At 61.5% G+C, this 57,169-nt stretch carries 51 protein-coding genes (2 of these 51 only partly in view); 11 read left to right on the forward strand and 40 right to left on the reverse strand.

Features of this window, described 5'->3' with window-relative positions; translation table 11 throughout:
* The 11 genes from C4F17_RS15185 to C4F17_RS15235 all read right to left on the reverse strand — a co-directional run.
* A protein-coding gene (locus tag C4F17_RS15185; protein WP_106937566.1) for an ABC transporter substrate-binding protein crosses the window boundary here: on the reverse strand, nt 1-329 show its 5' end (the start). 778 nt of this gene lie to the left of the window's left edge; the window shows 329 of its 1,107 coding nt (coding positions 1-329); it begins with the start codon at nt 327-329; its stop codon lies off the left edge, out of view.
* Between the two features lie 183 nt (nt 330-512).
* Nucleotides 513-1,277, reverse strand: a complete 765-nt coding sequence (locus tag C4F17_RS15190; RefSeq protein ID WP_081268376.1) for an enoyl-CoA hydratase — start codon at nt 1,275-1,277, stop codon at nt 513-515.
* Nucleotides 1,278-1,311: 34 nt separating this feature from the next.
* On the reverse strand, nt 1,312-1,908 hold the full coding sequence (locus tag C4F17_RS15195; protein WP_106935790.1) for a 2-hydroxychromene-2-carboxylate isomerase: 597 nt from the start codon (nt 1,906-1,908) through the stop codon (nt 1,312-1,314).
* Between the two features lie 26 nt (nt 1,909-1,934).
* Nucleotides 1,935-2,684, reverse strand: a complete 750-nt coding sequence (locus C4F17_RS15200) for an SDR family oxidoreductase (RefSeq protein ID WP_081268374.1) — start codon at nt 2,682-2,684, stop codon at nt 1,935-1,937.
* Nucleotides 2,685-2,690: 6 nt separating this feature from the next.
* Nucleotides 2,691-3,527, reverse strand: a complete 837-nt coding sequence (locus C4F17_RS15205) for an acyl-CoA thioesterase (RefSeq protein ID WP_106935791.1) — start codon at nt 3,525-3,527, stop codon at nt 2,691-2,693.
* Nucleotides 3,528-3,615: 88 nt separating this feature from the next.
* Nucleotides 3,616-4,818, reverse strand: a complete 1,203-nt coding sequence (locus C4F17_RS15210) for an acetyl-CoA C-acyltransferase (protein WP_081268373.1) — start codon at nt 4,816-4,818, stop codon at nt 3,616-3,618.
* Nucleotides 4,815-5,234: an endonuclease domain-containing protein gene (locus C4F17_RS15215; protein WP_106937567.1), complete on the reverse strand. Its 420-nt coding sequence runs from the start codon at nt 5,232-5,234 to the stop codon at nt 4,815-4,817. The genes C4F17_RS15210 and C4F17_RS15215 overlap by 4 nt, the downstream gene beginning before the upstream one ends.
* Nucleotides 5,235-5,297: 63 nt before the next feature.
* Nucleotides 5,298-7,697 (reverse strand): 3-hydroxyacyl-CoA dehydrogenase/enoyl-CoA hydratase family protein, encoded by a 2,400-nt coding sequence (locus C4F17_RS15220; RefSeq protein WP_106935792.1) that lies wholly within the window; start codon nt 7,695-7,697, stop codon nt 5,298-5,300.
* 121 nt (nt 7,698-7,818) lie between these two features.
* Entirely contained in the window at nt 7,819-8,256 is a 438-nt protein-coding gene (locus tag C4F17_RS15225) for a DUF2147 domain-containing protein (protein WP_106935793.1), read from the reverse strand.
* 47 nt (nt 8,257-8,303) lie between these two features.
* Complete coding sequence (locus C4F17_RS15230) at nt 8,304-10,100, reverse strand: acyl-CoA dehydrogenase C-terminal domain-containing protein (protein WP_106935794.1); 1,797 nt, start codon at nt 10,098-10,100, stop codon at nt 8,304-8,306.
* A 75-nt stretch (nt 10,101-10,175) separates the two neighbouring features.
* Nucleotides 10,176-10,865, reverse strand: coding sequence for a TetR/AcrR family transcriptional regulator (locus C4F17_RS15235; protein ID WP_081268369.1), 690 nt, complete (start codon nt 10,863-10,865; stop codon nt 10,176-10,178).
* Nucleotides 10,866-11,205: 340 nt separating this feature from the next.
* Between C4F17_RS15235 and C4F17_RS15240 the strand changes: the two genes are divergently transcribed.
* Genes C4F17_RS15240 through C4F17_RS15250 form a run of 3 tightly spaced genes read left to right on the forward strand, consistent with a single transcriptional unit; the run spans nt 11,206 to nt 15,253 of the window.
* Nucleotides 11,206-11,907 (forward strand): hypothetical protein, encoded by a 702-nt coding sequence (locus C4F17_RS15240; RefSeq protein ID WP_106935795.1) that lies wholly within the window; start codon nt 11,206-11,208, stop codon nt 11,905-11,907.
* Nucleotides 11,904-13,013 carry an AAA family ATPase gene (locus tag C4F17_RS15245; protein ID WP_106935796.1) on the forward strand — a complete coding sequence of 370 codons (1,110 nt, stop codon included), beginning with the start codon at nt 11,904-11,906 and terminating at the stop codon, nt 13,011-13,013. The genes C4F17_RS15240 and C4F17_RS15245 overlap by 4 nt, the downstream gene beginning before the upstream one ends.
* The gene (locus C4F17_RS15250) at nt 13,010-15,253 is read left to right on the forward strand and encodes an alpha-ketoglutarate-dependent dioxygenase AlkB (RefSeq protein ID WP_106935797.1); all 2,244 of its coding nucleotides are present in this window, start codon (nt 13,010-13,012) and stop codon (nt 15,251-15,253) included. Before C4F17_RS15245 ends, C4F17_RS15250 begins: the two co-directional genes overlap by 4 nt.
* A 36-nt stretch (nt 15,254-15,289) precedes the next feature.
* Here C4F17_RS15250 and C4F17_RS15255 read toward each other — a convergent pair whose 3' ends face one another.
* Nucleotides 15,290-16,048 carry an SDR family oxidoreductase gene (locus C4F17_RS15255; RefSeq protein WP_081268368.1) on the reverse strand — a complete coding sequence of 253 codons (759 nt, stop codon included), beginning with the start codon at nt 16,046-16,048 and terminating at the stop codon, nt 15,290-15,292.
* Between the two features lie 118 nt (nt 16,049-16,166).
* On the opposite strand from C4F17_RS15255, the gene C4F17_RS15260 reads away from it, so the two are divergent.
* A complete protein-coding gene (locus C4F17_RS15260) occupies nt 16,167-17,054 on the forward strand; it encodes a LysR family transcriptional regulator (protein ID WP_106935798.1) in 888 nt (295 codons plus the stop codon).
* A 4-nt stretch (nt 17,055-17,058) separates the two neighbouring features.
* Here C4F17_RS15260 and C4F17_RS15265 read toward each other — a convergent pair whose 3' ends face one another.
* Complete coding sequence (locus C4F17_RS15265; RefSeq protein ID WP_081268366.1) at nt 17,059-17,907, reverse strand: fumarylacetoacetate hydrolase family protein; 849 nt, start codon at nt 17,905-17,907, stop codon at nt 17,059-17,061.
* Nucleotides 17,908-17,933: 26 nt separating this feature from the next.
* Nucleotides 17,934-18,689, reverse strand: coding sequence for an SDR family NAD(P)-dependent oxidoreductase (locus C4F17_RS15270; protein WP_106935799.1), 756 nt, complete (start codon nt 18,687-18,689; stop codon nt 17,934-17,936).
* Nucleotides 18,690-18,818: 129 nt separating this feature from the next.
* Between C4F17_RS15270 and C4F17_RS15275 the strand changes: the two genes are divergently transcribed.
* Genes C4F17_RS15275 through C4F17_RS15290 form a run of 4 tightly spaced genes read left to right on the forward strand, consistent with a single transcriptional unit; the run spans nt 18,819 to nt 23,105 of the window.
* Nucleotides 18,819-19,526: a FadR/GntR family transcriptional regulator gene (locus C4F17_RS15275; protein ID WP_081268364.1), complete on the forward strand. Its 708-nt coding sequence runs from the start codon at nt 18,819-18,821 to the stop codon at nt 19,524-19,526.
* A 30-nt stretch (nt 19,527-19,556) separates the two neighbouring features.
* On the forward strand, nt 19,557-21,083 hold the full coding sequence (locus tag C4F17_RS15280; RefSeq protein WP_106935800.1) for a UxaA family hydrolase: 1,527 nt from the start codon (nt 19,557-19,559) through the stop codon (nt 21,081-21,083).
* A gap of 24 nt (nt 21,084-21,107) precedes the next feature.
* On the forward strand, nt 21,108-22,040 hold the full coding sequence (locus C4F17_RS15285) for an SMP-30/gluconolactonase/LRE family protein (protein WP_106935801.1): 933 nt from the start codon (nt 21,108-21,110) through the stop codon (nt 22,038-22,040).
* 3 nt (nt 22,041-22,043) lie between these two features.
* Complete coding sequence (locus C4F17_RS15290) at nt 22,044-23,105, forward strand: malate/lactate/ureidoglycolate dehydrogenase (protein ID WP_106935802.1); 1,062 nt, start codon at nt 22,044-22,046, stop codon at nt 23,103-23,105.
* Between the two features lie 27 nt (nt 23,106-23,132).
* Here the strand turns inward: C4F17_RS15290 and slmA are convergent, their stop codons facing one another.
* From slmA to C4F17_RS15310, 3 genes are all read right to left on the reverse strand, one after another.
* Complete coding sequence (slmA, locus tag C4F17_RS15295; RefSeq protein WP_081268360.1) at nt 23,133-23,783, reverse strand: nucleoid occlusion factor SlmA; 651 nt, start codon at nt 23,781-23,783, stop codon at nt 23,133-23,135.
* 77 nt (nt 23,784-23,860) lie between these two features.
* Complete coding sequence (gene argB / locus C4F17_RS15300; protein WP_081268359.1) at nt 23,861-24,754, reverse strand: acetylglutamate kinase; 894 nt, start codon at nt 24,752-24,754, stop codon at nt 23,861-23,863.
* A 188-nt stretch (nt 24,755-24,942) separates the two neighbouring features.
* Entirely contained in the window at nt 24,943-26,040 is a 1,098-nt protein-coding gene (locus tag C4F17_RS15310; RefSeq protein ID WP_081268358.1) for a glycosyltransferase family 4 protein, read from the reverse strand.
* A gap of 45 nt (nt 26,041-26,085) precedes the next feature.
* Between C4F17_RS15310 and C4F17_RS15315 the strand changes: the two genes are divergently transcribed.
* Nucleotides 26,086-26,859 (forward strand): glycosyltransferase family 2 protein, encoded by a 774-nt coding sequence (locus C4F17_RS15315; protein WP_106935803.1) that lies wholly within the window; start codon nt 26,086-26,088, stop codon nt 26,857-26,859.
* A gap of 8 nt (nt 26,860-26,867) precedes the next feature.
* Here C4F17_RS15315 and C4F17_RS15320 read toward each other — a convergent pair whose 3' ends face one another.
* Together C4F17_RS15320 and C4F17_RS15325 are read right to left on the reverse strand one after the other, a co-directional pair.
* Nucleotides 26,868-27,851, reverse strand: coding sequence for a glycosyltransferase family 2 protein (locus C4F17_RS15320; protein ID WP_106935804.1), 984 nt, complete (start codon nt 27,849-27,851; stop codon nt 26,868-26,870).
* On the reverse strand, nt 27,851-29,719 hold the full coding sequence (locus tag C4F17_RS15325; protein ID WP_234382108.1) for a glycosyltransferase family 2 protein: 1,869 nt from the start codon (nt 29,717-29,719) through the stop codon (nt 27,851-27,853). Before C4F17_RS15325 ends, C4F17_RS15320 begins: the two co-directional genes overlap by 1 nt.
* A gap of 326 nt (nt 29,720-30,045) precedes the next feature.
* On the opposite strand from C4F17_RS15325, the gene C4F17_RS15330 reads away from it, so the two are divergent.
* Both C4F17_RS15330 and C4F17_RS15335 read left to right on the forward strand, forming a co-directional pair.
* Complete coding sequence (locus C4F17_RS15330; RefSeq protein ID WP_106935806.1) at nt 30,046-30,849, forward strand: ABC transporter permease; 804 nt, start codon at nt 30,046-30,048, stop codon at nt 30,847-30,849.
* A 3-nt stretch (nt 30,850-30,852) separates the two neighbouring features.
* A complete protein-coding gene (locus C4F17_RS15335) occupies nt 30,853-31,554 on the forward strand; it encodes an ABC transporter ATP-binding protein (protein WP_106935807.1) in 702 nt (233 codons plus the stop codon).
* Nucleotides 31,555-31,557: 3 nt separating this feature from the next.
* Here C4F17_RS15335 and C4F17_RS15340 read toward each other — a convergent pair whose 3' ends face one another.
* From C4F17_RS15340 to C4F17_RS15440, 21 genes are all read right to left on the reverse strand, one after another.
* Nucleotides 31,558-32,727: a glycosyltransferase family protein gene (locus C4F17_RS15340; RefSeq protein WP_106935808.1), complete on the reverse strand. Its 1,170-nt coding sequence runs from the start codon at nt 32,725-32,727 to the stop codon at nt 31,558-31,560.
* Complete coding sequence (locus C4F17_RS15345) at nt 32,727-34,079, reverse strand: rhamnosyltransferase WsaF family glycosyltransferase (RefSeq protein WP_106935809.1); 1,353 nt, start codon at nt 34,077-34,079, stop codon at nt 32,727-32,729. The genes C4F17_RS15340 and C4F17_RS15345 overlap by 1 nt, the downstream gene beginning before the upstream one ends.
* 593 nt (nt 34,080-34,672) lie before the next feature.
* Nucleotides 34,673-35,743, reverse strand: coding sequence for a glycosyltransferase (locus C4F17_RS15350; RefSeq protein ID WP_106935810.1), 1,071 nt, complete (start codon nt 35,741-35,743; stop codon nt 34,673-34,675).
* The gene (locus C4F17_RS15355) at nt 35,740-36,990 is read right to left on the reverse strand and encodes a glycosyltransferase family 2 protein (RefSeq protein ID WP_106935811.1); all 1,251 of its coding nucleotides are present in this window, start codon (nt 36,988-36,990) and stop codon (nt 35,740-35,742) included. Before C4F17_RS15355 ends, C4F17_RS15350 begins: the two co-directional genes overlap by 4 nt.
* Nucleotides 36,987-38,099: a DegT/DnrJ/EryC1/StrS family aminotransferase gene (locus C4F17_RS15360; protein ID WP_106935812.1), complete on the reverse strand. Its 1,113-nt coding sequence runs from the start codon at nt 38,097-38,099 to the stop codon at nt 36,987-36,989. Before C4F17_RS15360 ends, C4F17_RS15355 begins: the two co-directional genes overlap by 4 nt.
* 20 nt (nt 38,100-38,119) lie before the next feature.
* The gene (locus tag C4F17_RS15365) at nt 38,120-38,767 is read right to left on the reverse strand and encodes a NeuD/PglB/VioB family sugar acetyltransferase (RefSeq protein WP_106935813.1); all 648 of its coding nucleotides are present in this window, start codon (nt 38,765-38,767) and stop codon (nt 38,120-38,122) included.
* Between the two features lie 212 nt (nt 38,768-38,979).
* Entirely contained in the window at nt 38,980-41,265 is a 2,286-nt protein-coding gene (locus C4F17_RS15370; RefSeq protein WP_159053668.1) for a glycosyltransferase family 2 protein, read from the reverse strand.
* 144 nt (nt 41,266-41,409) lie between these two features.
* Nucleotides 41,410-42,408 carry a UDP-glucose 4-epimerase GalE gene (gene galE, locus C4F17_RS15375; RefSeq protein ID WP_106935815.1) on the reverse strand — a complete coding sequence of 333 codons (999 nt, stop codon included), beginning with the start codon at nt 42,406-42,408 and terminating at the stop codon, nt 41,410-41,412.
* Entirely contained in the window at nt 42,405-42,959 is a 555-nt protein-coding gene (gene rfbC / locus C4F17_RS15380; RefSeq protein ID WP_106935816.1) for a dTDP-4-dehydrorhamnose 3,5-epimerase, read from the reverse strand. Before rfbC ends, galE begins: the two co-directional genes overlap by 4 nt.
* A 148-nt stretch (nt 42,960-43,107) precedes the next feature.
* Nucleotides 43,108-44,043, reverse strand: a complete 936-nt coding sequence (locus C4F17_RS15385; protein WP_106935817.1) for a glycosyltransferase family 2 protein — start codon at nt 44,041-44,043, stop codon at nt 43,108-43,110.
* Nucleotides 44,040-44,405 carry a GtrA family protein gene (locus C4F17_RS15390; protein ID WP_234382109.1) on the reverse strand — a complete coding sequence of 122 codons (366 nt, stop codon included), beginning with the start codon at nt 44,403-44,405 and terminating at the stop codon, nt 44,040-44,042. Before C4F17_RS15390 ends, C4F17_RS15385 begins: the two co-directional genes overlap by 4 nt.
* Nucleotides 44,399-45,325 carry a transketolase family protein gene (locus C4F17_RS15395; protein ID WP_106935819.1) on the reverse strand — a complete coding sequence of 309 codons (927 nt, stop codon included), beginning with the start codon at nt 45,323-45,325 and terminating at the stop codon, nt 44,399-44,401. The genes C4F17_RS15390 and C4F17_RS15395 overlap by 7 nt, the downstream gene beginning before the upstream one ends.
* Nucleotides 45,322-46,158 carry a transketolase gene (locus C4F17_RS15400; protein WP_234382111.1) on the reverse strand — a complete coding sequence of 279 codons (837 nt, stop codon included), beginning with the start codon at nt 46,156-46,158 and terminating at the stop codon, nt 45,322-45,324. Before C4F17_RS15400 ends, C4F17_RS15395 begins: the two co-directional genes overlap by 4 nt.
* The gene (locus C4F17_RS15405; protein ID WP_159053669.1) at nt 46,131-47,192 is read right to left on the reverse strand and encodes an NAD-dependent epimerase/dehydratase family protein; all 1,062 of its coding nucleotides are present in this window, start codon (nt 47,190-47,192) and stop codon (nt 46,131-46,133) included. Before C4F17_RS15405 ends, C4F17_RS15400 begins: the two co-directional genes overlap by 28 nt.
* Nucleotides 47,185-48,516, reverse strand: coding sequence for a lipopolysaccharide biosynthesis protein RfbH (gene rfbH, locus C4F17_RS15410; RefSeq protein WP_106935822.1), 1,332 nt, complete (start codon nt 48,514-48,516; stop codon nt 47,185-47,187). The genes C4F17_RS15405 and rfbH overlap by 8 nt, the downstream gene beginning before the upstream one ends.
* On the reverse strand, nt 48,509-49,591 hold the full coding sequence (gene rfbG, locus C4F17_RS15415) for a CDP-glucose 4,6-dehydratase (protein WP_106935823.1): 1,083 nt from the start codon (nt 49,589-49,591) through the stop codon (nt 48,509-48,511). Before rfbG ends, rfbH begins: the two co-directional genes overlap by 8 nt.
* Entirely contained in the window at nt 49,588-50,361 is a 774-nt protein-coding gene (gene rfbF, locus C4F17_RS15420) for a glucose-1-phosphate cytidylyltransferase (RefSeq protein ID WP_106937568.1), read from the reverse strand. Before rfbF ends, rfbG begins: the two co-directional genes overlap by 4 nt.
* A 221-nt stretch (nt 50,362-50,582) precedes the next feature.
* The gene (locus tag C4F17_RS15425) at nt 50,583-52,127 is read right to left on the reverse strand and encodes a glucosyltransferase domain-containing protein (RefSeq protein ID WP_106935824.1); all 1,545 of its coding nucleotides are present in this window, start codon (nt 52,125-52,127) and stop codon (nt 50,583-50,585) included.
* 270 nt (nt 52,128-52,397) lie between these two features.
* Nucleotides 52,398-55,769: a glycosyltransferase gene (locus tag C4F17_RS15430; RefSeq protein ID WP_159053670.1), complete on the reverse strand. Its 3,372-nt coding sequence runs from the start codon at nt 55,767-55,769 to the stop codon at nt 52,398-52,400.
* 132 nt (nt 55,770-55,901) lie between these two features.
* The gene (locus C4F17_RS15435) at nt 55,902-56,825 is read right to left on the reverse strand and encodes an NAD-dependent epimerase/dehydratase family protein (protein ID WP_106935826.1); all 924 of its coding nucleotides are present in this window, start codon (nt 56,823-56,825) and stop codon (nt 55,902-55,904) included.
* A 3-nt stretch (nt 56,826-56,828) separates the two neighbouring features.
* Nucleotides 56,829-57,169, reverse strand: partial view of a sugar phosphate nucleotidyltransferase gene (locus C4F17_RS15440; RefSeq protein WP_106935827.1) — the 3' portion only. It continues 376 nt past the right edge of the window; the window shows 341 of its 717 coding nt (coding positions 377-717); the start codon falls outside the window, past its right edge — the gene reads right to left on this strand; the stop codon is at nt 56,829-56,831.

Consider the following 57,169-nt stretch of genomic DNA (forward strand, 5'->3'; position numbering starts at 1 on the left):
CGCGACGTGATGCCGGAGGACGCGGCATTCATCACGATGAGGGGCATCCTGGCCTGCGTGGCGACGGCGCCCACGGCGTAGGCGTTGGAGCTGAAGTCGAGCCCGCCCAGCAGGTCGACCTGTTCGCTCTCCACGAGGTCCTGCGCATGGCGCCGCGCCTGGTCGGGTGCGCTGCCGGGCACGTCGCGCCGCAGCAGCTCGACCGGCCGGCCCGCGATGTGATGGTTGTGCGCGGCCAGCCAGACCGCCATGCCCGCATCGAACTGGCGCCCGCCGCCCGCATAGGGCCCGGACCACGAGCCGATGACGCCGATGCGCAGCGGACGCACCCGCGCCAGAACCAGCGCGGGCGCAGCCAGTGCGCCCGCAAGCAACCCCAAAGTACGCCGGCGCACCGGCTGGAATGCTACTTTTTCAGTAGCATCACTCGCCCGCTGGCCGGGCGCTGGGAGAGTTCTGACTCCTTGGATTTGCACGCCGGACAGTTTAAGCGCGCAAGTCCGGAAAGCACGTCAGACCTTGGAGAAATCAGGCTTGCGCTTCTCCATGAAGGCACCGAAGGCCTCCCGCGCCGCCGGCTCGCGCAGCATGCGACCGAAGCTCGCGCCCTCTTCGCCCATGCGCTCGAGCACGGCGGGCATCTGGCCCTTCTTCAGCAGGCGCTTGGTCTCGATCAGCGCGCTCAGCGGCTTGGCCGCGAGCTTGCGGGCCTGCATCTGCGCGATGCCGTTGGCTTCGGTCGGCGGCACCACGCGGTTGACCAGGCCCACTTCGAGCGCGGCCTCGGCCATGAAGGGCTCGCCCAGCAGCAGCGCCTCGGCCGCGCGGTGGTAGCCCAGCATCTGCGGCACCAGCAGGCTCGAGGCAGCCTCGGGGCACAGGCCCAGGTTCACGAAGGGCATCGAGAACGCCGCGTTGTCCCCCGCGTAGACCAGGTCGCAGTGGAACAGCATGGTGGTGCCGATGCCCACGGCCGGGCCGCACACCGAGGCGACGATCGGCTTGGGGAAGGTGGCGATGCCGCGCAGGAAGCGGAACACCGGCGACTCCTGCGTCGACGGCGGGCCGTTGAGGAAATCGCCGATGTCGTTGCCCGCGCTGAAGATGGTCGGGTCGCCCTGGATCAGCACGCAGCGCACGGCGGCTTCGCTCTCCGCGGTGGCCAGCGCGTCGGCCAGCTCGGCATACATGCTGCTGGTGATCGAGTTCTTCTTGTCGACGCGGTTGAAGGTGATGGTCATCACGCCGGCTTCGGTGTGGACGAGGATGTCGCTCATAAAAAATCCTTGAATGGAACGGGTGGTGCCGCCCTCAGGCGGCGGCAAGTGCCTCGCGAACGAAATCGAGCCGGTCCTGGCCCCAGAACATTTCGTCGCCGACGAACATGGTGGGTGCGCCGAAGACGCCACGCTCCACCGCTTCCTGCGTGACGGCCTTCAGGCGGTCCTTGGTTTCCTGCGCACCGGCCAGCGCGAGCAGGCCCGCGGCGTCGAAGCCCGCATTTTGCAAGACGGCGCCGACGGTCGCCGGGTCGTTGAGGTTCTTCGGCTCGACCCACATGGCGTGGAAGACCGCATCGACGTAGGCGCCGAAGCGCGCCGGCTCCTTCATCTGGATGCCGGTGGCGCCACGCATCAGCAGCAGCGTGTTGATGGGGAAGTGCGGGTTGTGCGCGAAGGGCACGTGGTAGCGCCTGGCGAAGCGCTTCAGGTCGGTCGTCATGTACGGACCCTTGGGCTTGATCTCGGCCGGCGAATGGTTGCCCGTGGCCTGGAACACGCCGCCGAGCAGCATGGGCTTCCACACCAGTTCGGCACCGGTGTCGGCGCAGATGTGCGGCAGCTGCGTCGCGGCCAGGTAGGCGGCGGGGCTGCCGAAGTCGAAATAGAAGTCGACGGATTTGGTCATTGGCGTTGTCTCCTTCGCGGAATTCTTCAGAACTTCTCGGACCAGGGCCGCAGGTCGAGCTCGTGCGTCCACGCATCGCGCGGCTGCGAATGGAGCATCCAGTAGCTGTCGGCAATGTGGTCGGGGTTCAGGATGCCGTCGCTTTCCTTCAGCGCATAGCGCTCGGGGAAGTTGCTGCGGATGAATTCGGTGTCGATGGCGCCGTCGACCACCACGTGCGCCACGTGAATGCCCTGCGGACCCAGTTCGCGCGCCATCGACTGGGCCAGCGCGCGCAGCGCCATCTTGGCGCCCGAGAACGCGCCGAAGTTCGCCGCGCCGCGCAGCGATGCCGTCGCGCCGGTGAAGATGATCGTGCCGCGGTGCCCACCCTCGGGCATCTCGCGCGCCACCATCCGCTTGGCCACCTCGCGCCCGTTGAGGAAGCCCGAGAAGCAGGCCATCTCCCACACCTTGAAGTACTTGCGCGCGGTCTCGCTGAGGATGCTCTCGGGCACGTTGGCGCCGATGTTGAACACCATCACCTCGATCGGCCCGACGGTCGATTCGATCTGCTCGACGAGCGCGACCACTTCTTCCTCCTTGCGCGCATCGCAGGCAAAGGCATGGGCGCGGCCGCCGTCGGCCTCGATCTGCGCGACCAGCGGCTGCAGCTTGTCGAGGCTGCGCCGGGTGACGCAGGTGGCGAAACCCTCGCGTGCGAAGCGGCGTGCGATGGCACCGCCGGTGGCGTCGCCGGCGCCGACGATGAGCGCGGCTTTCTGCAATGCGGCCATGTTTCTCTATTCCTTGTAGTAGACGATCTGGTTGGAGGTGGCCAGCAGCACGCCCTTCTCGCTCCACAGATGCGCCGTCTGGTCGAAGAAACCGTTGAAGAACTGCTGCCCCGCCGCACGGCCCAGCAGGTAGCCCGTGCCGACCTCTGCCAGTTGCGCCGGGCCGGCGTGGAAGTAGGTGGTGATCGACACCGTGCCCGCCGGCACGTGCCTGGCGCGGCGCAGCCACACGCGCGGATAGAACACGTCGCTCATCGCGGCGAGCGAGGCGAAGTCGAGCGGGCGCGCTTGGGCGTCGCGCAGCCAGATGCGGGTTTCGCTGTGTTGCAGGCTGCCGTCCCACTTCGCGGGAATGCCGCCGCTGAATGGGCGCATCTCGTACTGGTCGATCCACGCCACGCCCGATGGGCCGATGCTCATGCGGTCGACGGTCTCGGGCCGCGGCGCCTCGGGCATCGGCATGTCGCCCTCGCCCCAGGTGTCGCGGCGCGCGGCCGTCACCACGGTGGCGGTGGTCGTCATGTTGGGCGCGCCGCCGGGGCCGGGCTGCGTGACCTGCACGGTCCAGTGCTGTGTCGAGCGGTTGGTGCGCACGGCCGTGGCCTGGATGTCGAAAGCGCCCGCCTCGAGCGCGGCGGCGTAGTTGACGGTGAGCGCGATGGGCGTGCCGAGCACGTCGGGGTGCTGCATCACCGACTGCAGCACCAGCGCCGCCGTGGTGCCGCCGAACGGCCCGACCATGTTCCAGTAGTCGGGGCTGGTGGTGCCGGTGAAGTGCCCCACGCGGATGTCGCTGTGGTGGATCCTCAGGGCTTTGTCGAAGGGGTGCGTGCTCGTCGTCATGATCGGCAGTGTGCCTCCGGTGGGTGCGCTCGCGCAGTCGTGTGCGGGACGCCCCTGGCTGCGGCGCGGCACAGCCAGGGGGTCATGCTCAGACCCGCTCGAAGATCCCGGCGGCGCCCTGCCCCATGCCCACGCACATCGTGACCATGCCGTATTTCAGGTTCTCGCGGCGCAGCGCGTGCACGACTGTGGCCGAGCGGATGGCGCCCGTTGCACCCAGCGGATGGCCCAGCGCGATGGCGCCGCCCATCGGGTTGACCTTCGACGGATCGAGCCCCAGCGTGTTGATGACGGCCAGCGACTGCGCGGCGAAGGCTTCGTTCAGCTCGAACCAGTCGATGTCCTCGTGCTTCAGGCCCGCATAGCGCAGCGCGGCGGGAATCGCTTCGATGGGGCCGATGCCCATGATGTGCGGCGGCACGCCCTTGCTGGCAAAGCTCACGAAGCGTGCGAGCGGCGTCAGGCCGTACTGCTTCACGGCCTTTTCGCTGGCCAGGATCAGCGCGCCGGCGCCGTCCGAGGTCTGCGAGCTGTTGCCGGCCGTGACGGTGCCGCGCGCGGCGAACACGGTGCGCAGCCTGGCCAGGCCTTCGATGCTGGTGTCGGGGCGCGCGCCTTCGTCGAGGCTGACGGTGCGCGTCTTCGCGATCGACTCGCCGGTCTCCAGGTCGGGCGTGCGGTCGGTCACTTCGATGGGCGTGATCTCGTCGGCGAACTTGCCGGCCTTCTGCGCGGCCAGTGCCTTCTGGTGCGAGGCGAGCGCGAACTCGTCCTGCGCCTCGCGGCTCACCTTCCACTGCTGCGCGACCTTCTCGGCGGTGAGGCCCATGCCGTAGGCGATGCCCACGTCGCCTTCGCGTTCGAAGATGGAAGGCGACAGCGAGGGCGAGTTGCCCATCATCGGCACCATGCTCATGCTCTCGACGCCGGCGGCGATCATCACGTCGGCCTCGCCCACGCGGATGCGGTCGGCCGCCATCTGCACGGCCGACAGGCCCGATGCGCAGAAGCGGTTGACGGTGATACCGCCGACGCTGGTCGGCAGCCCGGCGAGCACCGCGCCGATGCGCGCGACGTTCAGGCCCTGCTGCGATTCGGGAATCGCGCAGCCGCAGATGATGTCTTCGATGGCCTTGGGGTCGAGGCTGGGCACGGCGGCCAACGCGGCACGCAGCGTGGTGGCCAGCAGGTCGTCGGGGCGGTAGTTGCGGAAGTAGCCGCGGTGCGACTTGCCGATGGGGGTGCGGGTGGCGGAGACGATGTAGGCGTCTTGGACTTGTTTGCTGCTCATGAGGAAGCTCCTGAATTTTCTTGCTCCTTCCCCCTCCGGGGGAAGGCTGGGATGGGGGCCGGCGGCGTCAACTCGACAAGTCGGTTGGCGATGGCCTGGCGCACCCCATCGAAATTGATGAACGGTTCATTCGATGCGAAGCGCAATACATCGAAGCCTTGTTCGCGAAAAAAGGCGTCGCGTCTCGCGTCATAGACCTGCTGGGCCTGATGTTGGGAGCCGTCGAGTTCGACGATCAACTTCGGGGCCAGACAAGCAAAGTCCGCGATGTAGTTGCCCAGCGGATGCTGGCGCCGGAACTTCACGCCCAGTTGCTCCGAGCGCAATCCACCCCAGAGCTTGCGCTCGGAATCCGTCATCTCGCGGCGAAGCACTTGCGCGTTCGCTCGGGCATTGGGAGTGGACTGGTTTCGCATCGTGCTTGGTTGGAGAGCCCCCATCCCGGCCTTCCCCCGGAAGGGGAAGGAGGAATGCGGAAATCAGTTGCGCACCGGCTTGCCCGTGCTCAGCATCCCCATGATCCGCTCCTGCGTCTTCGGATGCACGATCAGCGAGCAGAACGCCTTGCGTTCCAGCGCCATCAGGTATTCCTCGGTCACGAGCGAGCCCGCGTCCACGTCGCCGCCGGTGACCACGTTGGCGATCAGGCTGGCGATGTGGAAGTCGTGCGCGCTGATGAAGCCGCCGTCGCGCATGTTCACGAGCTGCCCCTTGATGGTCGCGGCGCCGCTGCGGCCCGCCACGCGGAAGCTGCGGCGCAGCGGCGGGCGGTAGCCGGCGTCGGCCATGGCCTTGGCCTGCTGCAGCGCCACGTACAGCAGCTCGTCCTTGTTCGGCACGATCACGTCGCTGTCGAGCAGGTAGCCCAGCTTCTTCGAATCGAGCGCACCGGTGCCGACCTTTGCCATCGCGGCGGCGGTGAAGCCTTCGGTCAGGAACGGCAGCAGGTCGGTGCCCGTGGAAGCCGCGGCGTTCTCGGCCGCGCGGCGAGCGATGTAGGTCAGGCCGCCGGCGCCGGGAATCAGGCCCACGCCCACTTCGACCAGGCCGATGTAGCTTTCCATCGCGGCCACGCGCTTGGCCGAATGCACGGCCAGCTCGCAGCCGCCGCCCAGCGCCATGCCGCGCACGGCGGAGATCACCGGCACGTTGGCATAGCGGATCTTGAGCATCACGTTCTGCAGCTCTTCCTCGGCGCCCTCCACCGCGCCGATGCCGGCGACCACGAAGGCCGGCAGCATCGCCTGCAGGTCGGCGCCGACCGAGAACACCTCGTCGGGTGACCAGATCACCAGGCCCTTGTATTCGGCCTCGGCCAGCTCGACCGCGGCGCCCAGCGCCTCGGCCACGTCGGGGCTGATGGCGTGCATCTTCGAATGGATGCTGGCGATGAGCACTTCGCCGTCCAGCGTCCACACGCGCACGTCGCCTTCGTCGCTGATCGTGGTGCCGGCCGTGTTGGCATCGGCGGCGTTCGCGCCGAGCACGCTCTCGGGGAACAGCTGGCGGTCATGCACCGGCAGCCTGCGCTGCGGCACGAACCTGTTCTGCGATGCGCTCCACGAGCCCTCGGGCGTGTGCACGCCGCCCGCCTCGGCCACCGGGCCTTCGAACACCCACTTGGGCAGCGGTGCGCTGCTCAGCGCCTTGCCGGCGTCGATGTCTTCCTGCACCCACTTGGCGACCTGCGCCCAGCCGGCTTCCTGCCAGAGTTCGAACGGGCCCTGCTTCATGCCGAAGCCCCAGCGCATGGCGAAGTCGATGTCGCGCGCGCTCTCGGCGATGTCGGCCAGGTGCACGGCGGCGTAGTGGAAGCCGTCGCGCAGGATGGCCCACAGAAACTGCCCCTGCGGTCCTTCGCTCTCGCGCAGCAGCTTCAGGCGCTCGCCCGCGGGCTTCTTCAGCATGCGGCCGTACACCTCGTCGGCCTTGGCGCCGGCGGGCAAGTATTCGCCGCTCTTCAGGTCGAAGCGCAGGATGTCGCGGCCCACCTTCTTGAAGAAGCCGGCCTTGGTCTTCTGGCCCAGGTTGCCCAGCTCCAGCAGCTTGGCGAGCACCGGCGGCGTCGCGAAGTTGGCGTAGAACGGGTCGGTCTCGGCGTTCAGGTTGTCCTGCAGCGTCTTCACGACATGGGCCATCGTGTCGAGGCCCACCACGTCGGCGGTGCGGAAGGTGCCGGAGCTGGCACGGCCCAGCTTCTTGCCGGTGAGGTCGTCCACCACGTCGGGCGTCAGGCCGAACTTCTCGACCTCCTTCAGCGTGGCCAGCATGCCCGCGATGCCGACGCGGTTGGCGATGAAGTTGGGCGTGTCGTGCGCGCGCACCACGCCCTTGCCCAGCGTGCTGGTGACGAAGGCTTCGAGGTCGTCGAGCACCTGCGGCTGCGTGGTGGGCGTGTTGATCAGCTCCACCAGGAACATGTAGCGCGGCGGGTTGAAGAAGTGGATGCCGCAGAAGCGCGGCTTCAGCGCTTCGGGCAGCGCCTCGCTGAGCTTGGTGATCGACAGGCCCGAGGTGTTCGAGGCCAGGATCGAATGCTTGGCGACGTGCGGCGCGATCTTCTTGTAGAGGTCGAGCTTCCAGTCCATGCGCTCTGCAATGGCCTCGATGACGAGGTCGCACTCGCCGAGCTTGGCCAGGTCGTCTTCGTAGTTGGCCTGCTCGATCAGCACGGCGTCGGCCACGTCGCCGAGCGGCGCGGGCTTGAGCTTCTTGAGGTTGTCGATGGCGCGCGTGACGATGCCGTTCTTCGGGCCTTCTTTTGCGGCCAGATCGAACAGGACAACAGGCACGCGTACGTTGACGAGGTGGGCCGCAATCTGCGCGCCCATCACGCCGGCGCCGAGCACGGCGACCTTCTTCACTTGAAATCGGGACATAACTGGGCTTCGAAGTTTTGATTCGGTTCGGGGAACACCGCGGAACCGGCTTTGCCGGGCCGCTGGTGTTGCCCCCTTGAGGGGGAGGCTGCTACACGAAGTGAGCAGCTACGGGGGTGGGTCAAGGAACACGGTTCCAGGTTTGGGTGCGCCAGAAGGGGCCCAGGTAGCCGCGCACTTCGAGCTTCTTGCCGCCCTCGATGGGCGTGAAGCTCGCGCGGTATTCCTTGCCGTTCTCGGGGTCGAGGATCTTTCCGCCTTCCCAGACGTCCTTGCCCTCGGCCTTCTTGCCGCCGCGGATGATGTCGAGGCCGACCATGGGCTTGTCCTTGCGGTCGTCGCTGCATTCGCTGCAGACCGCGCCGGGCTTGGCGTCCTTGCCCAGCGCTTTCTCGATGCGCCCTGACAGGCCGCCGCCGGTCTCGGCGATGCTGATCTCGGCCTTGACCTCGCCCGTCTTGTCGTCCACGTTGCGCCACAGCCCCACCGGCGTGCTCTGGGCCATGGCCGAAGAAGCGGCGGTGGCGGCGAACAGGAGGGCTGCGAGTGTTGTCTTCATGATCGGCGAGTCCTGGAAGTTGAGGAAAGACGAGACGGTACTACCGCTCAGGCCAGTGCCGCGTCGGTGTCCATCAGCACCTTGCTGCCGGCACGCGCGGTGCGCATCAGCGTCGCGGTCTCGGGGAACAGCTTGGCGAAGTAGAAGCGCGCGGTCTGCAGCTTGGCGACGTAGAACGGGTCGGTGTTGCCGGCCGCGATCTCGCGCAGCGCGACCTGCGCCATGCGTGCGAACAGGTAGCCGAACACGAAGTGGCCGGCCACGCGCAGGTAGTCCACCGCGGCGGCGCCCACTTCGTCGGGGTTCTGGAAGCCCTTGAAGCCGATCTCGGTGGTGAACTTGGTGAGCTGGTCGCCCAGGCCCGCGATCGGGTTGATGAACTCGGCCATCCTCTCGTTCACGCCTTCTTCTTCCACCAGCCTGGCCACGAGCTTGCCGAACTTCTTGAGCGAAGCGCCGTTGTTGCCCAGCACCTTGCGGCCCAGCAGGTCCAGCGCCTGGATGGTGTTGGTGCCTTCGTAGATCATGTTGATGCGGTTGTCCCGCACGAACTGCTCCATGCCCCATTCCTTGATGAAGCCGTGGCCGCCGAACACCTGCATGCAGGCGTTGGTCGAGATGTGGCCGTTGTCGGTGATGAAGGCCTTGACGATGGGCGTGAGCAGCGCGACCAGCTCGCCAGAGTCCTTGCGCACCTTCTCGTCGGGATGGTTGTGTTCCTTGTCGAGCAGCAGCGTGCAGAAGATCTGCAGCGCACGGCCGCCTTCGGCGTAAGCCTTGGCCGTGAGCAGCATCTTGCGCACGTCGGGGTGCACGATGATGGGGTCGGCTTCCTTGTCCTTGGCCTTCACGCCGGAGAGCGAGCGCATCTGGACGCGGTCCTTGGCGTAGGCCAGTGCGTTCTGGTAGGCCACTTCGGTCAGGCCGAGCGACTGGTTGCCCACGCCCAGGCGGGCGGCGTTCATCATCACGAACATCGCGGCCAGGCCCTTGTTGGGCTCGCCCACCAGCGTGCCGGTGGCGCCTTCGATCACGATCTGCGCGGTGGCGTTGCCGTGGATGCCCATCTTGTGCTCGAGGCCGGCGCAGAAGATCGGGTTGCGCTCGCCGAGCGAGCCGTCGGCCTTGACCTTGAACTTCGGAACCACGAACAGGCTGATGCCCTTGCTGCCCTTTGGCGCGTCGGGCAGGCGGGCCAGCACCAGGTGGATGATGTTGTCCGTCATGTCGTGCTCGCCGGCCGAGATGAAGATCTTGCTGCCGGTGATGCGGTAGGTGCCGTCGGCCTGCGGTTCGGCCTTGGTGCGCAGCAGGCCGAGGTCGGTGCCGCAATGGGGTTCGGTCAGGCACATGGTGCCGGTCCACTCGCCGCTCGTGAGCTTGGGCAGGTAGGTCTTCTTCTGCTCTTCGGTGCCGTGCGCGACCAGCGCCTCGTACGCGCCGTGCGAAAGGCCGGGGTACATGGTCCAGGCCTGGTTGGCGCTGTTGAGCATCTCGAACAGGCACTGGTTCACCACGAACGGCAGGCCCTGGCCGCCGAACGCCGGGTCGCACGACAGCGCGGGCCAGCCGCCTTCGACGTACTTGGCGTAGGCGTCCTTGAAGCCCTTGGGCGTCTTGACTTCGTGCGTGGCCTTGTCGAGCGTGCAGCCCTCTTCGTCGCCGCTGATGTTGAGCGGGAAGGTCACTTCGGCGGCGAACTTGCCGGCCTCTTCGATCACCGCGTTGATGGTGTCGGCATCGGTCTCGGCGTGGGCCGGAAGCGCCTTGAGCTCCTCGGCGACGTTGAGCACTTCGTGCAGCACGAACTGCATGTCACGCACGGGCGGGTTGTAGGTAGGCATCCGGGACTCTCCTGGTCGAAGCTAGATAGAAAAAAGAATAGGGAAAACGAAAAGGGAACGAGCCGCGCGCCCGGGTCAGCGCACGGTCTTGAGGCGGCGGCCCGCCGGCGCGGCGGCCGCATCGGGCTTGGGCGCGTCGGGCGTGGCGGCGCGCGCGAGGATGTTGTCGAAGCCGACATTGGCGCGGCCGATGGAGCCGGGCACCTGCAGGAAGCGGGCTTCGTAGTGCAGCGCGAGGATCAGGCCGTGGATCTCGAACGCCAGCTGGCGCTCATCGGCGTCGGCGCGCAGATGGCCTTCGCTCTGCGACTGCACGATGGCGCGCAGCACGGCCGCCTGCCAGATGCTGACCGACTCGACCAGCGCGTCGCGCACCGGGCCCGGGCGGTCGTCGAATTCGGAAGCGCCGCTGATGTAGATGCAGCCCGAGTCGATCTCGGTCGAGGTGCGCTTCATCCAGTTGGCGAACATGGCGCGCAGGCGGGGCAGGCCGCGCGGCGCCTGCAGCGCGGGGAAGAACACTTCCTGCTCGAAGCGCGCGTGGTATTCGCGCACCACCGAGATCTGCAGTTCCTCGCGCGAGCCGAAGTGGGCGAAGACGCCCGACTTGCTCATCTTGGTGATTTCAGCCACCGCGCCGATCGACAGGCCCTCCAGGCCGATCTGCGCGGCCAGCGCCAGCGCTGCGTCGACGATGACGGCCTTGGTCTGCTGGCCCTTCTGGGCAGCACGGGCGGGCTTGGCGGGGGCGGCTGAAGCGGACATCGTGGAATTCCCGAATAAAACGAACGGTCGTTCTATTTTGCAGGGACTTCGCACTTTGGTCCGCCAATGTCCTACTTTTCTGGAGGGCTACTTTTGCTCACGAACCCTGTTTGTTCATTCGGACCAGCTCCATTCGGTCGCTTGTACCGATTCACTTTCTCTCAATCGCGCATATAAATAGTTACAACAAAAGGGAGGAATGATGGAAAGAAGCTCTTGGCTCAGGGAATTGAGACGGAAAGAAATCATAGACCCATTAAGGGAGGATCCACGTACCCGCGCAAACCCAGGAACGCTCTTGGGTTGGCACCCGGACAGAATTTTCAACGTGGCAATTGGCATGGGCCAAGCCGACTTCGACCGATCGATTGAAGATCTCACCGGTTCGGACCGAGCGCGGCTCTACGCATATTTCAACCAGAAGCGGCATATCGACGAACTCGTGCACGCATTTGGGTTGATGGTCGGAGATCCACTGGAGCTGCGCAAAGCGACAGTCATCGACATTGGCTGCGGCCCGTTCACCGCAGGTCTCGCGCTTGCAGAGGTGCTGACGGCACGTACGCCATTCAGATACGTCGGCGTGGACCGCGCCAACTCGATGTGCGCGCTTGGTCTGCAGTTGTCCAGAGCGGCAATCGCGGCCAATGCCCTCCACGGCGACACGTCCATAGAGTTCCGCCACGACCTCGACACCTGCGACTTTGGTCCTGATTGCCGAAACGGATGGACGGTGGTGGTGCTCTCCTACCTCCTGGCTAGCGGCAGCGTCGAAGTGAATAAGCTGGTGGCGAGCATTGTTTCCGCAGCGGACCGGATCGGCCCGGGCCCAGTCGCCGTGATCCATACAAACAGCGCAGCGTCTGCTGCAAACGCCAAGTTTGCTGAACTCTCCAAGGCATTGACTGGCGCCGAATTCGCGACGGTAGTAGATGAACAAGAGGTGTTCATCCACACGGACTCTTCACCCAAATCCCTGCACTACGCGCTCTTCGTCAGGCAACGACGCGTCGGTCTCCACTCACCGAAGGGAGTTGCATGAAGCTACCTACGTTCGACGAACTTGCCGACGACCAGCTCACCATCTGGGACCACGACCCGGACAAAGCACTTTTCGTTCTGGGCCCGCCCGGGTCCGGCAAGACCTCCTTGGCAATTTGGCGCGCGCGCTATGTTTCGACGGCGCCACTTTCGCAATCCGTGAAGATCATCACGCGCAATCGTCTTCTTGCGTCTTCGGCCGAACAGGTTTCCCGCGCCGATGCCGATCGCCGCGTCGTCAGTGCGACTACCATGCATCGCTTTGTATCGAGCGACTACTACGCGCGCTTCAACGACTTCGCACCAGAGCCCCAACGCTTCATTTACGACTGGGCTCGCATCATTGCGAAATATGAGACGGCCAAAATTGTTCCCACGCTGGGCCACCTGATCATAGACGAGGGACAGAATCTGCCGCCCGGCTTCTTCGCGTGGGCCGTGCGCTTTGGTGCCAAGGTCGTGACCGTCTTTGCTGATGAAAACCAGACAACCATGTCTGAGCATTCAAGCATTGCAGACATCCTGAGCGCCGGTCTGCCTGCGCCAGTGTGGCTATCGAAAAACTACCGCAATTGCGAAGAGATCGTCGAGCTGATGGAGCAATTCCACAGGTCGCGGGTACTTCCACCGGCCTCCGTACGCGTCGACCCGTCCGGTGAGCGTCCGAGTATTCGCAGCATCGGGGACTGGCATGCGCTGGTGAGCATGGTTACCACGCGCTTCCGCAACCGCGGCTCCTCAATAGGCGTCATCGTCGAAAAATCCAGCGACGTTGCCGAGCTTCGAGCGAAGTTGTCGAGTGCGTTGGATAAGGTTCGGATCGACTCCTACACGCATGAGTCGCCGTCCGGGACGGAGGCCTTGATCAAGCTGCGCGACCCCGGCGTGACGGTGCTCACAGGCGAGTCCGCGATCGGCCTTGAATTCGAAAGCGTGTTTCTCCAAGATCTGGCGCGCTCCCTTCCGATCGGAACCGACGCCGAGCGGCGGCGGCTTTACATGCTTTGCGCACGCGCGTCCAAAAGCCTCGTACTCGTCAACGGCACGACACCGCTCACAGCGGCACAATTGGCAAGCCTCCCAGACGCCAGATACCTCGAACGATGACCCCTGCCGGACACACTCAGCTCGACTTTCTCGAACACGAGGAAGCCGCTGTCGTCGCTGCCGAGAACCCTCGTCGCATGGCTTTGGTGATCGACCATCGGCGCTGGATGGGTTTCCTGGCAGAAGAGTGGCTCTTTTCGAACTCCGCTGGCATACCGATTCGACTGAGCACCGGCCAGGCGCGATCTAGCGAGGAAAATTCCGGTCGAATCCTGATACAGGTCTGGTTCGATCTCTGCGCCCTCCCCGTCGAACAGGTGTTTGCGCTGCGGGGTGGCGACTGGGTGGAAGCGCCGATTGACGGCCTGTTGGCAGACGACACCGAGGTAGCGTGGCCCGGACCCCTGCCTTTGTTCGCTGTCGACAAGTTCTGCGTCAGATCGCGTGCAGACGCGGACCGCCTGACGGCGATGGCACAAGGTTTTGCCAATATCGAATTGCCCACGCAGGCCATCGAGGTGGCATCGTTCGATGTCCAGCCCGCGTCGGATTGGCCGCCGCTCTCCAACGATGCGGGCGGCCCCCCGGAACTGTGGAACGCCATGCGAGGGGCTGCCGCGATGGCAACGTGGGCCGTGCCCGCCATCGACCCTTGGCTGGACGTGCTTTGCGCGTCGTTGTCGGACACCCGAGCAGACACCCGAATGCTCGAGAAGGTCCATGCGCCTTGGTGGTGTTTGGCCCCCTGGCAGAGCGAAGATTCAGCAGGTGCCGAATCACCGCCGCTCTGGCGTGCGATGCTTTTTGTGCTGGCGCGATCCAATCCCGCGAAGGAATTGCAAGCACGCGAAAAGTTAGCGGCCATCTGCGAGCTGGCCCGGACGCTTGGAGAAGACGCTAGCCGGCTGGATCTGCTCATGCAAAGCACATCCGATCTGCTCGCGGACCGGAAGACGCTCGAACAGGTCGCCTCGGACGACGATGTGCTTGGTCTTGCCCTGCAGCTGGTTCTTCTTCGTCCCAGACCCGAGCAATACGCGACCTGGAAAGACGATTGGCCTGCCATGCCGCCGGGCGCCTGGTGGACTGGCGCGACGCTTTCGGGCCTGCTATGCGGATACAGGGCACTCGACTGCAGGTTTCGCGGATCTTCAGCGGCGCGACGCCTGCTTGCCCTTCGGACCTGGCGCCTCGGCGAGGCGCGTCCCAAATCCCGTGCGGGCTGGCCAGCGATGTCCATCGAAGTGCTGGACTGGATAGCATCGCCGAACGCGATATCGCTGCGGGCCAACGGAAACGTCTGGGCAGAGCGCGGAGCGAGCAATCGTGGGCTCTGGTACCGAGCGGACATGAATGACCCCGAGATCGCTGAACACGTCGAAGCCCTTGCCGAAGAATTTCGCCCGTCGCTGTTTCGGCGTTTTTTGCGCGTGAGCAATGCAAGGGTGCCGATCCGGGGAAGTGGTGTCATCGAGATCGAGGACGACCCGCCTCGATTGGTGATCGAAGGCGCCGTCGAACTCGCGTTCGACCCCGCGATGATTACGGAGGTCAGCAGGCTTGATGGCGACGCTTTCCGCGATTGGCTCGCTACGTCCACGGTGCCACACCGCCTGCCGCGACCGCCTGTATTGCCCAGGCGTCTGATCGTCGCCGAGCAGGCCGCTGAATTTCAGACATCGACGCTCAAGAGATCTCCAGCCAAGTTGAAGAAGTTGCCGCTCCCCAGCGCAGCTGTGCCAGAGGGCCTTGTCGTCCGCGAGAACTTCCTTTCAGAACAGGAAGAAATTGCCCTGTTGCAGACCATCGATCAGGCGACCTGGAGCAAGGTGTTGTCGCGGAAGGTCCAGCACTATGGATGGACCTACGACTACCGCTCCCGCAAAGTCGAATCCAAAGGCTATCTCGGCCCTCTTCCAGCCTGGGCGCACGCCCTGGCCAGCCGGCTTTTTTCAGAGGGGCTTCTCCACGAAATGCCGGATCAGGTCATCGTCAACGAGTACCTTGGCGAACAAGGTATTTCCAGGCACACCGACTGCCCCGAATGCTTTCGCGGCCCCATTGCGACGGTCAGCCTGAACGAGGCCTGGGAAATGGTCTTCCATCGCAAAGAGGCCACCGGCAAGACTTCAAGATATGCCCAGGTCCTCCCGCGCGGCAGCGTGGCAATCCTGAGCGGCGCTTCGAGGTCGGAATGGACGCACGAGATTCCGAAGCGCAAGAAAGAAGCGGGCGTTTTGCGCGTGCGTCGTGTTTCCGTGACATTCAGAAAAGTGAATGCGGAGGCGCCGGTGCCGTGAATGGTGGCGACGGCTGTCCTCCGCTGTTGATGCGCTTCAGAACTCCTGCGACACCGGCCGCAGCACCACTTCATTGATGTCCACGTTCGCAGGCTGCTCCACCGCATAGACGACCGCGCGCGCCACCGAATCCGCCGGGATCTGGTTGGCGTCGTAGAACGCCTTCACGCCGGCGGCGCTCTCGGCGTCGCTGCTGCCGAACTTCAGCTCCGAGTCCACCGCGCCGGGCGACACGACGGTCACGCGCACGCCACTGTTGCCCATTTCCACGCGCAGCCCTTCCGAGATGGCGCGCACCGCATGCTTGGTTGCGCTGTAGACGGTGCCGATGGGCGTGAACACCTTGAGCCCCGCGATCGACGCGATGTTGACGATATGCCCGCTGCCCTGCGCCTGCATGCGCGGCAGCACGGCGGCAATGCCGTACAGCACGCCCTTGATGTTGACGTCGATGGTGCGGTCCCACTCGTCGACCTTGAGCTTTTCCATGGGCGACAGCGGCATCACGCCCGCGTTGTTCACCAGCACGTCGATGCGGCCGAAGGCCTCCACCGTGGCGGCGGCGAGCTTGTCGAGGTCGGCGCGCCTGGCCACGTCGGTGGCCACCGCGATGGCCTCGCCGCCGGCTTCGCGGATTTCGGCGACGACCTTCTCGAGCCGGTCGGTGCGGCGGGCGGCGAGCACCACCCTGGCGCCGCGCGCGGCCAGGTGGCGCGCGGTCGATTCGCCGAGCCCGCTGCTCGCGCCGGTGACGATGGCGACCTTGCCCTTGATGTTGTCTTGAACGGATGTCATGGCTGCTTTCCTTTGCTGGGGTGTTGAAGAGATGCCCTCAGTGTGGAAAATCCGCCTGTTCCCGTAAATGAAACTCTGGCGACTTCAAAATTCCTGAAAAAGGAACACTCCAGCTCCCATGTCCAATCGCCTCGAAGCCCTGCGCGTTTTCTGCGCCGCCGCCGACGCCGCCAACTTCCGCGACGCGGCCGTGCGCCTGTCGGTGTCGCCGCAGGTGGTGACGCGCGCCGTTCGCGAGCTCGAGGAACAGCTCGGCGAGCCCCTCTTCCACCGCAGCACGCGCGGCGTGCAGCTCACCGACTTCGGCCGGCAGCTCGCCGAGCGTGCGCGCGTGGCGGTGGGCGGCGTGGACGAGCTGTTCCACCGCACGGACCGGCGCGCGCTCTCGCAGCACGAGGGCACGGTGCGGGTCACGGCGCCGGGCATCTTCGGCCGGCGGCTGATTCCGCAGGCGCTGGCGCCGATGCTCGCCGCGCACCCCGGCCTCGTGCTGGACCTGCGCGTGTCGGAAGAGCATGCCGACGTGGTCGACCAGCAGATCGACATCGGCGTGCGCGTCGGGCCGCTGCGCGACGCGCGCTTCGTGGCGCGGCCGGTGGGCAAGATGGCGCTGCACGTGGTGGCCGCGCCATCGCTCATTGCGCGCACCGGCGTGCCGAAGAAGATAGACGCGCTCGCGGGCCTGCCGCTCACCGCGCTGATCGACCGCATGTCGGGCAGGCCTTGGCCGATGCTCTTCAGCAAGGGCCGGCAACTGGCGGTGACATCGCCCGCCTTCGTCACCGACGACTTCGATGCCGAAGGCGCGGCAGTGCTCGCCGGCCTGGGCTTCGCGCAGCTGATCGGCTCGCTGGCGGAGCCCTGGCTGAAATCGGGCGCGCTGGTGCCGGTGCTGGAAGCCGACGCGCCGGAGCCGTGGCCTGTCTACGTGTACCGCCCGCAGCGCGCGCCGGTGCCGGCGCGCGTGCGGCTGGTCTACGACGAACTGGTCAGCGTGCTGCGCTGAACGCTCAAAGCTTGAACGGGACCACTTCCTGGCGCTGCTCGCCCAGGCCTTCGATGCCCAGCGTCATCACGTCGCCCTTCTTCAGGAACAGCGGCGGCTTCATGCCCATGCCCACGCCGGGCGGCGTGCCGGTGGTGATGACGTCGCCGGGCATCAGCGTCATGAACTGGCTCACGTAGCTCACGATCTTGGCCACGCTGAAGATCATGGTCCTGGTGCTGCCGGTCTGCACGCGCTGGCCGTTCAGGTCGAGCCACATCGAGAGCTTCTGCGGGTTCTCGATTTCGTCGCGCGTCACCAGCCAGGGGCCGATGGGGCCGAAGGTGTCGCAGCCCTTGCCCTTGTCCCAGGTGCCGCCGCGCTCTATCTGGTATTCGCGTTCGCTGATGTCGTTGATGGTGCAGTAGCCGGCCACGTAGTCGAGCGCGCTCTTCTGCGACACATAGCGCGCGCGCGTGCCGATGACCACGCCGAGCTCGACTTCCCAGTCGGACTTGACCGAGCCCTTGGGCAGCATCACCGGGTCGTTCGGGCCCTGGATGCAGCTGTTGGCCTTGGTGAACACCACGGGCTCCTTGGGCACCGGCAGGCCGGATTCGGCCGCATGGTCCGCATAGTTCAGGCCGATGGCGATGAACTTGCCGACGTTGGCCACCGGCGCGCCGAAGCGCGGCTTGCCCTTGACCAGCGGCAGCTTGTCGACCTTCTGCTTGCGCAGCCTGGCAATGGCGGCATCGCCCAGTTGCTCGGGGCCGATGTCCTTGACGACGGCGCTCAGGTCGCGCAGCTTGCCGTCGCTGTCGATGAGGCCGGGCTTTTCCTTGCCGGGGTTGCCATAGCGGACGAGTTTCATGCTTTCCTTTCAGTGCATTGAATTGATCAGTACGTGGAGCGGCCACCGGAGAGGTCGAAGACCGCGCCGGTGGAGAACGAGCAATCTTCGGTGCAGAGCCAGCCGACCATCGCGGCCACCTCTTCCACCGTGCCGAAGCGGCCCATGGGAATCTTCGAGAGCATGAAGGCGATGTGCTCGGGCGTCATCTGGTCGAAGATGGCCGTCTTCACCGCCGCGGGCGTCACGCAGTTCACGCGGATGCCGGTGTCAGCCAGCTCCTTGCCGAGCGACTTGGTCAGGCCGATGACGGCCGCCTTGCTCGCGCTGTAGGCGCTGGCGTTGGGGTTGCCGTCCTTGCCGGCCACCGAGGCGATGTTGACGATGCGGCCGTAGCCCCGGTCGCCCTGCTTGCGCATCTGCGCGACCACCTCGCGGCAGCACAGGAACACGCCGGTGATGTTGACGTCCATCACCTGTCGCCAGTCGTCCACCGGGTAGTCCCACAGCTTGGCGTTGGGCCCGGTGATGCCGGCGCTGTTGACCAGCGCATCGATGTGCGGCACCTGCGCCAGCGTGGCCGCCACGGCCTTGGCGACCGACGGCTGCTGCGACACGTCGACCTTCAGCGCGAAGGCCTTGCCGCCGAGCGATTCGGCCGCCCTTTGCACCGCCTCTTCGTCGCGGTCCCACAGCGTGACGCTGCCGCCCGAGGCCAGCAGCCGCTGCGCGATGCCGAAGCCCAGGCCCGTGGCGCCGCCGGTGACGACCGCATGGCGGCCCGAGAAATCGAGCTGGTTCATGTCGTGATGCCGATGGCTCCTCGTGTCTTCGGGTTAGGCCCGATGATGGCCCGGGCGGTGTATCGTATTCTGAATTGGCCTTACCACTTGGCCAATTCAGGACAACCCTTAACCCACCTTCCCGACCTCGTGCCCCTCCAGACCCTCGAACCCCAGCGCCTCTACCGCCAGATTGCAGACCAGCTCCGCGGCCTGATCGCCGAGGGCGAGTTCGACGTCGGCGCGCGCATTCCCGCCGAACGCGACCTCGCCAAGCAGCTGGGCGTGAGCCGCCCTTCGGTGCGCGAGGCGCTGATCGCGCTGGAGGTGGAAGGCTGGGTCGAGATAAGAACCGGCTCGGGCGTGTACGTGCTGGACCGCTCGCACCGCACCGGCGCCCCCACGGCCGGCACCGAGTGGGGGCCGCTCGAGATCATCCGCGCGCGCCGCATGGTGGAAGGCGAGACCGCCGCCACCGCCGCGCAGCACGGCAAGCGCAAGGACGTGGACGCCATGCGCCGCGCGATCCGCATGATGCGCGAGACGGCCGCGCGCAACGAGGTGCCGCACGAAGGCGACCGCGCCTTCCACCTGGCCATCGTCAACGCCTGCGACAACGTGGTGCTGACCGAGACGGTGCAAGGCTTCTGGGAATCGCGGCACGGGCCGATCTTCGCGCGCATGATCGATTACTTCGAGACCATGGAATCGTGGCAGGCCGCCATCGGCGAGCACGAAGCCATCGTCGATGCCATCGCGGCGCGCGACGCGGCAGCCGCGCGCGACGCGATGCACCAGCACATGGACAAGTTCCACCAGAGATTCAGCGCGAGCTGGCGCCGCGCGAAGGCCTCCTGACAACAAACAAGCGCCGGCAGACACCCCACCATGACCCCCTACATCCGACTCCACCCCGCCGACGACGTCGTCATCGCGCGCTCCCAACTGCTCGGCGGCACCACGGTCGAGAACGTGGCCGTGCGCGGCCTGATTCCGCCGGGCCACAAGATCGCGATGCGCGACATCGCGCAGGGCGAACCGGTGCGCCGCTACAACCAGATCATCGGCTTTGCGAGCCGCCCCATCGGTGCGGGCGAGCATGTGCACACGCAGAACCTGGACATGGGCCCGGACAAGGGCGACTTCGAACGCGACTACGCCTTCGGCGCCGACGTGAAGCGCGCCCCCGCGAAGCGCGAGGCCACCTTCATGGGCATCAAGCGCAAGGACGGCCGCGTGGCCACGCGCAACTACATCGGCGTGCTGACCAGCGTGAACTGCTCGGCCACCGCCGCGCGCGCCATTGCCGACCACTTCTCGCGCAAGACCAATCCGCAGGCACTGGCTGCGTTCCCGAACGTGGACGGCGTGGTCGCGCTCACGCACGGCACCGGCTGCGGCATGGACACGCAGGGCATGGGCATGCAGATACTGGAGCGCACGCTCACGGGCTATGCCACGCACCCGAACTTCGCGGGCGTGCTGGTGGTCGGCCTTGGCTGCGAGGCCAACCAGATCAACGCCTGGCTCGCGACCGGCCACCTGGCCGAGGGCGAGAACTTCCGCACCTTCAACATCCAGGACACGGGCGGCACGCGCAAGACGGTCGAGAAAGGCGTTGCGCTCATCGAGGAGATGCTGCCGCGCGCCAACGCGGTGAAGCGCGAGCCCTGCAGCGCGGCGCACATCACCATCGGGCTGCAGTGCGGCGGCTCCGACGGGTATTCGGGCATCAGCGCCAACCCGGCGCTGGGCGCGGCCGTCGACCTGCTGGTGGCGCATGGCGGCACGGCCATCCTGAGCGAGACGCCCGAGGTGTACGGCGCGGAGCACCTGCTCACGCGCCGCGCGGTGAAGCGCGAGGTCGGCCAGAAGCTGGTGGACCGCATCAAGTGGTGGGAGCACTACACCGAGATCAACCAGGGCGAGATGAACAACAACCCCTCGCCCGGCAACAAGGCGGGCGGGCTCACCACCATCCTCGAGAAGTCGCTGGGCGCGGTCGCCAAGGGCGGCACCAGCAACCTCGAGGCGGTGTACGAATACGCGGAGCCCGTCACCGCGCACGGCTTCGTCTACATGGACACGCCGGGCTACGACCCGGTGAGCGCCACGGGCCAGGTGGCCGGCGGCGCCAACCTCATCTGCTTCACCACGGGGCGCGGCTCGGCTTACGGCTGCGCACCCTCGCCCTCGCTCAAGCTGGCCACCAACTCGGCGCTGTGGCAGCGGCAGGAAGAAGACATGGACATCAATTGCGGCGAGATCGTCGACGGCACCGCGTCCATCCAGGAGATGGGCCAGCGCATCTTCGAGCTGGTGCTGGCTACCGCCTCGGGCGCGCACTCCAAGAGCGAGCAGCACGGCTACGGGCAGAACGAGTTCGTTCCGTGGCAGGTCGGCGCGGTGATGTAGGCCCCCACGAGCACGAGGAGCAGCATGGCCACCCTTCCCTTCGGCTTTCTCGAGGGCACCGGCTTCGAGCACCTGGACCCGCGCTTCAAGCCGCGCATTCCCGGCCCCGAGCGCCTGCAGCGCCTGTGGACCGGCGCGCGCTGGTGCGAAGGCCCCGCGTGGTTCGCCGCGCACCGCACGCTGGTGTGGTCGGACATTCCGAACAACCGCATGCTGCGCTACGACGAGGTCAACGGCACGGTCGGCGTGTTCCGCGAGCCGGCCAACAACACCAACGGCCACACGGTCGACCGCGAAGGCCGGCTCGTGAGCTGCGAGCACCTCACGCGGCACGTGACGCGCACCGAGCACGACGGCTCCATCACCGTGCTGGCGTCTCACTGGCAGGGCAAGCGCCTCAATTCACCCAACGACGTGGTGGTGCATTCGGACGGGGGCGTGTGGTTCACCGACCCGAGCTACGGCATCCTCTCCGACTACGAAGGGCTGAAGGCCGACAGCGAGATCGGCGCCTGCCACGTCTACCGCATCGACCCCGCCAGCGGCGAAGTGCAGCGCATGGCCGACGACTTCGTGAAGCCCAACGGGCTGGCGTTCTCGCCAGACGAATCGCTGCTGTACATCGCCGATACCGGCGCGAGCCATGCGGCGGACGGGCCGCGCCACATCCGCCGCTTCAGGGTGGGCGCCGACGGCCGCAGCCTGAGCGGCGGCGAGGTGTTCGCCGAATGCACCAACGGCCTGTTCGACGGTTTCCGGCTCGACACCGAAGGCCGCATCTGGACCAGCGCCGCCGACGGCGTGCACGCCTACGACCCCGACGGCACGCTGCTGGGCAAGATCCTCGTGCCCGAGCGCGTGGCCAACGTGTGCTTCGGCGGCCCCAAGCGCAACCGGCTGTTCGTCTGCGCCACCACCTCCCTCTATGCCATCACGCTGAACGCGAAAGGAATCTGATCCATGTCCAGAACATTGCCGGCCGACCACCTGCAGGCCACCGTCGCCAGCATCCTGCAGGCGGCGGGCAGCGCGCCCGCGGAGGCGCAGCAGGTGGCCGCGAACCTCGTGCTCGCCAACCTGAGCGGCCACGACTCGCACGGCGTGGGCATGCTGCCGCGCTACATCGACGCAGTGGCCGAGGGCGGCCTGAAGCCGAACACGGCCGTGAAGATCAATCTCGACATCGGCACGCTGATGGGCCTGGACGGCCAGCACGGCTACGGGCAGGTCGTGGGCGTGCAGGCAATGGAGCTGGGCATTGCGCGGGCCAAGCAGCACGGCAGCTGCATCTTCACGCTCTCGCACGCGCACCACCTGGGGCGCATCGGGCACTTCGCGGAAATGGCGACGGCGCAGGGGCTGGTGTCGATGCATTTCGTCAACGTGCTGTCGCGCCCGGTGGTCGCGCCCTGGGGCGGCGGCGACGGGCGCTTCGGCACCAACCCGTGCTGCATCGGCGTGCCGCTGGCGGGCGCCGAGCCCTTCGTGCTCGACTACGCCACCAGCCGGGTGGCGCAGGGCAAGATGCGCGTGGCCCACAACAAGGGCGAGCGCGTGCCCGACGGCTACCTGATCGACGAGAACGGCGCGCCCACCAACGACCCCGGCGTGGTCGTGGTGCCGCAGGGCAACGGCCTGTTCGGCGCGCTCATGACCTTCGGCGAGCACAAGGGCTACGGCATGGCCGTGGCCTGCGAACTGCTGGGCGGCGCGCTCACGGGCGGCGGCACCTGGCACCGGCAGGCGGACACGGCGCGCACCGTGCTCAACGGCATGCTCACGGTGCTGATCGACCCCGAGAAGCTGGGCACGCAGAAGTCCTTCGACGAAGAAGCGCGCGAATTTGTCGAGTGGCTGCGCCGCAGCCCGCCGGGACAGGGCTTCGACGGGGTGCAACTGGCCGGCGAGCCGGAGCGCAAGGCACGCGCGGCGCGGCGCAAGGACGGGATCTGGGTGGACGACGCGACGTGGGGGGAAATCGTCGCGGCGGGAGCGAAGGTGGGCGTGGCCGTGGCGGCCTGATTCGCCGCACGCCGCACAGGAAGCCCGTCAGACGATCAGCGCGATCGTCGCTTCCAGGTGCTCCGACGGTGCGCGCCGGAACCCCGAACGTGCAAAGCGCTGCAGCTGCCCGACCACGAAGGCGGTGAGCGCGGCGGCGCGCACCTGGGCATCGACGCTCGGCGTGGCCGAACCGTCGGCGCTGGCGGCGCCGCGCAGCACCTGACGCAGCGTGGCCTCGATCTTGTCGAAGAACTGGTTCATGCGCTGCTGCAGGCGTTCGTTTTCGAACACCAGCGCGTCGCCCACCATCACGCGCGTCATGCCGGGATTGCGCTCGGCGAACTGCACGAGCAGCGTGAGAATGCGGCCGGCCTGCTGGGCGCCGGTGGCGCCCTCGCGCTCGAGGATCTGGTTGACGAGCGTGAAGACGCTCTGCTCGATGAAATCGATCAGGCCCTCGAACATCTGGGCCTTGCTCGCGAAGTGGCGGTACAGCGCGGCCTCGCTCACCTCGAGGCGCGCGGCCAGCGCGGCAGTGGTGACCCGCTCGGCACCCGGCTGCTCAAGCATGGAAGCAAGCGCCTGCAGGATCTGCACGCGCCGCTCGCCCGGCTTCGGGCGCTTGCGCGCCGGCGGGGTGAGCGTTTCAGCAGGGGTCTCTACGCCGGAAGCACTGGTCGTCTCTTCGTTCTGCATGGGAGCGCGTGCAAAGATGTAAACAATTGATTCTCGCACAGCGCAGTGAGCACGCGCCCACCCGGCGCATTCGGGGCTCAGCGGGCGCGGATCATCGTCCCGTAGGCTTGGTCGGTCAGGATCTCGAGCAGCATCGCGTGCGGCACCCGGCCGTCGATGATGTGCACCGCGTTCACGCCGCTCTTGGCCGCGTCGAGCGCGCCTTCGATCTTCGGCAGCATGCCGCCGGAGATGGTGCCGTCGGCGAACAGGTCGTCGATTTCGCGCGCGCTCAGGTTGGTGAGCAGCTTGCCGTCCTTGTCGAGCACGCCGGGCGTGTTGGTCAGCAGCATGAGCTTCTCGGCCTTGAGCACGGTGGCCAGCTTGCCGGCGACGACGTCGGCGTTGATGTTGTAGCTCTCGTTGTCCTCGCCGAAGCCGATCGGGCTGACCACGGGAATGAAGGCGTCGTCCTGCAGCGCCTTGACCACGCTGGGGTCGATGGAGACGATGTCGCCCACTTGGCCCACGTCGTGCTGCAGGTTGGGGTCGGCGCGGTCGGCCAGCTTGAGCTTCTGCGCGCGGATCAGGCCGCCGTCGCGCCCGGTCAGGCCCACGGCCTTGCCGCCGGCCTGATTGATGAGGCCCACGATGTCCTGCTGCACCTCGCCCGCGAGCACCCACTCGACGACTTCCATGGTCTCGGCGTCGGTCACGCGCATGCCCTGGATGAAGCTGCCCTTCTTGCCGAGCTTGTTGAGCGCCGCCTCGATCTGCGGGCCGCCGCCGTGCACCACCACCGGGTTCATGCCGACCAGCTTGAGCAGCACCACGTCTTCCGCGAAGTCGGCCTGCAGGGCCGGGTCGGTCATGGCGTTGCCGCCGTACTTGATGACGATGGTCTTGCCGTGGAACTTGCGGATGTACGGCAGCGCCTGGGCCAGGATCTCGGCCTTGTCGCGCGGGGGGATGTTGAGGACGGGGTCGGTCATGGGCGGTCAGGCTCCAAAGCGGTGGACGATAAGGTGAAGCTCAAATTCTCGCGCAATCCTGGCGACAGCCAACTGACTGACCGCACGGGAAACACCGTGGAACCGGCTTTGCCGGGCCACCGGTGTTGCCCCCTGCAAGGGGGTTGGCGCAGCGACACGAAGTGCGCGGAGACTGGGGGTGTTCCCATTCACGGCCGCAGCCAGCGCGGCACCTTGAATCGCACGATCATCAGGTACGAGCCCACGTAGGTGGTGATGAACACCAGGCAGAAGAACATCAGCACGTAGGTGTTGTTCCAGAACAGCACCGCCGGCACCACCGACATGGCGGCAAACATCCACAGGTAGGGCGAAGTGCGGTTGTTGCGCGCCAGCAGCTGCCGGGCTTCGTCGTCCGCGAAGGCCACGCGCACGATGCGCCGGAAGATCAGCTGGTGGAAGTGCAGCGCGTCGGCCGTGCCGGGCGACTGGCCGCGCGCCAGCTTGCGGTAGATGGAGAACAGCGTCTCCCACACCGGGTAGATCAGCAGCAGCATGGGAAACCACGGCGACACCACGCGGTGACGCTGCACCAGCGTCACGCAGGCCACGGCGATGACCATGCCCCAGACGTACGCGCCGCCGTCGCCGGCGAAGATCTTGCCGCGCGGGTAGTTCCACACCAGGAAACCGAAGGTGGCGCCGACCAGGCACACCACCATGGCCGCCAGCTGCCGGTCGCCGACCTGCAGCGCCACGTGCGAGATGGCCAGGCAGACCAGCACCGCCACCGTGCCCGCGAGCCCGTTGTAGCCGTCGATGATGTTGAAGGCGTGCGGCAGCCCGCCGATGGCGAGCGCCGCGAACAGCACCGTGGCAAAGGGAATCATCGCCAGCCAGCCATCGACCGTCTCGAAGCCGGTGCGCGCCACGCCCAGCCCCAGCAGCCAGCACACCAGCAGCGCCGAGCCAATGGTCAACCCGAGCCGGTAGCGCACCTTCACGCGCTGGGTGACGTCCTCCACGATGCCGCCGAGCACGGCCGGCGCAATGCACAGCAGCGTCAGCATCGAGGTGGTGACCGGCCAGGACACGTTGAACGGGTCGGTGCCGGTGATGCCGGCCGCCAGCCAGGCCACGCCCATGCCCAGCAGGATGCCCGCACCGCCCAGGCGCGGCACATGGCCCTTGTGGAAGCGTTGGGGCATGTCGGCGCCGTAGATCCGGGCATGCCTGCGCGCGCGGCGCATGAACACCTGGACCGAGAAGGCGGCGACGAAGAAACTGATGACGATCAGAGCAATCATGTGTGGGGGTTGGGGAACCCTAGAATTCCCGAGCGAAATTAGACCATGCCGACACCCCCCTCCCCCTTCCCCGCTTCGTTTGCCCCGATCACCATTTCAATCGTGAGCCACGGCCAGCTCGCGCTGGTGCTGCCGCTGCTCGACCAGCTGGACCGCCACAGCCGCGAATCGACCGCCAAGGTGGTGCTCACGCTGAACATTCCCGAGCCGGACTTGCTCGCGGGCCGGAACTGGGGCTTCGAGGTGGAAAGGATCGAGAACGCGAGCCCCAAGGGCTTCGGCGCCAATCACAACCAGGCGTTCGAGCACTGCGCCACGCCCTGGTTCCTGGTGCTGAACCCGGACATCCGCTTCGACCGCGACGTGCTGGCGCCGCTGCTCGCCCAGGCCGCCCCCGATGCCGGCCTGCTGACGCCGCGCATCCTGGAGCCGGGCAAGAACACGCCCGAGCCGCACCGGGCGCTGCTCACGCCCTTCGAGATCGTCGGGCGCAAGAAGCCCGGCTACGTGCGCCCGAAGGTCCCGGCGTGGATTCCCGGCCTGTTCATGCTTTTTCGCAGCGAGGCCTACCGGCAGGTGCGCGGCTTCGACGAGAAGTTCTTCATGTATGGGGAAGACTTCGACATCTGCGCGCGCACCCGGCTGGCAGGCTGGAAGCTGCAGGTAGGCGAAGACCTGACGGCCCGGCACGACGCCCAGCGCGACAGCCACCGGAGCAAGAAATACCTGTACTGGCACGTGACCAGCCTGCTGAAGGTGTGGCTGTCGGGGGCGTTCTGGCGCTACCGGCGGCTCGCGGCCAAGGCGCCGGCGCGCTGACCAGCTAGTCAGCCGCGCTCGAGCAGGTCCTGCGCGATGGCATGGCCGCCCCGGCCGAAGCGGGCGTAGCGCCCGCGGGCGGCCTCGGCCAGGATCGGAACCAGCCGCAGCGGGCGCGCCTTCGGCAACCCGGCCCTGAAGCGCTGGTGCGCCACCTTGGCGCGCTGCGCCTCCAGCCAGGCGGCCGGCACCCGGTCGCCGAGCTGAAGCAGGCGCTGCAGCAGCGCATCGGCGCGATGCAGCCGCGCCACATGCTTGTCGCCGCGCTCGGCAAAGGCCTTGGCGATCTTCTCGGACAGCGTGAGCCGCCGCGCGCCGATCTGGTTGCTGGCGTGCTGGCGGTAGTCGATGGTCGGCTCGGGCAGCACGTCCATGCGGCCCGTGGCCGCGGCGATGGCGGCCAGCCACTCGTCATGCACCCACTCGGGCGCGAACGGGAGCGCCGCGTCGAGCAAAGTCCTGCGGAACATGGTGGTCGCGCCCGTCACCAGGTTGCGCCGCAGCAGCACGCTGAAGGCGTCTCCGCGCGAAATGGCCTCCAGCTCGGCGGGCTGCACTTCGAGCGCATGGAAGAGCGTGGAGCCCAGCGGCTGCAGATCGGCATCGACGAGGCGCGCGTCGGTATGCAGCAGCAGCAGGTCGGGACGAGCCTCGAATTGCGCCGCCATGCGGGCGAGGCGGCCGGGGTGCCAGACATCGTCCTGGTCGCACAGCACGATGAGCGCATGGCTGCAGGCGCGCACGGCCTGCTCGAAATTGCGCGTCACGCCCAGCGGCGGCGTGTTGCTGAACACCCGCAGCGCGATCCGGTCCGCCACGCCGCACAGTGCGATCGTGTCGCGAACGACGGCCAGCGTGTCGTCGGACGACCCGTCGTCGGACACGATGATTTCGCGCGGCAAGGGCTCCTGCGTGCAGATGCTGCGGATCTGCGCGGGCAGGTAGCGCGCGCCGTTGCGGGTGCAGAGGGCGACGGAAATGTCTGGCGTCATCAGGCCGGAGGCACGCGAGGGGGCCAGGCGTAGCTGAAGTCTTCGCGGGCGAGCATGAGGTTGGGGCTGTAGGCGGGGTCGTTCTGCAGGAGCGAACCCCATCGGCGCTTCATGTAGGCCACGTCTTCCATATAGGGGCTGCTGGCTGGCTCCCCTCCTTTTCTTTCGCGCGCGGCGGGCTTGTGATCGAGCAACTCGGCGTAGGGCGTCCAGAGGGTGCGCAGACCGGCCTCCCCCAGCCGAAGGCAGAAGTCGACATCCGCAAACGCCTCCTTGAGATGGTTTCCGTCGAAACCACCCACTTCGAGATAGCGGTCTTTGCGAACCACCAGGCATTCCGAAGCGACGGCCGACAGCGATTGGATCAACGCGGCGCGGCCGCCGTAGCCTTCGCGCCCCGCGGGCATCCCACGATGCGAGCGGCCAGCCACGCCATCCACCCCAAGGCCCAGGATGATGCCGGCGTGCGTCAGGATCCGGCGCCGGTCCATCAGGCGTGCGCCCACCGCGCCGACGCCGGGCTGCAGCGCCAGGCTCACCATTTCAGACAGCCATTCCGGCGAAATGACCTCGATGCTGTCGTCGACCAGCGCGATCACCTCTCCAGCCGCGGCACTGACCGCTTCGTTCCGCAGTTCGGCAGTTCCCAGCTTCTGCGTATGCCTCATCACCTGCACATTCCGCATCTTGGCGACAGACTCGAGGCAGACCTGCGAAGCCGAATCATCCGAAGCGTTGTCGACCACGATGATCTCGTAGTGCGGGTACGTCGTCTTCGCGATGATCGACTCTACACACCGGCGCAGCGATGCAGCGGCATTTCTCGTCGGGATGACCAAGGAGACCAGCGGCGGCGTGTCAGGCAATGCGTAGCGCACCCGGTAGCCGAACCCGATGTGCTCGGCGCTCGCGCGGGTCTGGGTCCGCTCGAAATGCTCGTTGAGCGCCCGCTCGCCGGCCACCACGGCGTAGGGCTTCGCGTCCATCGACTTCGCGGTGCTCTCGGCGTGAACGCGCCAGTGATAAAGCACCCTTGGGATATGGCGGACCTGCCCAGGTTCGATGCGCTCCATGCATCGGATCACGAGATCCCAGTCCTGCGAACCTTCCAGGCCCAGCCGGAAGCCACCCACGGCGCGAACCAGATCCGTCGAAAGCACGCCCAGGTGGCTGAACATGTTCTGCGACCGGAAAAGGTCGGGGTTCCAGTCGCACTTGAAGTACGGGCCGGAGCGGATCAGCGCTTCGTCGATCTTGTCCTCGTCGGAATAGATCAGCCGGACATCGGGATGGCTGGCAATGCAGTCGGCCACCCAGAACAGCGCGTCTGCCGGCAGCAGGTCGTCATGGTCCATCAACGCGATCCACGAACCAGTGACCAATTCGAGTGCGCTGTTGGACGCGGCGGAGATATGGCCATTCTTGGGCCGGAACGCCACCTTGATGCGCGGATCGCTGTCGGCGTACGACTTCAGGATCGCCCGGACCTCCTGCGACGGAGAGGCGTCGTCCGCGATGCACAGCTCCCAGTTCGGGTAGATCTGCTCGCGCACCGACTCGATGGCTTCGCGCAGCCAGGCCGGATTGGGGTTGTACGAAGGCATGAGCACGGAGATCAGGGGGCGCTCGGGCAGGGAGGCCACGCGCTCGGCCAGCCGGGTCCTGGCCGCAGGCGTGAGCGTGTCGTGCTCGCGAACCCAACGCGCATAGTCGTTGAACCCCGTGACGCGCCGCCCGAGTTCCCACTGAATGCCTCGCCAGCCCGCCTTGCGGAACATCCGCCATGCACGCTGGAGCCGTCCCCCGACACCAGGGGTTCTCCAGAGCACGGTCAGAAAGAAGTCGAAGAGCCGGGATACAGATTTCATAGACAACCTGCCGGCAGATGCGGCAAGGAGGAACTTTTTCGTGGAATACGCGCCGTACTGGCGGCTCGAGGGAGGAGTCAGGGCTCGATGTCAGCCAGCGGGCAATTATCTTCGCTTCCCGTTTCTGCCCCGTGCGGGGGCCTGCCGCAGGTATATCGGAATGGCCTGTTCACCTCGCCCGGTAAAATCGCTCGGTTCACACAAAGGATAAAGATGAGGCGGCCCTCCAGCGCCCCCGGCAAGACGCTCTCGCTTGGCCAGGAGGGATCCGGAGTTGTTCGGGCGAAGACGCCACAGTCCGCGCACGCAGTCTCGTATCGACGCACATGAGTCAAGTTCACTCCAACCTTCACCGCAGCGCATGGGCCGACTGGTGGGAAGGGACACGCCGCACGGACATCTGGTGGACCCTCGCCTGGTTCGACATCGTCCTGCGCTACCGGCGCTCCATGCTCGGCCCTCTTTGGCTCACGCTGAGCATGGGCGTCATGATCGGCGGCATGGGCCCGCTGTATGCCTCGCTCTTCGGCACACACCTCGACAAGTTCTTTCCCCATCTGGCGCTCGGCGTGATCTTCTGGGGCCTGTTCTCCACGATAGTCACCGATGCCTGCAACGCCTTCGTCGGATCGTCCAACTATCTCAAGCAGGGCTACTTCCCGATCAGCCTGTTCGTATGGCGAGGCCTGTCGCGCAACCTGATCCAGTTCGCCCACCAGATCGTGCTGTACATCCCCGTGGCGCTCTGGGCCGGCATCTCCTTGTCATGGTCGGCGCTGCTGGTCATTCCCGCTTTCCTGATCCTCATCGTCAACGCGCATGCGCTCGGCCTTCTGCTTGGCCTCGTCTGCACCCGCTACCGCGACGTGACGCAGATCGTCACCAGCGTCATGCAGATGCTGATGTTCCTGACCCCAGTGTTCTGGCTGCCCGAGAACCTCCCGGGCCGCGCCAAGTACGTGCTGTGGAACCCTTTCGCACAAATGCTCGACCTGCTGCGCACCCCGCTCATGGGCGGCGTGGCCCACATTCACAGCTGGATCGGCATCGGCGTGTGGACCGTGCTGTGCCTGTCGCTTGCCAGCGTGCTGTTCGTCAAATACCGCCGTCGCGTCGTCTACTGGCTCTGATCCATGGCTTCCATTTCACTCAAGAACGTTTCGGTCAGCTTCCCCATCTACGGCGCGGGCTCGGCGTCACTCAAGAAGACACTTGCGGCTTCGGTTACCGGGGGGCGCTTCGGCAAGGAAACCGGGGTCACCGTGGTGCAGGCCCTCAGCGGCCTCAACCTCGAACTGAAAAGCGGCGACCGGCTGGGCCTCATCGGCCACAACGGCGCGGGCAAGTCCACCCTGCTGCGTACGCTGGCGGGTGTCTACGAGCCGTCATCGGGCGAGTTGACGCGCCAAGGCTCGGTAGCCAGCCTGATCGATCCCGCGCTCGGCATCGAGATGGATGCAACCGGCGTCGAGAACATCATGCTGCGCGGCCTCGTGATGGGCATGAGCAAGAAGGAAGTCGACCGGCTCACACCCGAAATCTGCGAATTCAGCGGACTGGGTGAGTACGTGAACATGCCCGTTCGCACCTACTCCACCGGCATGATGATGCGCCTCGCATTCTCGATCTCGACCAGCGTCGAAGCCGACATCCTGCTGATGGACGAGTGGCTCTCCGTGGGCGACGCCGCCTTCACTGAAAAGGCCGAGCAGCGCATGCGGGACGTGGTGTCCAAGTCAGGCATTCTGGTGCTGGCATCTCATTCACCCGAATTGATTGCCAAGGAATGCAACCGGGTGATCCACATGGAGCACGGGCGGATCGTCGAGCGCTGAATTTCAGGCCAGCTGCAAGGCGTCGAGGATGGTTTCGCGCTGGTGCTGCCAGCCGAACTTGCGCAACGCATCCTCGCGCGCCCGCGCTGCCATCGACGCATACACCTCGGTGCTCTGGTCTATCGCTCGAAGAATCGATTCGGTCCATTCGTGGGCCTTCGACAGATAGCCGGTTTCGCCGTCGCTGATGGCACGGCTGTAAGTGAAGCTGGGTGACGCGATGCTCAAGGTCCCAACGCTTGCTGCTTCAAAGTATTTCAACTCCGACTTGCAGTCGGTGAAAGCATTCGATTGCAGCGGCATCAGGTTGAATTCCACCGTGCCCAGCAGTCGCTGCAGGTTCACGTAGTCATGGAACGGCTGGCGGCTGATTCGATGCCGGAACTCGCGCATGGCAGGGCCGTGGTCAATGTAGCCAACGACCATCACTTCCACATTTGGCCGCTCGGCTAGCACATCCACCAGCGATGGCTCCACGATCGCGTAATCGAGGCGGTGCGACGGCGAACCGCTGAAATACCCAAGGGTGGTCTTTCCGTTGCCTGAGAAGCGCGCGCGTTCCTTCGCTGCAAAGACCTTCTCCGCCAAGTCGAGCTGCTCCTTGTTCATGAAGTTCGGGATCACCGCCACAGGCAGGCCGGAGCAGTCTGCGATCTTCTGTGCGAGGAACGCGTTTGTCGTGATCGCTCCGTCACACAGTCTCAGCGTCTGGTGCATCCGGGCGATCATCGCAAACCAGTCGTCCCAGACACCCTTCTGGGTCACGTCGAGGCCCAGAGTCGCCACGACGAGGTGCGCGTAGTCGGTGTCGACCACAAGGTCATCGACATCGAACAGCACGCGCTTGCCGCGCGCCCTGAACTTGGTGATCAGGCCATTCACTTGATGGCAATACCGCGACCGGCAGATCACAAGCAGATCAGCGGCGTCGGCAATCTCGTCGAACCGATCGCTGTCCGACAGGAAAAAATAGCTGGCCGACACGTCGCCTGCGTCAGGCTCATTCAGCACCTGGGCCATGTTGTAGGCACGGTAGCGGAAGGTGCTGTTGTTGGGTTCTTCGTAGAAGTAAGCGACGCGCACCTTGCGTCGATACAGCATCGCCAACCGCTCCGAAAGCGGCTGGAGCCAGGGGTCCGCGTAAGGAACCGGAGAGACGTTCAAGTCAAACATCAACGTCCCGCGGTGAGCAACCGAAGGGTTTCCTCGAACGACTGGGTCCAGTCCGCACCCAAACCGTTGGCTGCGAAATTACGCTTGCGTGCTTCCTTGTCTTCAGCAAGCGCCACACCCTCACGAAGCGCGTCGACAAGCGCATCGGTGTTCAGTTCGGCACAAATGATGTTGCGCGAGTAGTTGGACAGATCCTGCTTGTTGGCGAACTTGTTGGTCACCACGACCGCGCCGCTTGCCGCAAGGTCGAACGGCGGGTAGCTGGGGTGCGGCGTGTACATCAGCGAGAGCCCGAGGTCGATCGTTCCTGCCAGGTCAGCGTAGGCCTCCCAGTTGAGCCCTTCACAGCGCTTGGGCACATAGCCATTCCCGAATGTCACATTGGGAATGTCCTTGCCGACAAGAAAGATGTCCCATTGATCAAGGTCGAGGATGCCCGTGTTGACTGCACGATCGATGATTTCGAGCCCTATATGAAACAGGTTGCGCGGGTTGTACGGCCTTGCATAGAAGAAGAAACGCTTTTTTCCGCCCGGTTCGCGCTCACGCTCGTGAAACAGCGACCTGGGAAACGACGGCTCGAACCAGCATCCATTTCTCTCCAACTGCTCCATGCCGTTGGCTTTCAAATGATCGAAAAGAAGGCGGGTGTTCACAACGAATCGAATGTCCTGGTTGTGCAGAATGCGCTCGCACTGCACCCGCTCTTCCCCGAACGGATAGAACATTCGCTCGTCTTCCTGCAGCAGATAGATGATCGAAGCATGCGGAACGCTGGGCAGTGCGGCCGCGGTCGTCCACCATGACGTGGTGACGAACGTCTCATCGGGAACGACGTCCAGGCCCGCGACTGCTCCAGCTGTCGACTCGGGTTCCTCGTTGTCGTTCGGAATCGGCGCATAGGCGAACTGGATCTCGTGAAGGAGCTCGATTCCGTACGCATTCAAAACCTGTGAAGCATTCTTCGGCGACGGCACCTCCGTACGCGTCACGACCCGCAGCGTTGCGTTCATCCGGTTGGCCAACTGCGCAGCGAACAGCAATGCAGTGCCAACACCTCCGAAAAGGCTGCCACTGCCGATGCTGTCGGTGACGAGGCTGACACGTGGGAGCGATGGCTTTGGAATCAGATAAGTCGGAAGCGGCTGAGAGTTGGGAAACTTATGGCGGATGATTTCGCCAACAGTCCCCGGGGGCCCAGACACCCCTGCGACCCAGGACCCCGCTTTAATCTTGTTAAGAACCGGCCGCCCCGCAACCGCGGCGCCTAGCTTGGTGCGAAAAAGCCGTACCGTTGCCGAGGTTCCGTTCTCTTTCCAAAATGCCAACAGTCGGCGCGCACGCACACTCATTTTTTTCCTTACACACCGAGTTGATTGTTGATAGGCGAGTCTTGAAACTATTCATCCTAGGCTCCGCCGACTGGATGATTATCCACGCTCATATCGGGGGCTCTCAAAACAAGTTGTGCGATTCTGACATCCACGCCGTGTCCTACGCTCGATGCCCCTGCATGTTGGGAAGGACGTCCTTCTTCTACGCGGGGCACTTTCGTACGCGCTCGTGAGCAGCCGTTTCCAGCGAAGATGCAGGCGGCGTGCGGAGCTCTCACGAGACCCGCTCGGACCGGCCGCTACAGCCGCGCAGGCAAGTTCATATTGCTCCGCCAGCTATATCTGGTGCGTATCGGCTTCGGTGGGGAAATCAACGCCCCGTGAAATCGGACGCGACATGTATCGTGAAAATGGCTATGCGTCTTCAACTGGGGGCGTTAAGGTCGACCGACCTAATTCCGAGCGGAAGCAAGCTCTGGGCCGGACAACGCAGCTACATCAATATGCCCGTTTCCCACCTGCTAGGTCCACAGGCACGTTAATTAAACTTGCTTCAGTTGGAGCCGACTGACCTACCAGGCCGGCATTTGTAACTCACACGGCAAACTCGCTCAACTCGCAGCAATGTCGGAAAAGGCTGCCGCATACGCGGCAATCATCTTTTCACGATCGAAATGTTCCAACGCGTGCATCCGCGAGGCAAGCTTTAGTGCAGCTAGTTCGTGCGGCTGCTCCAGCCAACTCAATAGCAAGGCATGGATATGCTCAGTCGCTGTCGGAAAAATCAGGAAGCCGTTAACCCCGTCGATGACTAGCTCCGGAATTCCGCCCACGGGTGCTGCGATGACGGGAATGCCGCATGCATTCGCCTCCATAACCAGAACAGGCCTTCCATCGAATTTCGAAGGAAGGACAAGAACATCCAACTGATGTAAGCCATCTTTCACATGCTCCACAAAACCGTGATATTTCAATCTGTTTGCGACAGCACTGTTCGAAATGCGCGCCCTGACTATCGCCTCGTCAGGGCCTGTACCAAACATTCTGAAGTCATACAACGGCTCCCGACGTCCCAACTCTTCCGCCAGCTCTACAAAGCCAATTGGATTTTTTTCCTCCGACATTCGACCAACGAATCCAATTTTGAGTAATTCACTTTTCGGACTATTGTTCGGCGCGAATTCTTCTACATTGACACCACTCCTCACCACAGTCACCGGCGGGTTGTTCTTTCGAGAAAATCGCCTGATGAAACCAGCCATAAACTCACTCTCAACCATGACAGTGTCGAAGCACTTTTCATAAATGAAATGATTCAGCGTATGTCCGATTTCGTTATAAAGAATATCAGCAATGCGCAATCTTGGCAGCCGCTCTTTCCAGTATGGTAGTAGGTGATACAAATCGGCCGCGCCGATCTGCAATAATAGATCGATCTTTCGATCACAAAGCAGCTCGAGAACTTTATGAAAGCGCGCGGCGCTGTCCATTCCCGCCAGATTGAGCAGGTGACCAGTAGACGCGAAATCCTCCAGCGCGTCGGGAGTGTAAGCACCCGATGCAGCATCACAATAAGCAATCGTTATCTCAAAACCTCGCTCTCTCAGGTCCCGGAAGATTGCAATAGAGAGCGCCCCACGCACCAAAAAAGGGAGCAACGCCAAAATTCGGGGTGAGTTCATTTCGGCAGAAGACGTGTAAAAAGCGTCCATACTCGCGCAAAAAAAGAACCCTGACGCGCGGCAGGAGACCAACTATCGCTCATCGTATGTTCTGCATATTCAGGCTCAGGCTTAACAAACACTTGTGCTCCCGTTGGATTTAACAACGAAAGGCTGGCACTCATGATTTGATGCTCCGCCTGAAGTCCTTTAAAAGCGAGCTCCCATTTTTCACTCTCATTCTTGAAGTAATCCCGCGCATCAATGTAGGATTGAATATCGTTATGGAGTTTCCGGACCTCCTGATAAGCATCGGCATCGGGCCCTACAAATGCAAACAACCGGCGGCCGAGTTCAGCGAGTTGGAAGTGATCACTTTGGCCGGTCAGCATTGCGAGAAAATGCTGATAATTGGAAATGATCGCCGGCTGCATTAGTGCGCCAATCAGCCTATGCGCCTGAACTGGTGGCAGTTGGCTCAGCGAAGGATGACGGCACGCCCATGCCACAATGCGCGCAACTGAATTAAACAATGATCGTGTTGCTGCGAGAGGAACCAAATTGCGCTGCATTGCATAGCTGAGTTCAAGCAAACCGCTAACTGGATCTCCGTGCGTTACACCGCGCGAGTGTGCACGAATGAAAGTCAGGCGTTGAGGAACAACAGCGAATCTGCACCCATCTCGTAATGCGCGAGTCCACAGTTCGTAATCAGGGGCACGAATCATCGATGGGTCATCCAACCCCCATTGCTTATGCGCAATTGCACGTACCATAGTTGACGACCGACACAAATGATTGGCACCGATCCAGGTATCGACCAGATTCAGATCATATTCATTGTTGAACACCGCCTCCAATACGTCGGAAGAAGGATGTGGATTGTCATCTTCGTCGTAAATAGTAACATGCGAACCAATGACGTCAAGGCGAGGATCCGACGCCGCCACCTTTAGCTGAATTTCGGCTTTTCGCGGGTCAATCCAATCATCTGCATCAAGATTGACCAACCACTTGCCGCGCGCTTCCAAAACTGCACGGTTGTAACTCGCCGCACCACCTAAATTTCTCTCGTTTTTAAAAAGCCTGATTCGAGCGTCTTTGATAGCCAACACTATCTCAACTGAGTTGTCGGTCGAGCAATCATCCACCACCACAATTTCGAAATCTTGCACCGTTTGGTCAAAGATGCTTTGCAGTGTCTTACCTATGTAGCGTTCATAGTTGTATGAAAGGACGATGTACGAAAGAAGGGGATCCATACTCATCGCAGGCAACCGGTGACGCGGTCTAGGTCGTTCGACGACAAGTCATCATGGAACGGCAAACCGATTACGCGCGGAGAAAGAGCGTCGGTTGCCGAGAGATCAGACGCCGGGACATCCTTGAACGCCGGGTGCCGATGGCAACCCGCCCCCCACCAACGGCGCCACTCAACCTTTGCATCGTCGAGCCGTAGAGTTGTCGCGTCGACGTCCTCACTCGGCACAACTACGTTCAATGTCATGGTGACCCAATCAATTCCGACTCCGCGTTGTAGGCGCACCGACTTCCCTTCGAGCCGATATGCATATGCGGCTGTCAAGCGCTTCATTTCGTTGATCCGCGCCGGCAAACCATCCAGCCCGGCAAGACCCACTGCAGCCGCGTATTCAGAGATGCGGTAGTTGCCGGCGCGCATCGAAGACATGCGCTCATTACCGGCGAATCCAAAACCTGTCATTGCGGTTGCGCGGTCTATTAGATCGCGGTTACCACATAGGATTGCTCCTCCTTCGCCAATACCTAAGGTCTTAGTTGCATGCAGACTCACGCAGACCGGTTGGCTGCCGATGCCAGAAAGGGACGTCAATGCAGCAGCCGCATCGAACACTACTGGGATTTTATTTTCTTGCTCGAACTTAGCCCAAACAGCAAGATCAGGGGGAGCACCGAAAGCACTAACCACCAATACCGCAGCAACTGAATCGCCTATCGAGGCAAGCGCCGCTTTCGCAATCTCTGGCGTGAGTGCCAGAGAGTCTGGGTCGGTCTCAACTAAATACGGAACCAACCCCGCATTGCATACTGCATGCGCGCTGGCGATGAAAGTAAATGAGGGCATCAGGCAATAGATTCCTTGCCTCCTATGCAATCTCAGCGCGAGCTCAATTGCGGTAGTCCCGCTGGAGGTAAGTGTTACTAAACTACCACCGACAAATTCACCAAGACGCTGCACAAACTCGGCGTTTAAGGGACCGTAATTGCTGTATATACGCGTGCTGTCGATGCGATCGAGATAAGGCAGGAGTTTGGCCGCAACTGGCAACCTTGGCCGCAAGACCTTAATTTGCGAGGAAGACGGGCCGAAGTTTTCAACAGAAAGGGTTTTTAGCATCAGACTATAAACTGCAAAAACTAGGCCGTAGGTGGAATTGAACGTGAAATACCCCCGCTGCGACCAATGGGGCGCGCCGGTACACCAACAACGGTAGACCCTGGGTCGACGTCACGGATCACAACAGCACCAGCGCCAACCGTTGACCAAGCGCCAATTACAACACCCGGCGCGACACAAACACCCGCGCCGAGGTTGGCACCTTCGCGAACAGTGACTCGTCCAGCGATAGCGCACGATGGTCCAAGATTAACGAAATCCTCCAACACACAGTCATGCGCGATAGTGCAGCCGGGATTGATCAGCCCGTGGGACCCAATCGAAACATCTGTGGTGATACTGCATAAGCCGAGGATCATTGTGCCCATCCCAAATGACACGCAGGGGCCGATCACTGCGGCCGGATGGCGCACTGTAACGAACTTAGCCTTAAGACCTAGCAGCAGAGCAGCGTGTTGACGCGCCCGACTATCCCCCACCGCCAGAACGAAGCGAAGCGCTGGATCAAGCAGCGTCTCCAGACGTGCGACGCGTACTTGCAAGCCTCGAATGTCCGGTGCTGAGTAGCCTGGGTCAACGACAAAACCGGACACGAACTCTCCGCTAGCTTGCAAAGCCGAAAGAACTTCGCGCCCCAGGCCGCCTGCCCCATAGATCAACAGAGTCATATGCAGCAGTGTGCAATCGGAAGGAAAGAAGTGGCCGCCCTACGGGAGCGCTCTGAGTATAGAGCGCACCGAAGAGAACCCATACTGCCACAGCCCCCTCGCCTCAAGATTACCCAACGCGATATCTCGACGAGGTATCGATCCGCGGTAGAACCACAATTCACTGAGTCGATCGGCAGGAGCGAGATAAGTGAGAGCGCTCCAGCGATTTGTTATCGTTTTCCAGTTCCACGCAAAGCGCGATACGCCCTCCACCCCCACCTAGCCATCGATATGCCTCCCTTTACCACCGAGGGCACCTTTTGCTCCATCCAACGGGACAGTTTCAGGCTTGCGAACACGACTTGCTGATCATACTGTCCACGGCCTCCAAAAAGCCCCAGTGTCTCCTCTGTCTCAGCTTCAGTGCTTGGTAGATCTCCCGGATTTTTCCCCGCAGTAGCATCAGCATCATTTTCTGCGGCGATGGCATCCATCGAGGGATAGACGTGATTGCCAGCAACCGGTGAGCCAATTCCCACTGCAAGATGTCTCGCTTTCTGCTTGACTGCCTCAGGCGCACCTGTCCGCAGCATGTCGCCGTATTCGATCCGCCTGCGAACGACATCGCGAGGGGTATGAACCATCGAATTCGGTCTTCTTCGGTAGTAAAAAAAGACTTCCGTGGTAACGAGGGACCGCAATCCGGCGTCACACATTCTCATGAACAACGACCAGTCCTCGTAACAGTTGAGACTCTCGTCGTATGCAAATCTTTCTAGAGCTGATTTTCGGAACAACGCAGTCGCCGTAGAAAACCGATTCTCGATCAACCCGGCCACGACTGCTTCGCCGGAGAACACGGCGTAGTCACAGAAATCAGTAACTACGCTTGCTAAAGGCGCCGACTCCCCGTCAAGGAAGTAGCCGGCGGGCGTCACAACGATGTCGAACTCGGGACAGTTTTCTAATGCAGACACACCGACCGTCAGGAAACTCGGATGAATCAGATCATCGGCATCAAGTGTCAGCACATATTTGCCGCTAGCATGCTGCACGCCGATGTTGCGCGCGGCAGCCAACCCTACATTGGCGACAAGACGCACGACCTTAAGGCGGGGGTCCGAATTGCGCGTAAGCAAGTCGATCGCTAGCTTACTGCGAGCATCTGTCGATGCATCGTCCACAACGATGATCTCGATGTTCTCGTAGGTCTGCGCATTCAAACTCTCCAGAGTTTCGCCCAAGTAATTACCGAGGTCGTAATGAGGCACCACGATCGAAACGATCGGCAAGACATCTGGCGCACGCCAAGCACGCTGGACTCTGGGCGCACAAATCCAGGGCCAGGCGCTGTTAGGTACGTGAAGTGGTTCGAGTTCTACATTCTGCTTAGCGTTTCGCTCAAGCGTATGCATTAACCCCAAGACTGTGCCGTCAAACTTCAGACAATTAATGCCATCGATCCAACCAGTCGCGCCGCCGAAAGCCTTATTTCTTTCATTCAGTATTACTCTCGCACCAAGAAGCGAAGCTTCTAATGCGGCGAGGCAAACCGAGCCGTAGCTTCTTGAGAATACAACGGTTGCTCTACTGATCAATGCTTCGAGCTCGCGCCGCCCAAGCGCTGGCTCGACTCTTACCCGCTCGATTAGTGACGATGGAACTAGCCGCTGAACCTGTGCTGCGTAGGCCTGATCGAGGCCAGCTCCGGCCAAAATCATTGTGCCCGAGTAGTCCGGGTTCGCTTGCATAAAGCCGGCGACCCCACGCAAAAAAAGATCAGGTCGCTCGAAACGTTCGAGCGTCGACACGAAAACGATAGCTTGGTCTAGTGAAGAAGGTGTCGCCGATGGCGGCGTCAAATGAAAGTCAATCACCGCCGGTATGGCATGGCATACGACTCGCTGCGACCACTCCTCTTGCGCCAGACCGAACATTTGGCGAACGGACTCCCCCAACGCAGCCGTTTGCACCACCACACAGTCGCAATCGCGCAGACACTTGCGTTCTAAGTCGCTCACGTTCAAGTCGTCGATCGCCAGCGGCCTGGCTTCGGCATGCAAGTGCGCCGTGTGCGACATATGAACTCGCACGGCAATCAGCGCTCCGGGCAGAAATCCCCGAAGCCGGCATTCCTGCAACGTACAGAATGCCAGACCGCCCTCGTCGGGAAACTCGACATAGTCGACGGAAATGTTCCTACTCAAGGTCGAAAGCACCCTGAATACGCACGCAGATTTCCAATGGAAGAGTGTGTTCGAATATGCCCGCGCCGGCGGATGCTGGTTCGAGCTAGCCAGTAGGTCCTGACCGCTTCCGGTATCAACCTCGACGAGCCGCACATGAGGAAAGGTCGCTTCAAATGAGTGGCGATCAACCGGCACGTCTACTGTGAGCAAGGTCGCACGCATACGATCTGCCTCGCTCAGCGAGCGCAGCATATTGAACATGGCCCGGCCGGCGCTGCAAGTGGTGTAAGGGAACAAGCCCGACGACACGAAGACAAGGCCGCTCATGCAACCCTCCAGGAACAATTGGGCCGCCAAGCGGCAACTCCATTACTGCAAGGCTCTGGACACAACATCTATTCTCCCTTTTTGTGATTACTTCGTGTCACCGCCAACAGACCTGCTTGCAAACCCGCCTTGAGTTCATCCCGTCTAATGGAGATGTGCACACTGCCATCGCCAAGCATCACGGCACATGTCGTCTATATTGCGAGTTGCAACCCAACCCAGCAACTCGCGAGCAAGATTTGTATCGGCAAAACTGATGCCGATATCCCCCACCCGGCGCGCAGCCATCTCATATGGAATTCGGCGTCCGCTAGCTCGCTCAAACGCGTTGATCACTTCCAATACGGTCGCGCCTCTACCAGTACCGAGATTCACAAGGAAGCTGTTTTGGTTTCTAGATAGGAAGTTGAGGGCGGCCAAGTGCCCCTCTGCAAGATCCATCACATGGACGAAATCACGCACGCCAGTTCCGTCGGGACTTGGATAATCGCTACCAAAGATCTGTACAACTGAACGCAGGCCAGCGGCAACTTGAGCTACTAATGGCATCAAATTACTAGGTGCCCCCCTCGGGCTCTCACCAATCAACCCGCTGGTATGAGCACCGGCCGGATTGAAGTACCGAAGTGTCGCAATCCGCCATGCCGGGTCTGAAAGTCTCACATCTTGCAGCAACTCTTCAACGACGAGCTTTGTTCGAGCATAAGGATTGGTCGTCACGCAAACTGCGCCCTCCGCCACCGGCATCGCTTGTTCTAAGCCGTAAACTGCCGCTGACGATGAAAAGACCAGCATTTTGCAGCCGGCGCGTTGCATCGCGCCCAAGAGGCAAACCGAACCGTGGACGTTATTGTCGAAGTACTCAATCGGTAGATTGATCGACTCAGTCACGGCTTTCAGCCCTGCGAAGTGCAACACCGCTGATATCGGCAACTCCGAGAAGATTCTGTCCAGCGCCGCCGCATCGCGGATATCGCCTTCGTGCCATCGCACAGGTCGTCCGATGATCTGCTCCATTCGAGCTAGAACGGCAGGAGTGCTGTTGGAGAAATTGTCGAGCACAACGAATTCATGCCCGGCCCGTGCCAGTTCGATGCACGTGTGGGAGCCGATGTATCCGGCCCCGCCAGTGACCAGAATCAAAACACCTCTCCGGCGATGCTTTCGGCAAGCGATAGCGCCGCAGCATCCTTTGCGGACAACGCCGGAGTGGCACCGGCGAGCGGCCACTCGATACCGATGGCGGGATCGTTCCAAGCGATGCTTCGCTCGTAAGCGGGCGCGTAGTAGTCGGTGGTCTTATATAGGAAGTCGGCCGTTTCGCTCAGCACTAGAAATCCGTGCGCCAGGCCGGCCGGAATCCAGAGTTGACGATGGTTGTCTTCGTTCAGTTCCACGCCAACCCATTTGCCGAACGTCGCCGAAGACGGCCGAATATCGACGGCAACGTCAAACACTGCTCCGCGTACCACGCGGACCAGTTTGCCTTGGGGCTGCTTGACTTGGTAATGAAGACCACGCAGTACCCCTTTGGTCGAACGTGAGTGATTATCTTGCTTAAACTCCACAGAGAAACCGAGGGCCTGGGAGAACGCCTGCTGGTTGAAGCTCTCTAAGAAGAAGCCCCTTGCATCGCCGAATACTTTCGGCTCGATGACTAGGACGTCGGGAATGAGCGTGGGGAATGTTTGCACGGCGTTGATCTCTGAAAAAACAACTCTACAGACCAAGAGCCAGAGGTCGTCGCACTCTGAGCCTAGCCGTTGAAGATTTTCTCACATCCGCTGAGCGCGACCTGCGAGGTACTTAGCTAAGGGCCCTTCGATGCAGCGGCTGATTGAACTACCGATCGAAGTTCAGGCGTTCCCGCTCCACAACCAAGGGGCGCTTCATTACGTGCGTGAGAATCGACCCTACGTACTCACCGAGCAAACCAATAAAAAATAACTGCACCGAGGCAAAGAAGAACATGCCGATCAGTATGGGGGCTGTACCCGCAGAGAACTCGCCCCAGAACAACACCTTGAGCAACAGATACAACAATGAAACACAGAGGCTGATACCCGAAAGTGCGAATCCCGCCATCGTGGCAATCCGCAACGGGACCCTCGAATGCGATGTGATTCCGAGCATCGCAATGTCGTAGAGCGTGTAAAAGTTGTTCTTGGTGATGCCTCTTTTTCGGCGCGGTTGGTTGTAAGGTACCTGCACGGCCTCAAAGCCCACTTCTGACACCAAACCACGCAGATACGGATACGGGTCGTCAATGCGACGCAGTTCCTCGAGCACCATCCTGTCGTACAGCCCAAAACCCGTGAAGTTCTGAATCAGCTTCACATCTGCTATGCGTGTCACAGTCCGATAGTAGGCACGTCGGATCGCGAACATCAAGCCCGATTCGTCCGCCGTCGGCTTGACACCGACAACTAGCTTGGAGCCGTTGCGCCAATGCTCAACGAAATCCTTCATTAGCTCGGGAGGATCCTGCAGGTCGGCCACTAGCAGGATCGCCGCGTCTCCGCGCGCTTGCAGAAGTCCGTAGAAAGGCGAGCGGATATGGCCGAAATTCCGAGCGTTAAGAATCACCTTGACCTTGGGGTCAGCAGCCGCCATCGCACGCAGGAGTTCGGGCGTCCGGTCGGATGAGAAGTTGTCGATGAACAGGTGCTCGTACGTCACGCCCTCGATGGTCTCGAAGACGGCGCGAGCCTGCCGGTACACCTCCTCAATGTTGTCTTCTTCGTTGTAGCAGGGGGTAACGACAGTGATGTGTTTCATGAAGCTGAGAAGACAAAGCGGCGCTGTAGCACGAACGCCAACAGCGCCAGGGGAACGAGGACTACCGCGTTCGCGACGTACACATTGAGCCCGGCACGCAGCAGCAACGCCACCGATCCAACGTTGAGCAGGTATACGAAGCCGTACACCGCAACGAAGCGACCGAGTTGCGACAGGCGTGCGCCGCCGAACACCAGCCGCCCCGTGCTCTGGAAGTTGAAGGCAACGCCCAACACAGTCGCCAGCCCGATGGCTGCCGGGTATGGCAGGCCGATCCACACGAAGACAGCAAACAGCGCATAGCCGACAACGGTATTCAGTCCGCCTACCAGCATGAAGCGCAGGAGCTGCGAATTCAGCATGCGCCGAACGCCGCCCATTTGCCGACAAAAGGCGCCACGCGCGAACGTACCGAAGCTATGTCGAGCCCGTGCTCGCGCATGGCGTGGGCATGCGAGCCGCAGGTCTCCGAGAACCGCTCGCCCACACCGATACGCAGAACAGGAACGGGGTTCGTCTCCGAGATTGCCTCAAGCACTGCGGCACCGAGCCCGCCAGCAGCCGAGTGCTCTTCCAGCGTTACAAAGGCGCTGCTGCTTGCAGCCAATGCTCGGAGTTGCCCGGCATCTAGCGGCTTGATCCAGGGTGCGCTCCACACGGACACGTCGAGCTCAGCGCCCAACTCGCATGCGGTCTTGACCATGGAGCCGGTCGCGATGAAGTGCACACGAGATTGCCCCCTCTGCACGCAAGCCAGTTCGCCACGCGTCAGAGAAGGCGCCTTAGCGTGCACCGCGCCCAAGTCAGCCTTGCCCATGCGCATGTAAACCGGGCTCTGGAGCGTCAGCGCTGTTGACATGCAGGCCGTAAGCTCGTGCGCGTCGCATGGCGACATGATGTCGATATAAGGCACCGACCGCAGGCAGGCGATGTCCTCGAAGCTCTGGTGGCTGGTGCCCAGAGTGCTGTACACCAGCCCGGCGCCGTCCCCAGTGAAGATGACCGGCAGCTTCTCGTAACAGACGTCGATCTTGATCTGCTCCACAACTCGCACCGGCACGAACGCGCTCAGACCGTAGACGATGGGCCGGAAGCCCGCTTTAGCCAGCCCGGCGGCAACACCGACCATGTTCTGCTCGGCGATGCCGGCATTGATGTACTGGCCAGGGCAGCGCTTGCGGAATTCGTCGAAAAGGGCGTAGCCATGGTCGCCAGTCAGGAGCACCACGCGCTCGTCCTTGGTGGCGGCTTCTACCAGCGCAGCGGAAAAAGCGGCTCTCATGCGGATGCTCCTTCGAGTTCACGCAGGGCCTGCGCATACAGGTCGGCGTTCAAGCGCGAGTAGTGCCAAGCATTGACGTTCTCCATGTACGACACGCCCTTGCCCTTGACCGTCTTCGCGACCAAGGCCTTGGGCCGTCCGTTCTTTCGCCCTTCCAAGTCCTCGATAGCCGCCGAGATGGCGTCCATGTCGTGCCCGTCGATGGTGAGCACGTCGAAATCGAAAGCCGCGAACTTGGCGCCCAGGTCTCCGAGCTTCATCACTTCGTCTGTGGTGCCCATGGCCTGGAAACCATTCGCGTCGACAATGACCATGAGGTTGTCCAGCTTCGCGTGCGCCGCGAACAGCATGGCTTCCCAGATCGGTCCTTCGTTGATTTCGCCGTCGCCGATCACTGCGTAGCACTTCTGCCCGGTCTTGCGGCGTTGTGCGGCCAGCGCCAGCCCCACGCCGACCGAGAGCCCGTGGCCGAGCGTGCCGGAGGTCACCTCGCAACCGGGCACATGCGCATCGGACAAGCCTTTCAGCCGTGAGCCGTCATGGAAGTATTGGTCGACGTCCACGCGGTCTATCCAGCCGAGTTCGTACAGGCAGGCGTACTGGGCCATGACACCGTGACCCTTGCTGAGCACCAAGTAGTCGCGCATTGGGTCGGTGGCATCAGACTTGTCGTAGCGCATGTGGCGCCCATACAGGCATGACAGCAACTCGATGATAGAGAACGCGCAGCCCAGATGGACGGCGTTGCCTGCATACGCCATCTCCACCACTGTTTTGCGCAGGGAAGCGGGATCGAATGAATGTCTCATGCTGGAAAGGATACGTTTGCACATGGCGTGGACAGCCAAGCGATGGTTCTGCGAATGCCTTCTTCAAGGCTGACGGCGTTCGCCAGCCCGAGTTCCTCGGTCGCGCGCTGCAGGCTTGGCACGTAGCGATGGCCCGCGAGGCCCGGCGTCGGCCTGCCGACCACTTCGACCGGAATGCCGGTGCCGGCGATCCGGGTCACCTCGGCCGCGAGTTGGGCGATGCTCACCTGGGTATCGCCACCGATGTTGTACGCCCGGCCAGGCGCACCCAGCGCCAGGCAGCTCAACAACCAGCGTGCCATGTCGCCCGCGTACTGGTAGGTGCGGATTGCCTCGCCTGTGCCCTGCACCACGATCCCCTTGCCGCTGGTGGCCTGCGCGATGAACTGCGCCGCAGCCACGCCGCTGGAGGCATGCAGGTAGGGACCGATAAAAGCGAAGCAGCGTGCAATCACCACCTCGAAAGGCCATGCCTGCCCCACGACTGCTTCTGCCCGACGCTTCGCCCGTGTGTAGACGTTGACGCCATCACTCCTGTCACCCATTTGCCACGACAGCGATTCTGCGAGCCTCTGATCGCCAGGCTGCTGACCGTAGACCGCGCCCGAGCTGACTTGCAGGAAACGCCGGGCGCCACAAGCAGCCGCAAACTCGCAGACGCGACGGGCTCCGGCCTCGGACAGATGCTCAAGGTTGTCGGGCCCCGTGCCTAGAGCCGCCACAGGCAAGGCTGCATGGATCACCGACGAAAAAGATCCGCGCGGAAACTCGAAATCGACCACGTCGCCCTGCAGCAGCGTTACCGGGGCAGCTTTGGCCAGGTGCGGACTGGCTTGGATGAACCGGCGCGGCTCCCGAGTCAGCACCGTTAACGCCAGCCCCAGGCCCAGCGCCCTATCCGCATGCAGCAGGCATTCGAGCAGCCACTTGCCCACGAAGCCGGTGCCGCCCGTCAAGAAGATCGCGTGATTGCGAAACGCTTCCCACACCGGGGGTGTAGTCAGCCGGAGGACCTCATCGAGTTCCGTTGCCGGGACAGGATTGGCCGGGTCAGTCAAAACGCAGACCGAGATAGGTCTCGATGCTCTCGACGGCATGGTCGAGCATGGGCTCGGTCAGGCCGGGGTACACACCGATCCAGAACGTGTCGTTCATGATCCTGTCGGTATTCTTGAGCTCGCCCACCACGCGGTAGTTGCGTCCGATCATGTAGGGCTGACGCAGCAGGTTGCCGGCGAACAGCAGCCGGGTACCGACCTTCTGCTGGTCAAGGTACGTCAACAGGTCCACGCGCCGCGTGTTGGCGGCTTCGCGCAAAGTGATTGGAAAGCCGAACCACGACGGCTCAGAGCCCGGCGTGGCTTCGGGCAGCTCAAGGAATTCCTCGCAGCTGCGCAGACGCTCAGTCAGGTATGCGAAGTTCTTCTTGCGCGCGGCCACGAAGCCGTCCAGCCGGTCGAGCTGCGCCAAGGCGCACGCAGCCTGCATGTCCGTAATCTTGAGGTTGTAGCCCAGGTGGGAGTACGTGTACTTGTGGTCGTAGCCCTCGGGCAGGTCGCCCAGCTTCCAGCAGAAGCGCTTGTTGCAGGTGTTGTCCTTGCCGGGAGCGCAGTAGCAGTCGCGGCCCCAGTCGCGAATGGACTCGGCGATCAGGCGCAGTTCGTCACTGTTGGTAAACACCGCGCCGCCCTCGCCCATCGTGATGTGGTGGGCCGGGTAGAAGCTCAGCGTGCCGATGTCGCCGAAGGTACCCACGAGTTGCCCTTCGTAGCGCGCGCCCAGCGCATCGCAGCAGTCCTCGACCAGCCACAGGCCATGCTTCTCGCATGCGGCCTTCACGACCTTCAGGTTGTAGGGATTGCCCAGTGTGTGCGCCAGCATGATGGCCTTGGTGCGCGGGCCGATCGCGGCCTCCAGCTGGTCTGCATCGATGTTGTAGGTGGGAATGTGCACGTCGACGAATACAGGCACCGCGCCGCACTGCAGGATCGGGTTCACGGTGGTGGGGAAGCCCGCAGCCACACCGATCACCTCATCGCCCGGTTTGATCGCGCGGTCGCCGAGCTTGGGCGAGGTCAGGGTCGAGAACGCGACCAGATTGGCAGAGGAGCCGGAGTTCACCGTCATTAAGTGCTTTACGCCAAGGTAGGCCGCTAGCCGACTTTCAAACAACGTGTTGAAACGGCCAGTGGTCAGCCATGCGTCAAGCGATGCGTCGACCATCAACTGCATTTCCGGCGTGCCGACAACCTTGCCCGATGGCGGGATCAATGTCTCACCGGCTATGAAGGGCGTCGACACGCTGGCCAACTCGCCGTACTCGCCAACCAGCGCCAAGATCTTTTTGCGCAGCTCGTTTTTCTTGAAGGAGATTTCAGTCATGGATAGGGGTACTTTCGTATTTTTCGATTTGTTCAAGGGTCACGTCAGCCATGTCCCGGCCGTCAAGCCAAGCCCGCTGCCAATCGACAATGACACCAAGGCTCGTGCGCAAGTCCCATCGAGGGATCCAGCCCAACGTCTGTCGGGCCTTGGAGCAATCTAGCTTGAGCCAGTTCGCTTCATGCGGCTGACCATCCTGCGCAATACTGCGCCACGCGGCACCGTCACCCCAAAGGCTGACCAGTTGATCTGCAAGCCAGGCAACAGGACGCGCGTCCGAATCCGCAGGCCCGAAATTCCATGGCTCGGCCCAAGTCGGCCCCTCAGCAAAAAGGCGCTCGGCCAACATCATGTAGCCGCAAAGCGGCTCTAGTACGTGCTGCCAAGGCCGGATGGCATTTGGGTTGCGGATATCCGCTCTCCGGCCTTCCGCAATAGCGTGCAGCAGGTCCGGCACCAGCCGATCTTGAGACCAGTCACCGCCGCCAATCACATTGCCAGCGCGCGCAGTGGCCAGCGCAACACCGTGCTCTGCATAGCGATTCTCGTTGAAGAACGAGGACCGGTATGAGGCTACCACGAGTTCCGAGCAACCCTTGCTATTGCTGTAAGGGTCGTAACCTCCCATGGGCTCATTCTCGCGATAGCCCCATTGCCACTCGCGATTCTCGTAGCACTTGTCGCTGGTGACGATCACGATGGCGCGAATGCTGTTGCAGCCGCGCGCCGCCTCAAGCAGATGAACGGTGCCCATCACGTTGGTGGAATACGTCTCCACTGGATCAACATAAGAGCGGCGCACAAGCGGCTGGGCCGCTAGATGGAAAACGATCTCAGGGGCAAAGTCGTTAATGGCGGCCCGTAGCGCGGCGAGGTCTCTTACGTCCGCAATCTGTGTTTCCGTCGAGAACCGCCCCATGGTCAGCGCATGCAAGCTGGGCTCTGTTGACGGCGCCAACGAGTACCCGCGGACGATAGCTCCATGTTTTCCCAGCCATAACGCCAGCCAACTTCCCTTGAAGCCTGTGTGACCCGTGAGAAACACGCGCTTGCCGCGCCAAAACGATGGAGTCATTCCCAAACCTTCCAAGGCGCCGTGCCTTCAGCCCAAAGCTCTTCAAGGTAATTTTTGTCACGCAGCGTGTCCATAGGCTGCCAAAAACCTCCGTGCTTAAAGGCAGCCAATTGCCCTTCGCTTGCTAAGCGTTCGAGCGGCTCGCGCTCCCACACAGAAGTGTCGTCTGATATGTAGTCGATCACGGACGGCGACAATACGAAGAATCCGCCGTTGATCATGGCGCCGTCACCCTTAGGCTTCTCTTGGAAGCTTCGCACCTTGTCGCCTTGCATATCCAATGCACCAAAACGCCCAGGGGGGAATGTTGCGGTGAGCGTGGCCTTCACGTTTTGGGCTTTATGAAAGGCAATGACGTCAGTGATGTTCAAATCTGCAACGCCGTCCCCATAGGTGAAACAGAACAACTCTTCATCTTTCACGTAGGGTGCCACGCGCTTGAGACGTCCGCCGGTCATGGTTTCTTCGCCGGTATCAATGAGCGTCACGCGCCAAGGCTCAGCCTTGCGTTGATGAACCTCCATGCTGTTGCCGACCATGTCGAAGGTCACGTCGGACATGTGAAGGAAGTAGTTTGCGAAATACTCCTTAATTACGTAACCCTTGTAGCCACAGCAGATCACAAAGTCATTTACGCCGTGCGCGGCGTAAATTTTCATGATATGCCAAAGAACAGGCTTGCCGCCGATCTCAATCATCGGTTTCGGCTTCATCCCAGTTTCTTCAGAAATCCGGGTACCAAGACCCCCTGCAAGAATCACCGCCTTCATGTTCATTTTTTCCATTGACGATCTAAGGTTAGGCGAAGAATTTCGCAGGAAATGGCAAGCAGCTGAGGGAGCGCCCTCCAAACAAGAGCGCGAACTCAATAATTTTTTCCATTAAACAATTCCAATTCCGAAAATCGAGTTCTGCCGAACGCGCGATTTTCCTCCCAGCAAAGACAAATCTATCATTCAAGGATAAAACCCAGAAAAATGGCTGAGCCACCTCAAAAGACCTTCTTCAAACAGACAATAGCTAGATTTCCAAATATTGCGAGAGAATCTGCGTGAGGCCAAGTCTGCCTTCCCTTACAGTACTCCTCTGCTTTAGCAACACCACTGGCATCAGCATTTTTAAGCTCATACCCGGAAATCTCCGAAAGCAGTGCAACTTTCGAGTATTCGGGATAAAAAGATGAGACATTCAAATCCCCCTGAATAGTTCTCAATTTTTTGGGGAAAGCCCAAGCACCCCCACTAATACTCACGTATCTTATTTCGTTAAAGTTCGGCAGAGTTTCAAGGCGAGACAGGATACGATTGGCCATTAATCTATCCCAATCATTCAGTCGCTGTTGATCAACTAAAATTTGATTACTCAAGAAAACGAAGCCAACAAGAATCACACCCCGAGAAACACTTGCAGCGAATTTCAATCCTCTATGTGCAAAATTTTTCAAACAAAAATCAGCAGAGAGCAAAATCAGTCCGAGAAGCATTGAAACATGCGCAACGACCCGAGGCACCGGCCACCAAGTTCTAAAAGCAACAATCAATCCAAGCGACAAAGGAATAAATAGGACCAAAATGAACAAGGATAAGATTGCATGTTTTTGAGCACCTTTTATCCGGGCCGTTAGAACAATTCTCCAAAGAATGATAGCAATCGAAAATAAGATAACCACCGCAACCAAAACTTTCATCCAACCAGAATAAACCGGTTCATTCGTCCAATAAATATTGGCCAATGACGAATATACCTGCCTTGCCCTTTCAGGAAATTCAGCAACCGATATAGTCTTCGCGCGATCGACATCGCCACTTATCCCGTAATATCTCGCCAAACCCGTGGCAACAAGAAAAAGCAAACCCGAAATTAAACTGACGGCGATTAGATCGACTACCCGCCAGTAAATTTGCCGAGAAAACAATGCAGGCCGCCCTTCATCCCTTTCGGAAAGGAACGCCAAAAGAAGCGCAAACGCAATGGCAATCGCGAAGTAATTAAGAAACACCTGGTAAGTGAATACCATGGCTAGAGTTGCGAGCAATGCAACCGATCGCCCTCTCCAAGTCGACGGATGCCTGACTAGAGCCTCCAGAGCCACTATCGAGAAAATCAAAGCGGCGCAATAGCTCGGCAACACCAAGCGGAACGTAAGTATTTCTGCTAAGTATGGGTGCGCAACGACCAGAGCCCCCACCAATCCTGCTGCAGGCAGACGTTCGACTCCGACAAATCTAAAAACCGACACCACGAAAGCAGACTGCAAAACCAGAACCAATAACCCCAGCGGGAAAAATAAATCTCCCGCATTAACCCCGAGCGACTCAAGCCCCCCGAATATCAAAGCCATCAAGTACCGGCCCTGAGAAAAGAATAGGCTCAGCGCTTTATCGTCCACCCCATTACCTAGAGAATAATCATCGATCGAAAATCCCCGGAACAACACAACGCCTTTGGAAAAAATAGCCGCGGCCACGATTATCGCAAGCAGTCGCAAATTTGCGCGATCATCATCACGCCCCAAGACGAAAATACTTTTTTTCATTATTACTCTCAAAATCCTTTAAGCCGGTGCTCCCGAATACTTAGCCGAAGAATCAAGACGACAACTCTCTAGGCATCAATACAGAAATCTATTTATGCGCCAACTAACTTTTTGAACCGGCCTTTTCAATCGATATCAAACCTTCAGCCATTGGTGACCGGTGTCGCCAAGAAAACGTTTAGCTTAAAACACTATGCAACGGAGTCGATTCACTTTCCGTTCAAGCACATTTTCGCCGGCAGCGCTTCAAATCAAGCGCAGCTTAAATTTTCAGTCCACGAGCTTTGAGCGCGGCGATTTAATCAGAGCATGGAGTTTGCCTTCATATTTACCAAGCATTTCCTTGATATTAAAGCGTCGCTCCGCAAGGTTTCTGGCATCCAATTTGAATCTGGCCAACTTATCTTTGTCAGATGCAAGCTCTTCGATCTTGCGCGCGAATTCGCCGTATGCACCTGGTTCGCACAAAAACCCTTGCCTGCCTTCTTCAACCATTTCAGGCAGCGCACCCACCTTCGAAGCCACTATTGTTGCCCCACTCGCCAGAGCCTCCATGATGATATTTGGGCGTCCATCGAGTTTCGATGGAAGACACAAAATATCGCATGCTTGCAAGTATGGCCTGACATCAGGGACTGTTCCCTTTAACAGAAAACGTCCCGGCGGAAATTTCGCTGCTGCGATCGCAGCTTTAAGATTGGCTTCAAGATGACCAGCACCAGTCATTAGAAAAACAATGTCCAACTGCTTCGATACACGCGCGGCGATCTCAACAAATCCGAGCGGGTCTTTCTCCTCTGACCATCGCCCGAAAAAACCCACAACCGTTGCGCCGAGAGAGATCTCTTCACTGGCGGGAGCGCAGTCCTCTCGGTTTTGTGGTTTGTTTAAATCTAAGTCGACGCCACTTTCAATCAGACTAATGCGCGCCGGCGACTCTCCAGATGCAATCAACCAATTCTGAACCTCTGTATTTTCAACAAACGTGAGATCAATGCAATCGGAATATCGACGGTTGTTAGCCGTGTGCCCAACGGTATTGAAAAGTAAATCAGCAACCGCAATTCTCGGATGACGAAGTTTCAGTGCGGGCAGATACTCATATGCAAAAGCACTGCCGACCACCCATAGCAACTCAACATTTCTGGACTGCACAAGATAATCAAAAAAGTCTCGCCAATAATCCTGATCTAAAAAACGAGGCAGATGAAAAATCTCACTTGTGGCTGACTCGAACCAAGGAGTGGTGTCGCCATGCTCCTGCCCCACGGGAACTGTGGTGACGAGAATTACGCGCCATCCATTCTTTGACAGTTGCGCGACTATTGCGCTCAACAATCTTTCCGCGCCGCCAAGAACCAAAAAAGGCATTGCAATCAGCAGCGTTGGGCCGGCTAAGCTCTGAATGTTGAAACTTTGGCGATTGGAGAACGATCCAGGTGGGCGAGCAGGGGCTGATGCGCTATTTGCGCGAACTCTAGCAATAGCTTCCTCCGTCAGCACATCCTCATTAAAGCGGCGAACCAGTATTTTTTGGACTTCGTTTTCCAACACTTCTCGGCTGTTGCTTAGCGTGCCTCCATGGCTGCGATAGAAGAATAAAGGCTCATTGAGGGTTAAAAACCGCGCCCCCAGTGCCGCAAGTCGAACCCAAAAAAGCCAGTCTTCGTGTATATGCCCGGTCGTGGGATCCGAATCGCGGTAGCCACCGGCTTTTCGCCACATTGCCTTTTTATACACAGCACAGGTTAATGCGTTGTTGCCTTCAAGCAGCATGTCCAGAGTAGGACGTGCGTGCGGCATCCAGACTTCCGATCTGTTGCCGAAAAACTGAAGCCCTGGCGAAACCACTCCATATCCGGAATGCTCCAGCACGAAAACGGCTTTTTCAATGTAGGTCGGAGCAATGCGGTCGTCTGCATCTAGGCAGCATATGTATTTGCCTCGTGCGTGACTGATCCCAAAGTTTCGATTGGCACCAGCGCGATATGGCTTGTCTTGAATCAAAAGCCTAAGCTTTGGCGAGGCCTTCGCAACTGCCTCTATCAGGCGTTGCCGAGACTCAGTGGAGTTCGACCCACCTTCTACGACGATGATCTCGATGTCAGTAAAGGTCTGGGCCTCGACCGACCGAATAGCGTCTCCAACAAGATGCCCGTAGTTGAAGCAGGGAATCACAATGCTGACCAAAGGACGATCCGATGGCCAGTCAACATCGCTGAGCGGCTCGCAGACACCAGTTACCACACCAGCCTGAGGAAGTAGATTTACCGCTCCTGCAACTCGCTTGGCGACATCAGCGCTCTTCGTCGTCGAGGCTCCACCTCTGGCTGATGCCCTGCGACGCAGATACTCGCGAACGTGAGAGACGATGGTGCCTCGAAGCGTCCACCACACAAGTTTCGCGAGCTGCTTTGCGCGCCTTGCCACTCGTGGATTTCGCTTCGCCCAGCGACGCAACGGCCCCGTAGCACGCCATGCGGTAGTTTGCTGAATCGCTTCCAGTTGTTGGGCCGCCTCCAACATCCTGCTTTCCATCGCATTTGTCTTAGCGGCCTCTGTTGCCAGATCCCTGCGTAGCGCGGCGACTTCACTTACAAGTCCCGCAGCTCGCCGAATCTCAAAGTTCACGGCTTCAGTAGCATGCATCGCGTTAAGACGTGCATCCGCAAGAATTACTTCCATTTCCGCCTTCAACCGTTGGGTTTCGCGAGTGGCAGACCCAAAACTTACAGGCTGGAAGGCGCCCTCTTGTTGTCGTTTTAGATCGAACGACCAAAGCTGCGCAATGCGCGCGACCAAGGGCGGAGTGAACTCGTGGCTAACCAACGTTGAGAGTGATCGCACTGATTCCTCAGTTGCTTGACCTGCATGCAGAAGATGCAAGTAGGTGGCAGCCCTGACTATTTCAGCCTCATCACCAGCGAAATCAGCGTCCATCAACTTCTTTAAAATGGCTCCGATCCGCGCGGCCTGCTCTGTGCTCTTGGTGACGATGCCAATGTAGGTCGACGCGTAGTCCTTGATGGCTACTTCTGAGCCGGCCAAATGACACCCAAGCTCGGCCTCGACGATATAGCGAATTGCACCCTCTGTCGGATAATAAATATGCTCAAACGAACTGTTCATCCAAGCTGCGTTGCTACCCGCTGCCGACATAACTGGAACTTCGAACAGCATGAATCCGTCCTGCTTCAACATCGCGATAGCGGTGCCAAATCCTCCACGGAAGTCAAGAAGATGCTCGAACACCGCAATGGCAGTGACGACATCGAACTCTGATCGATGGTGTTCGGCAAGTTTCGGCTCCAGCAGGTCGTTCCCAAGGATCTGGATGCCTTGCTGGTGTGCTTGGCATGCAGCTTTCAAGTTGACTTCGATGCCAGACTTTTCGAAAGCACTGGGGAGCTTGCTGAGCAAATAGCCGTCCGCACAACCTATGTCCAAAATTTTCCCGTGATCGGTCAGGAGTTGGACCAGCACAGCCGCCCAACCCAACCCATGCTCCGCCATAAAGCTGTAGTTCTCATAACCAGTGCGTTCACCGCCTAGATAGTAGTTGTCGTCATAGTACTTATTTGTACTCAACGGAAGACTTGCGACTACACCCAGTCCGCAGTATGTGCACTGCTTGATTTCCATGCCATCCTCTCGAATGGCGCAATGTTTGAAAGTATTCGCGGAACACGCGTTGCAGATCATCTTTATCTTTTCCTACGAGGAACAAGTGGCCTCTCGGCTCCTAGCCGAACTAGCCGTTGCAAGCCCCTATCGCTAGCTTGCGGAGATCTCTTCACGCGCCCTGCGCAGGATGTTTGCCAGCACCGCATCCATGTCCGAAGGCTCGAACCGCAGACCCAGAGACTTCAGCCTGGACGGATCGCCGACGAAAACCCTTACATCGCTGTTACCGCGTCGCGATTCGTCATGCTGCAACTCCACCGCCAAGCCAGACACTGCGATCAAATTCCGCGTCAGCTCGAGCAGACTTTGTCCATCGCCCGTGCAGATGTTCACCACCTCAGCAGAAGCCTCATTAACCAGCGACAAATCAACAAGAAGCTTTGCAGCGACTCGAATGTCAATAAAATCTCGCACAACATCGAGATCACCGGTTTTCAGCACTCCGCCGCGCTGTCCCATGCGCGCGATTTGGTCCGCAAAGCTCCCTAAAGCCAGCGACTTCGGCATACCTGGCCCGATCGGATTAAACAGCCTCGCCACAACCACAGGCAGACCGCGCGACGCAGCAACGAACGCATGGCTCGTCTGGGCGAGCTTGCTCGCACCGTACGCAGTGTTCGGGCGACATACCTCATCTTCACGCACTGGCTGCGAGACCGCGGCCACTGGCCCGTACTCAGCAGCACTGCCGGCAAGAAGCACACGCGGCTTGTTCTGTAAGGCAAGCGCGGCATCCATCAGGTTGGCTGCAAAAACGACATTGGCTTCGTACAAATCGCTGTAAGTCGACGCGGTAGAAATGCCCGCTAAATGCAACACGATTTGCGGATTCACAGACCGGAGCAAAAGCCGAACCTGAGCTGCATCACTGGGGTCGGCGAGCACGCGCGCGCCCGCCCCCAATGCAGGCCTTGCCGTTCTGCTGACGGCGATGGCTTCCAAGCCGCGATGACCCAATTCATCAAGCACCGCGCGTCCAACAAATCCGCTGGCACCGGTGACAAGCACACGCATTGGCTATTCGGGCAGAAAGAGTTCTCGACTCTCGTCGAACATCTTCTGCGCAGTTGAATAATCTTCCGGCCGGCCGATGTCGAGCCAAAAGCTCTTTGGCTGTTGATGGCACCGGACCTTCTTGCCCGCATTACTTAGCTTGAGCAGCAGATCTGGCATGTCGAGATGAGCACCTGCACTCACATGGGGCCTGACTGCGTCGCGATTGAGCATGTACAAGCCCATGCTGACAAGGTGCTTGCTGATGGGCTTTTCGAGATAACCTTGTAGGTTCATTTCCGCGTCGACCTGAATAAGCCCGAAGTCGATCTTGACCTCTCTTTCGTAGACGCAGATCGTCGCAT

The organism is Variovorax sp. PMC12, from assembly GCF_003019815.1.
GTDB lineage: Bacteria > Pseudomonadota > Gammaproteobacteria > Burkholderiales > Burkholderiaceae_C > Variovorax.

Excerpts from the sequence above, each read along its gene's own strand:
- C4F17_RS15190 (WP_081268376.1), bottom strand. The coding sequence starts at position 1,277 with ATGAGCGACATCCTCGTCCACACCGAAGCCGGCGTGATGACCATCACC.
- C4F17_RS15195 (WP_106935790.1), bottom strand. The coding sequence starts at position 1,908 with ATGACCAAATCCGTCGACTTCTATTTCGACTTCGGCAGCCCCGCCGCC.
- C4F17_RS15200 (WP_081268374.1), bottom strand. The coding sequence starts at position 2,684 with ATGGCCGCATTGCAGAAAGCCGCGCTCATCGTCGGCGCCGGCGACGCC.
- C4F17_RS15205 (WP_106935791.1), bottom strand. The coding sequence starts at position 3,527 with ATGACGACGAGCACGCACCCCTTCGACAAAGCCCTGAGGATCCACCAC.
- C4F17_RS15210 (WP_081268373.1), bottom strand. The coding sequence starts at position 4,818 with ATGAGCAGCAAACAAGTCCAAGACGCCTACATCGTCTCCGCCACCCGC.
- C4F17_RS15215 (WP_106937567.1), bottom strand. The coding sequence starts at position 5,234 with ATGCGAAACCAGTCCACTCCCAATGCCCGAGCGAACGCGCAAGTGCTT.
- C4F17_RS15220 (WP_106935792.1), bottom strand. The coding sequence starts at position 7,697 with ATGTCCCGATTTCAAGTGAAGAAGGTCGCCGTGCTCGGCGCCGGCGTG.
- C4F17_RS15225 (WP_106935793.1), bottom strand. The coding sequence starts at position 8,256 with ATGAAGACAACACTCGCAGCCCTCCTGTTCGCCGCCACCGCCGCTTCT.
- C4F17_RS15230 (WP_106935794.1), bottom strand. The coding sequence starts at position 10,100 with ATGCCTACCTACAACCCGCCCGTGCGTGACATGCAGTTCGTGCTGCAC.
- C4F17_RS15235 (WP_081268369.1), bottom strand. The coding sequence starts at position 10,865 with ATGTCCGCTTCAGCCGCCCCCGCCAAGCCCGCCCGTGCTGCCCAGAAG.
- C4F17_RS15240 (WP_106935795.1), top strand. The coding sequence starts at position 11,206 with ATGGGCCAAGCCGACTTCGACCGATCGATTGAAGATCTCACCGGTTCG.
- C4F17_RS15245 (WP_106935796.1), top strand. The coding sequence starts at position 11,904 with ATGAAGCTACCTACGTTCGACGAACTTGCCGACGACCAGCTCACCATC.
- C4F17_RS15250 (WP_106935797.1), top strand. The coding sequence starts at position 13,010 with ATGACCCCTGCCGGACACACTCAGCTCGACTTTCTCGAACACGAGGAA.
- C4F17_RS15255 (WP_081268368.1), bottom strand. The coding sequence starts at position 16,048 with ATGACATCCGTTCAAGACAACATCAAGGGCAAGGTCGCCATCGTCACC.
- C4F17_RS15260 (WP_106935798.1), top strand. The coding sequence starts at position 16,167 with ATGTCCAATCGCCTCGAAGCCCTGCGCGTTTTCTGCGCCGCCGCCGAC.
- C4F17_RS15265 (WP_081268366.1), bottom strand. The coding sequence starts at position 17,907 with ATGAAACTCGTCCGCTATGGCAACCCCGGCAAGGAAAAGCCCGGCCTC.
- C4F17_RS15270 (WP_106935799.1), bottom strand. The coding sequence starts at position 18,689 with ATGAACCAGCTCGATTTCTCGGGCCGCCATGCGGTCGTCACCGGCGGC.
- C4F17_RS15280 (WP_106935800.1), top strand. The coding sequence starts at position 19,557 with ATGACCCCCTACATCCGACTCCACCCCGCCGACGACGTCGTCATCGCG.
- C4F17_RS15285 (WP_106935801.1), top strand. The coding sequence starts at position 21,108 with ATGGCCACCCTTCCCTTCGGCTTTCTCGAGGGCACCGGCTTCGAGCAC.
- C4F17_RS15290 (WP_106935802.1), top strand. The coding sequence starts at position 22,044 with ATGTCCAGAACATTGCCGGCCGACCACCTGCAGGCCACCGTCGCCAGC.
- slmA (WP_081268360.1), bottom strand. The coding sequence starts at position 23,783 with ATGCAGAACGAAGAGACGACCAGTGCTTCCGGCGTAGAGACCCCTGCT.
- argB (WP_081268359.1), bottom strand. The coding sequence starts at position 24,754 with ATGACCGACCCCGTCCTCAACATCCCCCCGCGCGACAAGGCCGAGATC.
- C4F17_RS15310 (WP_081268358.1), bottom strand. The coding sequence starts at position 26,040 with ATGATTGCTCTGATCGTCATCAGTTTCTTCGTCGCCGCCTTCTCGGTC.
- C4F17_RS15315 (WP_106935803.1), top strand. The coding sequence starts at position 26,086 with ATGCCGACACCCCCCTCCCCCTTCCCCGCTTCGTTTGCCCCGATCACC.
- C4F17_RS15320 (WP_106935804.1), bottom strand. The coding sequence starts at position 27,851 with ATGACGCCAGACATTTCCGTCGCCCTCTGCACCCGCAACGGCGCGCGC.
- C4F17_RS15325 (WP_234382108.1), bottom strand. The coding sequence starts at position 29,719 with ATGAAATCTGTATCCCGGCTCTTCGACTTCTTTCTGACCGTGCTCTGG.
- C4F17_RS15330 (WP_106935806.1), top strand. The coding sequence starts at position 30,046 with ATGAGTCAAGTTCACTCCAACCTTCACCGCAGCGCATGGGCCGACTGG.
- C4F17_RS15335 (WP_106935807.1), top strand. The coding sequence starts at position 30,853 with ATGGCTTCCATTTCACTCAAGAACGTTTCGGTCAGCTTCCCCATCTAC.
- C4F17_RS15340 (WP_106935808.1), bottom strand. The coding sequence starts at position 32,727 with ATGTTTGACTTGAACGTCTCTCCGGTTCCTTACGCGGACCCCTGGCTC.
- C4F17_RS15345 (WP_106935809.1), bottom strand. The coding sequence starts at position 34,079 with ATGAGTGTGCGTGCGCGCCGACTGTTGGCATTTTGGAAAGAGAACGGA.
- C4F17_RS15350 (WP_106935810.1), bottom strand. The coding sequence starts at position 35,743 with ATGAACTCACCCCGAATTTTGGCGTTGCTCCCTTTTTTGGTGCGTGGG.
- C4F17_RS15355 (WP_106935811.1), bottom strand. The coding sequence starts at position 36,990 with ATGAGTATGGATCCCCTTCTTTCGTACATCGTCCTTTCATACAACTAT.
- C4F17_RS15360 (WP_106935812.1), bottom strand. The coding sequence starts at position 38,099 with ATGCTAAAAACCCTTTCTGTTGAAAACTTCGGCCCGTCTTCCTCGCAA.
- C4F17_RS15365 (WP_106935813.1), bottom strand. The coding sequence starts at position 38,767 with ATGACTCTGTTGATCTATGGGGCAGGCGGCCTGGGGCGCGAAGTTCTT.
- C4F17_RS15370 (WP_159053668.1), bottom strand. The coding sequence starts at position 41,265 with ATGAGCGGCCTTGTCTTCGTGTCGTCGGGCTTGTTCCCTTACACCACT.
- C4F17_RS15385 (WP_106935817.1), bottom strand. The coding sequence starts at position 44,043 with ATGAAACACATCACTGTCGTTACCCCCTGCTACAACGAAGAAGACAAC.
- C4F17_RS15390 (WP_234382109.1), bottom strand. The coding sequence starts at position 44,405 with ATGCTGAATTCGCAGCTCCTGCGCTTCATGCTGGTAGGCGGACTGAAT.
- C4F17_RS15395 (WP_106935819.1), bottom strand. The coding sequence starts at position 45,325 with ATGAGAGCCGCTTTTTCCGCTGCGCTGGTAGAAGCCGCCACCAAGGAC.
- C4F17_RS15400 (WP_234382111.1), bottom strand. The coding sequence starts at position 46,158 with ATGTGCAAACGTATCCTTTCCAGCATGAGACATTCATTCGATCCCGCT.
- rfbH (WP_106935822.1), bottom strand. The coding sequence starts at position 48,516 with ATGACTGAAATCTCCTTCAAGAAAAACGAGCTGCGCAAAAAGATCTTG.
- rfbG (WP_106935823.1), bottom strand. The coding sequence starts at position 49,591 with ATGACTCCATCGTTTTGGCGCGGCAAGCGCGTGTTTCTCACGGGTCAC.
- rfbF (WP_106937568.1), bottom strand. The coding sequence starts at position 50,361 with ATGAAGGCGGTGATTCTTGCAGGGGGTCTTGGTACCCGGATTTCTGAA.
- C4F17_RS15425 (WP_106935824.1), bottom strand. The coding sequence starts at position 52,127 with ATGAAAAAAAGTATTTTCGTCTTGGGGCGTGATGATGATCGCGCAAAT.
- C4F17_RS15430 (WP_159053670.1), bottom strand. The coding sequence starts at position 55,769 with ATGGAAATCAAGCAGTGCACATACTGCGGACTGGGTGTAGTCGCAAGT.
- C4F17_RS15435 (WP_106935826.1), bottom strand. The coding sequence starts at position 56,825 with ATGCGTGTGCTTGTCACCGGTGCCAGCGGATTTGTTGGACGCGCGGTG.